Raw genomic sequence first — 56246 nt, forward strand, 5'->3', positions numbered from 1 at the left:
TCTGGCGCCGGAAATGTCGCAAGACTCGCGGGCCTCATCGCCGGCAAGCCGGGAGCATACGAGAATGCAGACCGTTTCCTGACAAATTGACAAGGTTATTTTTGAGCCGGAACACTAGAATAGCCCCCGTCTTTTACAGAACCTGAGCCCATTTATGCCGGATCCGGTTGACCCTTCAAAGGTGTCGGAACTTCCCCTGGACACGCTGGTGGCCTGTCACGAGTGCGACCTGCTGATGCGCAAGCCCCAGCTCGGCCTTGGCGAAAAAGCCCAGTGCCCACGCTGCGGCTACGAGCTCTACGCCCATCGGCACAATGTCGTCGAACGTAGCCTGGCCCTGGTACTCGCCGCACTGCTGTTGTACATCCCGGCGAACTTTTTACCCATCATGCAGCTCAATCTTCTGGGCCGGACCTCCGACGATACGGTCTGGAGCGGCGTACTGGGCCTTTACCATACCGGCATGTCCGGCATCGCCGTGGTGGTGTTCCTGTGCAGCATGGGTATCCCTTTGCTCAAGCTGCTCTGCCAGTTGGCCGTGCTGTTGAGCATTCGCTGGGATATCGGGCGCAGCTATGGCTTGTTGCTGTACCGCATTTACCACCACCTGCGCGATTGGGGCATGCTTGAGGTCTATCTCATGGGCGTGCTGGTGGCGATTGTCAAACTCGCCGACCTGGCGGAGCTGAGCCTCGGATTGGGCCTGGCCTGCTTTGTCGGTTTGCTGTTGGTCCAAGTAATGCTGGAGGTGGTCATGTCGCCCCACCAGATCTGGCAGGCGTTATCGGGAGAGGACGAACATGCGGGCGATTGATGCAGGCATCCTGATCTGTACGGAATGCCACGAGTTGAACCGCCAGGAAGAGGACAGCGACGAGCAGGTCTGTACCCGCTGCGGTGCGGCTGTGCACCCACGGCGCCCCAACAGCCTGATGCGTACCTGGGCCTTGTTGCTGACCTCGGCGATTCTCTATATCCCGGCCAATATGTTGCCGATCATGACCGTCAGTTCCCTGGGCAAGGGCGATCCCAGTACCATCATGTCCGGTGTCATCACCCTGGTGCAGCACGGTATGTTTCCCATTGCCGCCGTGGTTTTTGTCGCCAGTATTCTGGTACCGACGTTCAAACTGGTGGGCATCGCCCTGCTCTTGTTCTCGGTGCAGCGCCACCAGCCGCTGTCGGCCCGGCAGCGGATCATCATGTACCGCTTTATCGAGTTCATTGGCCGCTGGTCAATGTTGGATATCTTTGTGATCGCCATTCTGGTGGCGGTCGTGAACTTTGGAAGAATTGCCAGCGTCGAAGCCAATCTCGGCGCGATAGCCTTTGCCAGTGTGGTGATCTTGACGATGCTTGCCGCAGTAACCTTCGATCCCCGACTCATCTGGGACAACACGGAGTCGGACGACGACCATGAGTGATTTGCCAAAAGCCAAAACCCGTCCGGCCTCGAACTGGTCGGCCGTCTGGGTCCTGCCGCTGATTGCCCTGATCATCGGCGGCTGGCTCGGCTGGCGTGCCTATAACCAGACCGGCATTGAAATCCAGGTGCGCTTCGAAAGCGGCGAGGGCATCCAGGCCAACAAGACCGAGATCGTCTACAAGGGCATGCCCATCGGCAAGGTCAAGGGCCTGAGCCTGGATGTCGAAGGCTCCACCAAGGGGGTCGTCGCCACCATCGAGATGAACAAGGATGTCGAGTCGTCCCTGCGCACCAATACCCGCTTCTGGCTGGTCAAGCCGAGCGTGACCCTGGCGGGGATCACCGGCCTGGATACCCTGGTGTCCGGCAACTACATCGCGGTCAGCCCCGGGGATGGCGAACCGGAGCGCAAGTTCAAGGCGTTGAACCAGGAACCGCCGCTGTCGGACCTCAAGCCGGGCCTGCATATCACCATCAGGGCCGACCGCCTGGGCTCCCTGAACCGTGGCAGCCCGGTGTTCTACAAGCAGATCCAGGTCGGCCAGATCAAGAGTTATGCACTCTCGGCGGACCAGAACATGGTCGAGCTCAAGGTCTTTATCGAGCCGACCTACGCCAACCTGGTGCGTAAACACACGCGTTTCTGGAACGCCAGCGGCATCAGCATCGACGCCAATTTGTCCGGGGTGAAGGTGCGCAGCGAGTCCCTGGCGAGCATCGTCGCCGGTGGTATCGCCTTCGCCACGCCGGAGAATCGCAAGGACAGCCCGCCCACCGACCCGAGCCTGCCGTTCCGCCTTTATGAGGATTTCGACGCCGCCCAGGCCGGGATCCGCGTCAAGGTGAAACTCAGCGACTTCGAGGGGTTGCAGGCCGGGCGTACGCCGGTGATGTACAAAGGTATCCAGGTCGGCAGCCTGAAAACCCTGAAGATCGACCCCGACCTGACCAGCGCCAACGCCGAGTTGACCCTCGATCCGCTGGCCGAGGATTACCTGGTGGACGGTACCCAGTTCTGGGTGGTCAAGCCGTCGATTTCCCTGGCCGGTATCACCGGGATCGAGGCCCTGGTCAAAGGCAACTACATCGCCATTCGCCCCGGCGACAAAGGCGGTCACCCGCAGCGTGAGTTCGAGGCCCGGGCCAAGGCGCCGCCACTGGATCTGCGCTCCCCGGGGCTGCACATGGTGCTCTTTACCGACAACCTGGGTTCCCTGGATGTCGGCAGCCCGGTGCTCTACCGCCAGGTGAAAGTCGGTTCGGTACAGAGCTACCAGTTCTCCCGCACGCGCAAGCAAGTGATTATCGGCGTCCATATCGAGAAGGAATATGAAAACCTGGTCAACGCTTCGAGCCGTTTCTGGAACGCCAGTGGCATCACCCTCAGCGGTGGCCTGACCGGTGGCATCCAGGTGAAGAGTGAGTCCCTGCAAAGCCTGATGGCCGGTGGTATCGCCTTCGAGACCCCACTGGACAAAGCCCCGTTGCAAAAACGCATTCCGCGTTTCCGCCTGTTCCCCAACCATGACGAGGCGCAGCAGCAAGGCACCCTGATCACCATTCGGGTCGATCGCGCCGACGGCCTGCGCAGTGGCACGCCGATCCGCTTCAAAGGCCTGGATGTGGGCAAGATCGAAAGTGTCGACCTGAGCGATGACCTGCAATCGGTGTTGCTGTCGGCGCGGATTACCGAAGTGCCGGAGCGTATCGCCCGGGTTGGCAGCCAGTTCTGGGTGGTGAAACCGGAGTTGGGCCTGATCAAGACCGCCAACCTGGAAACCCTGGTTACCGGGCAGTACCTCGAAGTGCAGCCGGCAACGAAGAAACTCGGGGTGCAGAAGGATTTTGTCGCGCTCAAGGAACCGCCGGATGCGGCGGTGCCGCAAGCCGGGTTGAGCCTGACCCTGAGCGCCGCGCGACGTGGTTCGCTGAAGGAAGGCGTGCCGGTGACCTACCGCGAGGTGACGGTGGGCAAGGTGACCGGGTATGAGCTGGGAGCGACCGCCGACCGGGTGTTGATCCATATCCTGATCGAGCCCCGTTATGCTTCGCTGGTGCACACCGGCAGCCGGTTCTGGAACACCAGCGGGTTTGGTGTCGACTTCGGCTTGTTCAAAGGCGCGACGGTGCGTACCGAATCGCTGGAGACGCTGATCCAGGGCGGGATCGCCTTTGCCACGCCGGATGGCGAGCGCATGGGCGCGGCGGCGCGGCCGTTGCAGACCTTCCCGCTGTTCGACAAGTTCGAGGATGAATGGCTGACCTGGGCACCGAAGATCAGCCTCGGTAAATAGCATCGCCTTTGTAGGGCTTGCTGGCGATGACGGCTGGTCAGGCGATGCAAGGCTCACTGGCCTCATCGCCAGCAAGCTGGCTCCTACAGGGGGCGACAGTATTTCTCCCGCCAAAATGAAAAGGCCGCGATCAATGATCGCGGCCTTTTGCTTTACAGCCTCTGGAGTCAGACCTCGTCCAGCTCCGGTTCCGCCGCTTCGCTCGGCACCGTTGCCCGGACCTCATCGTGCCGGCGGATGTACTTCCAGTCCGCTTCGTCGATATAGATCCCGTTCGGTCCGCTGCCGCCTTCAAGGTCGATGGCTACGTGGGCCGACACCTGCGGCTTCACGCTCGCCAGGATCGGCACGAAGCCCAGTTGCAGGCTGGTCTCCAGCAACGCCGCCTGGTTGCGTTCGTCGATGTCCGCGGCCTCGTCGAGGTAGTACGGCAGACGCACGCGCCCGGCCTGGTCGCGGTCCATCAGGTGCAGCAACAGGTACATGTTGGTCAGCGCCTTGATGGTCATGGTCGTCCCGTTGGACGCCGCGCCGTCGATATCGGTGTGGATCACCGGCTGGCCGTTGACCTTGGTGATCTCGAACGCCAGCTCGAACAGGTCCTTCAAGCCCAGCTGGTTGTGGTTTGCCGCCACCAGCCGCGCCAGGTATTCCTTGGCCTCTTCGTTCTTGTTGTCCTGATCGGCACTCTGGCTCAGGTCGAACACCGACAGGGTTTCGCCTTCCTCGTACTGGCCGGCACTGTGGATGATCTGGTCGATATGCTTGAGCGCGTCCTTGTTCGGCGCCAGCACGATACGGAAGCTCTGCAGGTTGGAGACCTGGCGCTTGTTGATCTCGCGGTTGAACAGCGCCAGCTGGTGTTCCAGGCTGTCGTAGTCGCTGCGGATATTACGCAGGGTCCGGGCGATATCGGTCACCGCCGCACGGCGGGCCTTGCCCAGGGTCAGGGCTTCGTCGGTGCGGTGGTCATAGGCGTTGATCAGCAGTTGCAGGCGACGCTCGATGTCGTCCTCGCTGTCGAACTTGGCCACGCCCTTGAGGCGCACCTGGGCGTACAGCGCATCGATCTGCCCGTCGGCCCGCTGCAAGCCCTGCCAGCTGTCCTGGTAGTCGTTGAGCAGCGGCAGCAGGTTGTCCATGGAGTCGTCGATCGGATCCATGAACGGCGTGCCGAACGGCAGGTCGGCCGGCAGCAGCTGGCGACGGCGCAGGGCGTCGTCGAGGGTGCGCTGCTTGGCTTCCATATCGCCGATCTGCCGGCCCACCAATTGCAGCTTGGCCGACAGTTGCTGGACGCGTTCGGTGAAGGCATCGCTGGAGCGCTTCAGTTCATCCTGCGCGGCTTCCAGTTGGGCCAACTGTTCCAGCTTGTCGCCTTCCTCGGCGCTCAGGGTCTGGGCGCGACGGAAGTCTTCCAGGGCTTTCTGCGCGTCCAGCACCTGCTGGTACAGCGCTTCGGTCTGGGTCTTGCTCGCGGCCCGGTCGGCGGCGACGGCCTGCTGGGTTTTCAGTTGCTTGAGCTCTTTCTCCAGGCGCTCTTTCTGGTCACGCAATGCAGCACGATCGGCCAGAGCTTGTAGCGCCGGCGGCTCGATATGGGACAGGTCGATGGACAGGCCCGGCACTTCGAAACGCTCGCCCTTGAAGCCGTCGAGGATCAGTTCCATGGACTTGACCCACTCGCCTTCCTCGTCCAGGGCAATGCCGTGCTCGCCCAGGGGCAGGCTGAACAGGGCGCTATTGAACAGGCGCATCAGGCGCTCGACATCCTGTTGCGAGAACTCTTCGCGCAGCCGTGCATAGCTGTTGTTGTCGGCGTGATCGAGTTGCTGTTTCACCGACTTCAGGCGTTTTTCCAGGTCGCGCAGACGTTCTTCCAGGTCCTCGGCGCTGAACTGCCGGGACTGGGCCAGGGCGCCGGCCAGTTCGTCGTGGGCATCCTTGGCCGCCAGCAGTTGCTGCTCCAGCACCTTCACATCGTTGACCAGGGCGAAGCGATTCTTGAGTACCGACAGCTCGCCGAGCCAGCGTTGCAGGTCGCTGATTTCCCGCTCCAGGCGCATCAGCTCCTGGGTGCTGCTGCGCTGGTCGTTCTGCAAGGCGTCCTGTTCATTACGGTAATGCTCGGACTGGATGACCAGCTCTTCCTTGCGCGCACCGGCATAGTCCGACCAGGTACCGAGCAACGAGTCCAGCAGCGGTGAAATACGGTGCAGTTTGCCGCGCAGCACATCGCGCTGGCGTACCCCCGCGGCCAGCGCCTCGACCAGGGGGCCGGCGGCCACCATGGCGTTGTAGTCCTGCTCCATGCGCCGCACATCGCGGAAGGCTTCCTCGCAGGCGGCGATATAGTCGACGCTGCCGGAACGCAGGCTGTGCTCGAAGGCATCGAGGAACAGCTGCTTGAGCTTGGCGGCGGTGATCTCGCGCATATGCAGCAGGTTGATGAACAAGGCGCGGAAGGTCTTCAGGCTCTGTTCGCTGGTGGAGCGCAGCGGGATCAGCGTCAGGTCCAGCGGAATCGAAGTATGACCGCCGACCAGCAGCCGACGCAGTTCATCGGGCTTGAGCTCGTAGGCTTTCAGGCCGTTGCGCTCAAGGTTGTTGAACAGTTCCTTCTGGCGCAGGCAGGTGTCGTCCTTCTGGTAATGCGCCAGGTCCAGGCGTCCGGCATAGGCGAAGAACTGGTGGCCGAAACCGCCGCCCGGGCCGCGTCCGACCACACCGATCACGTGGGGACCGTGGGGCAGGGCGACTTCGACGAGGATGTAGCTGGTGTCGCTGGCGAAGTAGAAGCGCCGCGACTGTTCCAGGCTGTACTTGCCGAAGCTCATGTCCGACATGCGCGCCAGGATCGGGAACTGCAAGGCGTTGATCGAGGCCGATTTACCCAGGTTGTTCGCGCCGTACACCGACAGCGGATGTTCCAGGGGAAACAGGCCGAGGCTGTAGCCGGCGGTGTTCAGCAGGGCGAAGCGGCGAATACCGTAGCGTTCCTGGCTCATGCGTCCATCTCCTGTTGCTCGGCGGCAATGGCCCGGGCCAGCGCGTCTTCTTCACTTTCTTCGGTGGGCTCGACGAATTCGCTGAGGTCCAGCGGGTCATCGGTTTCCAGCAATTTTTCGTCGCTGTCGTCATCCACCAGCACCGGCGTCGGCAACGGCAGCACGCTGTGCAGGCTGGCGGCCATGTCGCGGTCCTGCTGGACCGACAGGCAGACGTCGAGGAAGCGGTGCATCGGTGGCAGGAAGCGGAACAGGCCGGGTTCTTCGAGGGCGAAGCCGAGCTGGGTCATGCGGCGCATGATCTTCTCTTCCAGCTCTTCCTGGGTGGTGACTTCGGCCTGGACGAACAGGTCGCGGTATTTCTCCAGCAGCGACGGCAGTTCGTCACGACCGAGGCTGCCGCCATCGAGCACGGCCACCGGGTCGCGGCCCTGGTCGGCGAGGTGTTCCACCAGGATGAAGGTGAACAGCGCCAGGCGCTGGGCGGTCTTGTTCACCTGGGCGGCGGCATTGTCCGGGACGAAGTAGTAGAAACCGCGGGTGTCGCAGACCAGCTCGAAGCCCAGGGCCTTGAACAGGGTGCGGTACTGGTCCTGGCAGTTGGACAGTTGGGCGTACAGCTCCGGGTCGCGGCGGCTGATGTGGTAACCCTTGAACAGCTCGCGAAAGATCGGCGCCAGCTGGGACAGTTCGGAAAGATCAAGATGCATGGGCTGTGCTCGCGGAATTTTCGCCGGCTTCTTCGACACGCGAGAGCAGGGCGAAGGAGCGCAGGCTGACCTGGTGCTCCTGGGTGTGGTAGTCGCGGCGTTCGAGGCGCTCGCGCTGGAAACGTTTTTCCCGCGACAGGCGCGAGAACCAGTAGAGCAATTCGTCGGTGGCGCCGTCCGGCTCCTGCTCCAGCAGCCAGCTCATCAGGTCCGGCATCGGCAGGGCGTCGCTGCAGCGTTCGAGCATTTCCTTGACCGTGCGCGGCGCCCGTGGCGACTCGCCGCCCTTGGACGACTTGTGCGCCTTGGGGAAACGCGACGGCTTGGCTTCGAAGCGGGCCAGGGCGTAGACATAGGCCTCGACCTGGCCGGAGCTGCCGAGAAAGGTGCTTTGCGGGCGGGTGAACATCGGCATCGCCGCTTGCGGCACGGCGTCCAGCCCTTTGCGGCGGATCACCGACAGGGCCAGGGCCGCGCCACGGGTCACGGCGTTGTGCCGGCGGGCTTCTTCACGCAGCGGCAGCAGCAGTTCGCGGGCATGGCGCAGGGTCAACTGGGCGCTGGTCTGCATTTCCAGGATCCGCGCATGGGTGCGCAGCAGCATGTCGTCGTCCACCAGGTGGCCAAGACGTTGCTGTTCGCTGAGCATGCGCAACAGCACGTTCTCGACCTTGCGCACGCCCTGTTCGAAGGCGCCGTCGGCGTTCACCAGCTGGATCATCGGCTCGACGTATTCGTCCCAGGTCGCCAGGACCTCGGCGTAACGCTGGCGCAGCGGGATCTGCCGGTCGCTGGTCTTGGCCCGTTCGGCAACGGCCACCAGGGCCTGTTCGTCGTTGGCGAGCTTTTTCAGTACATCGCGCACACGCATGTCGAGCAGGCGCAGCTGGCGGGCCAGGTCGTTGCCGTCGCGGATATCGAAGGCATCCTGGATGTAACCGGCCAGGCGCTCGAGGTGGCGCAGGTAGGCTTCGATCTCCAGGCACAGGCCCAGGCGGTGTTCGCGGCGCAGGTAGGCGAGGAAGTCGTGGATCTGGGCATTGAGCTCGAAACGGTTCGGGCTTTTCGCCACGGGCACCAGGATATCGAGGCGAATCCACACGTCCAGCAGGCTGGTGATGTCCTGGGGCGTGCTGTCCAGCTGCTGGGCAGCCAGTTGCTGGCGCAGTTCACCGAGGCTCAGGGTGCCTTGGTCGAAGTGTTCGCACAGAGGCTCCAGAAGGGCCCAGTGCTCGGCGAGGGCGCGCAAGACGCGCTTGGGTTCGATCATGGGAGAGGCCGGCTGGTTGGCAAATTAAAAGGAGCGATTGTACTGCATCAAGCACCTGATTGACCCGCAGGTGATCGGAGGCTTGGCGTTCTTGCGATCAACTGCGGGCGATCTTCGCCGAAGGGCGGTAGAATCCCTGCTTCAACTTATCCACAGATGGCCGACCTTTGCTTATCGAGTCCCGCCGCCGCGCTTATCTGACCGCCATGCAGGTGGTCCACTGGTTGCCCCGCACCGAACTGCCGTTCGCCGCGCCGTCGCGGCCGGAGTTGTTTGTCGAGCCGGAGCCGTTGGTCGAGGTCCAGGCTCCCGTGCCTGAGGCGAGCAAGGCCGCTGAACCGGTGGCCAGGTCCGTCGAGCGGCCGAAGATCGAAGTGCCACGGCCCTCGCCGATCCAGCGCGCCGAAAGCAAGCCGGCGGTCGCTGTTGAAGAGGCGCCGGCCCCGGTCAAGGCGGTTCAGGTCCCGCCGCCGCGTTTCGCCCTGCAATTGTTGCGCGCCGGGCGTTGCCTGGTGCTGGTGGAGTTACCCACAGGCGAGGCGTTCCAGAGTCGCGACCCGGCCTACCTGTTGCTCAAGGACATGCTGCGCGCCGCCGGGCTGCCGGACAGCCCGCAGATTGTCGGCGAGCCGGTGCGCTGGCCGCTGCTGGTGCGCGGGAACCTCGACCAGGGCCCGGATGCGGCGCGGGACTTTGTCCAGGGCTTTGTCCAGGCCCGTCGGGAAGAGGGCGAGTGCGCCTGCCTGTGGCTGATCGGCCTGCCGGCGGTGCGTTTTGCCGGTGAAGCCAATGCCCAATCGTATAACCGTGAACTGCAGGTCGAAGGCCTGGGATCGGCCTGGGCGTTGCCCGGTCTGGAATTATTGATGGATGAGCCACAGCGCAAGGCTGATGTCTGGCAAGCCATGCGCCGGCTGATGGCGCGATGGAAAAGTAACGATGAGTGATGCGGTAAGTTTTCGCCCGATGACTGAGGCGGACCTGGATGCGGTCCTGAAGATCGAATACGCGGCGTTCAGCCATCCCTGGACCCGCGGGATTTTCCTCGATGGCCTGGGCAAGTACCAGATCTGGTTGATGTTCGAAGGCAGCCAGCAGGTCGGGCATGGCGTGGTGCAGATCATTCTCGATGAGGCGCACCTGCTCAATATCACGGTCAAGCCGGAGAGCCAGGGCCGTGGCCTGGGTTTGCGCCTGCTCGAACACCTGATGTCGCGGGCCCATGCGGCCGAGGCCCGGGAATGTTTCCTTGAAGTGCGCGACAGCAATCGGGCGGCCTTCCGCCTGTATGAGCGTTATGGTTTCAATGAGGTCGGACGCCGTCGCGATTACTACCCTGCGGTGGGTGGACGCGAAGACGCGGTGGTGATGGCGTGTACGTTGGTTGACTGAAGATTTTCCACGTGACCCCGAGCCGGGGTCGGGTGTCATAACTTCGGACTATCTTGAGGCGGCAGAGCATGAACGAACTACAGGATCTGATTGATAACAACGAGCGCTGGGCTGCTGCGATCAAGGAAGAAGACCCGGAGTTTTTCGCCAAGCTCGCGCGCCAGCAGACCCCGGAATTCCTCTGGATCGGCTGCTCCGATGCGCGGGTTCCGGCCAACGAGATCGTCGGCATGCTGCCGGGCGACCTGTTCGTGCACCGTAACGTGGCCAACGTGGTACTGCACACCGACCTCAATTGCCTGTCGGTGATCCAGTACGCGGTGGATGTGCTCAAGGTCAAGCATATCCTGGTTACCGGCCACTACGGTTGCGGCGGTGTGCGGGCTTCGATGCAGGATCGCCAGTTGGGCCTGATCGATGGCTGGCTGCGGTCGATTCGCGACCTGTACTACGAGAACCGCGAAGTGCTGGCGCAGTTGCCGACCGAGGAAGAGCGGGTCGACCGCTTGTGCGAGTTGAACGTGATCCAGCAGGTGGCCAACGTCGGGCATACCACCATTGTGCAGAATGCCTGGCACCGTGGGCAGAGCCTGTCGATCCATGGCTGCATCTACGGGATCAAAGATGGGCGCTGGAAGAGTCTGAACGCCACCATCAGCGGCATCGAGCAGTTGCCGCCGCAGTACCGGTTACGGCCGGTGGATGCGCTCTGAAGTCCTGCTGATACCGCGAGCTTTGTAGGCGGAGGTTCTTAAGGCTTGCGTCGTTTGAGCTGACGTCTTCGCGGGCAAGCCCTGCTCCTACAGTCCTCTGTCGGTCACCGATTTTGTGTACGACACAAACCTGTAGGAGCAGGGCTTGCCCGCGAATAGGCCCTTGAACCTTACGCGGTCAGATAACCGGCATCGCCGTCACTGGTGCCGGCGCCGGTTTCTTCAGCTCGTTGAGCTGTGTCTTGATCGCCGTGGTCGAGCATTGCTTCTCGGCATCGGCTGGCGACAGCTTGCGTATCGACTCATAGAACAGCACGCAGGTTTTCTGGGTGTTGGTCACCTGCCAGTTGTCGGTACAGCTTTTCAGCTGCGCCGCCGGATCGCTGCCCGGTTTCTGGCCCATGCCGGCCTGCCAGCAGGCGGCACTCAAGTCCTGCCCCATGACCTTCAAGCCCGCCGCATCGGCCTTCGCCTGATCGCCGCCATAGCTGGCCGGGTCCGCTGCGTACCAGATATAGCTCGGGTGATTGGAGCCCAGCACCGGTACTATCGTCCCCGCTGCCGGGCGGATGAGACCCAGCTGTAGCACACCGACGTCCGCGCCATATTGCTGCTTGATCCAGTTGCGCACCGGTGCACCGAAGGCCACCATCGGCAACGCCGTGCCCTTGGACGTGACACTGACTTCCTTGACCATGGTGGTCTGGTAGTCGGTGAAGTAGCTGTAGACGGTTTCCAGGGTACTGCCGGCGTTGGACGGCGCGGCAATCGGGGCGATGTCGATGATGGTCTGGTAACCCGGTGTCTGCTCTTTGGGAATACCGTTGTCGGTCAGGAGCTCGGCCCAGCGGTCGGTGGTGGCCGACTCCAGGTAGTCCTGGGCCTGGGTCAACGAGTAATCCGGCGGGAAGTGCAGCAGTTCGACACTCTTGCGGTTGTCCAGGGCCAGGCCCAGCGGCAGGAACAGGTACCAGTTGTAGGCCCATTTATTGTCGGCATTCAGTTTCGAGGCGCCTTTGTAGGCCAGTTCGCCGGCATTGAGCAGTTGCGCCAGCGGTTTGTCATAACCGTTCGGCACGCCGCTGAAGTGGGCATAGAGTTGGCCGGCTTCGGCTTTCACCGTCACCTTGGCGTTGGTGTAGCCGTCGCGCTGCACGCTCTGGTTCAGGTAGTGCTCGGCGGTCTGTTCCAGGGTCCAGTTGCGAAAGCAGATGACACTGCAGTTGTTGGGATAGGCGAAAAGCTGGGTGACGCGTTCCCGGCTACCCAGTTTCATTTCGACATCGGCGTGGGCAAGGGTGCTCAGGGTGAGTGCGGCTAAGGTACTCGTCAATACAGCGAGTTTTGACATGCTCAGATCCTTTTCAGCGTTGACCATTGGGTGAGGTGACTGCTCATACTGCTGCAGGTGGTATTTTCCCGTTATGGGGAAACTGTGATTTTTCTTGTACTTGATATCCCTGACCAAGCGTAGGCGTTCCCCCGGACTTCATCGCCTGCTGTCCGCGGTCAGTGGATAGCCAGGGACCACCAGCAAACATGTGATCGTGATGCACAACATCAGCAGGAAGAATCCCAGTTGCAGGGGGCTCCAGTGGGTGAAGTGCAGGATGGCCTGCCAGGGGTGTCGCCAGATCGATTCGGGGCGCTCGCCGCCCTGGCGCTTGCTGTCGAAGAGGCCGATTGCGCCGATGCCGATGAATGTCGCCATGCCCAGTCCGCCGGACCAGGCCAGAAACAGCAGCGCGATTACTGCTTGCGGCACGCCGTGACGAATGACCAGCCAATATCGGTTCGGGTTGATGCGTTTGGGCAGCAGGTATTCGCTCAGCCATAAATCGATCGTCAGCAGTTGCCTGGAGATGGCCTGCCAGACATTCATTGCATAGGTGCCGACAATCACCGGGACCAGACCCGTCAGCAGCGAAACAAGCAAATTGGTCCCTAGCTCGCCTTTGGCTTGCCAGGTTTGCCATGCGGGAATCGCCGACAGTATCAGCGCCAACGAGCAGCCGGCCCATAGCCACCGCCAACTGGAGGTGGGGACGGCGCGGGGTAGGAACTTGCGCCAGAAAAAAACGTCGGGATTGGGCAGGCGCTCGATAAGTTCCGGGTACCTGTGGGTGAGTTGGTCTGCAAGGTCCTGGCAGGCCTGCCAATGGCTATGGGTAAAGCCCTTGAATTCCAGGCCCAGTTGCCAGAGAGACAGGGGCGTCAGCAGCACAAAGGCTGCTTTTTGCACCGGCTCCCCCTCGAAATGGTTCAAGGCTCTGGTTTGTAGTTCCCCATAGAAGGCTTCGCGCTTGCAGCGTCTGTTCAGCGATTGCCAGATCCACAGCGGTTCAGGGGTTACGCCTGCCTGATCGTCCCAGCCGAACGCCTGGCAGACCCGGTCGAATAACGGCACGCTCCATTGGGTATCGTTCAACAACTGCAGCACGATCCGTTGCCATTCCTGGTTTCGGTCGAAAATCTTCATCCAGGGCTGTTGCGAGTAATGTTTCAATTGCTGGAGGAATGGCCGTTCCTGTCCGGCCTCCAGCAGGTCCTGCAGTGCCTGCCGATATTCCTGCAGCAATCCACTGGACAAGGCTTCAGCTTGCCAGGGTGTCATGCGCACGGTTTGCCAGGGCGTCAACCATTCCAACTGCTGAACGGCCCAAGCGGCAATTGAACGACGCAGCCCCGGTTGTTCGAAGCACAGGTTCAACAGCGCCTGTTGAAACGCGTCGGCGCATTGCTGTTGTCGTGCCTGCTGCCAACGCTCCGGCAAGTTCTGTTCGGTGAGGTCGGCCAGGAGGGACGGGATCGGATCATCGCGGACTGGCGCAGCGGGGCGCGTGTTCAGCGGTTGAATATCCGCGGGCCAGGACCATTCATACGTTTGGGCGTGTTCCATCGCGTCGGCTGTCAGGACGGCCATGGGCAGGGGAGGCGCTTCTTCTGGCGAGTCATCGTCCCGCCAGCGAGCAATCTCGAGCGCATGCTCATAGGCTTCGCGCAGGCGTTGAAAACCCTCGGCGTCTTCATCCGGGCGATTGCTTTTCAGCAGTCGTGCGTAGCTGCGCTTGATGCTGCGTTCATCGGCGTCTTCCGGCAGTTGCAAGAGCGTCCAGCAATTCATGTCGCGACTCCTGTCAGTGCCAGATACCGTTGTCCAGTTTATCCAGCTGTTCGATCAGTTCCTGACGGATCTCGCGAATGCGTCGTTCGTCCTGTCCCTCGAGCACTTGCTGGAACTGCCCGGCCCATTGGCCGATACGTTCGCGCAACTCGCCCAGGCTTTCCTGGTAAAGACGTTCCAGGCGTGCGCTCAGCACCGTGTTCACCTGCTGATCGCGTGGGTGCACCTTGAGCAAGGTCAGGGCCTGCAAGCGCTGTTGGATCTCTTCCGGTGACAGCACCCCGGGGTTGTTCTCGATGATCAGCGAGTGCTGTTCGCCGGTCAGCGGAATATTGACCTGGGCTTCGAGCAGACCGTTGTTGTCGTAGGTGAAGCGCACATCCAGCGAGACCTCGCCGGCCTTGCGCTTGGGCACCGGCATTTCCAGCTGGCCGAGAAAGACGTTGTCGCGTACCAGGCGGCTTTCTCCCTGGTAGATTTTCAGCAGCACCACGGCCTGGTTGTCTTGCAGGGTATACACGGTCTTGACCCGGCTGACCGGCACGATACTGTTGCGCTCGATGATGGGCAGGTAGTGTCCGCTGTCGATCTGTTGGCCGAACTGATGGGAGGTTTCGATCCCAAGGGTGTAGGAGCAGACATCGGTCAGCACCACTTCTTCCAGTGCGGCGGAGCGCGCTTTCAGTGCGGCTTGAATGGCGGCACCGTGGGCCACGACTTCGTCCGGATTGAGGCTGATGGAGGGGAAGCGTCCGAAAAGGCCGGCGGCCAGCTTGCGCACCAGCGGCATGCGTGTGGTGCCACCCACCAGCAGGATTTCGTCCAGGTCGTTGACCCGAATCCGTGCATCGCGCAGGGCCCGTTCGATCGGGCCGCGCAGACGTTCCAGCAGCGGAGCGTAGAGTTCGGCCAATTGCTGTTGGGTAACGGTCCGACTCCACTGCCGGCCGTCGACACGCAGGCTGAACTCGGCGCTGGCATCCTGGCCCAGCGCCTTGCGCACACGTTCGGCTTCGCGCCGCAGTACCTGGCTGACGCTGGCCGGGGCCGGGAAGTCCGCGGCCCCGCGTTGACTGTCGACAAAGTATTCGAGCAATACGCTGTCGAAATCCTCACCGCCGAGGAAGTTGTCACCCGCGCTGGCGCGGACTTCCATGACACCGTCGAAGAGCTCAAGGATCGACACGTCGAACGTGCCGCCGCCGAGGTCGAAGACCAGGAACGAGGTTTCCTTGTCGCGCTGGTGCAGGCCATAGGCGAGAGCGGCGGCGGTGGGTTCGTTGATCAGTTTTTCGACTTTCAGTCCCGCCAACTCACCGGCGATCCGGGTGGCTTTGCGCTGGGCATCGCTGAAGTAGGCCGGGACGCTGATCACGGCTTCGTGCACGGTTTCACCGTAGGCACGTTCGACGTCTTCCTTGAGGCTCTTGAGCACCAGGGCGGAGAGTTCCTCCGGACGGAAAAGGCGATCGCCCAGGCGTACTTCCTGGGCGCTGCCCATATGGCGCTTGAACAGTGACGTGGTGGTCTGGGAGTGGGTGTGCAGCCGTTCTTTCGCCGCCTGGCCGACCAGTACCCGGCCTTCATCGTCCAGGCCGACCACGCTGGGGGTCAGGAACTGGCCGAGGGCATTGGGTACCAACTCGCTGGTTTCCCCACGCCAGACGGCAACGAGGCTGTTGGTGGTCCCCAGGTCAATCCCTACGATCATTACGACGAACTCCCTTTTCGCTCGGCAAAATTCTGAAACAGAATACTAGCGGGCAAGGATATTACCGGAGTACGGAGGGGGTAAAGCGGATAGTGGCTCTGGGCTATTATTTGGTCGGCGCCGATACATGAGGAATCTGCAGAAGCCGGCTTCTACGGGGGCGAGAAGAGGAGCCAGCTACTGGCTCCTCCGCGTGCCTGTCTCAGACGGTAAATCGTAGCGCGTTGGTCAGATCGCCCATCGGCTTCTGGCCGCGGGCGACCATTGCGTCATCACGCTGCTTGAGACCGTCGAGCTTCTCCAGCTGGAATACCCGGGTGATCAAGCGCAGGATCGAGGCGGTGTCATACACCGTGTGATCCACCGTGCCCTTGCGGGCGAAAGGCGAGACCACCAGGGCCGGAACCCGTGTGCCCGGCCCCCAGCGATCGCCTTGCGGTGGCGCCACGTGGTCCCACCAGCCGCCGTTTTCATCGACGGTGACGATCACCACCATGTTTTTCCATTGCGGGCTTTCTTGCAGTACTTTCAGGATACGGTCGATATGCCGGTCGCCGGACGCCACGTCGGCGTAACCGGCGTGCATGTTCAGGTTGCCCTGGGGCTTGTAGAAGGTCACCGCTGGCAACTTGCCGGCCTGGGCATCGGCGAGGAATTTGTTGCTGCTCGGATCCTCGCCCAGTCCGCCATCGCGCAGGCGCTTGGCACGCTCGCCAGGGTTTTCCGGACCCTGCTGCTTGAAGTAGTTGAACGGCTGGTGGTGGTACTGGAAATTCGGGATCTTCGGAATGCCGGCCGAGTCCTTGAACTGGTCCAGGGTGACCTGCCAGGCACCGGCGTACCAGGCCCAGTCGACGTTCTTCTTCGACAGCTTGTCGCCGATGTGTTCGTGGCCCTGGGGCACCAGAACAGTGGGCAAGCCCGGCTTGGCATAGTCCGGATGATCGGGGTCGCGGATCCAGGTCGGCCAGTAAGGCGGGGCCATGGTGTTCACCGCGTAGCCATCTGGAGTCAACGCACTGGGGCCGAACTGCGGCGCGCCGGTCATGGCGCTGGCCGGGGATTTCTCCAGGGGTTTGAGGCGCGTGCCGAGCGGGTCGTCGCTCTGCAGCGTGGCGATCTGCGGCTTGGCCACCGAGTTGGCGGCGTCCGGGTAGAAGGGCACGGTCGCGCTGATCAGGTATTGGTGGTTGAGGAACGAACCACCGAAGGCACCCTGGAAGAAGTTGTCGCAGAGCACGAATTCCTTCGCCACGTCCCACAGGCGCAACGAGTAACGGTTCTGGGCGTAGTGACCCATGGTCAGGCCGCCGGAGTCGGCCCAGGCGACGAACTGGTCGTTCTTGCCGCCGTTGATCTGCATCTGGTTCTGGTAGAACACGTGCCACAGGTCGCGGGTGACCAGGCTCAGGGGCAGGTCCTCGCCGTTCGGGCCCTTGAGGGCGTACGGAGCGTTGGGCAGGTTCTGCTGGAACTGGGTTTCCGCCGGATAGGTCACGCCGTCGACGCTTTGCGGGCCGATCTGCAGCACACCGCCCCAGGCCGGCGGCAGGGTCTGCAGCAGGCTGCCATCACGGTCGCGTTGCTGGTAGTCCGCCGCCGCAAGGGCTGACAAGGGTTTCTCGAGGCCGGGAAAGTCGGCGAACAGGTTATTGAAACTGCGGTTCTCGGCGTAGATCACCACCACGGTTTTCACCTGGTCGTGCAGCGCCTTGTCCAGCTCGGCCCCCGACAGCTCGCGGGTGTCCGGCTTGCCGGGTTCGCTCGGGGAACCGCAGGCGGTCAGCGTCGCGCCAACACCCAGCACCGCCACGCCACCGAGAAAGCGGCGACGACTGGTGTCGGTGGGGTTATCGTTTTCGGGCGCTTGCGACTGGTCGAGGTCTTTCTCGTCACTCATCCTGGGTTCCTGCTGGCTGGGTTTGACGTATCAAAATATTTCGCATCGAAACTTAGCAATGCAATATGACGGAACAACGACAGATCCATTCTGCCGCCGGGCAGTATGCCAATTGTCGAGGGGGATGGGGCAGGGATTGCGTGACGGAATTTTGCCGGGGGCCTTACAGGGCCCCGGACTGAATCGCCGCGACCATCGCCGCGACTTTGTTGGTGGTGCCGGTCTTGGTGATCGCGTTGGCGATATGGAAGTTCACCGTGCGCACGTTGAGCTCAAGCAACCGGGCGATTTCCGGTGCTGTCTTGCCTTCGCCCGACCACTTCAATACCTCGACTTCCCGAGGAGACAGCAGATACGTGGGCGTGCTGGACAGGTCGCGGATGGCTGCTGAATGCAGGACATTACACAGCCACAGAATATGCCCGGCTTTTTGGTAGAACTCGCGGCGATCGATTTCGCCCTTGGGGCGGGCGACGCACAGAATGCTCTGGTGGCCCTGAACATGCTGTACCGTCTGTGACCAGCCATGACGCATGCCAAACGATTGCTTTTGGGTCCAGAACGCTGGGGCTTTGGCAAAAATTTCCGGCGACCAGAGCACAGGCATATGGGAATGCCGGGCACGGGTCAGCGCCGGGTCGATCTCGTAGAGGTTGTGGTCCTGATAGTACTGGTTCCACTCCTCGGGATAGTTGTTCTTTATCCAGGGGGAGGCACCGGGGTTCAGTCTGATATAGCGGTAATAGGGATAGCCTAGTTGCCTGACCAGACCGGGCAAGAGTTCGAACAATTCCTGCTCGTCTTGCGCCGAACCCAGAAGCCGCAATTGCTCTTCTTTCCATTGGTCCATGATTCATCCACCTTGAAGCACGACGGGTGGGGCGGGGCACGCTCGGAAAAAAAACGTGATGGTACGATCGTGCCGGTTTGTCCGGACAGCGTAATACATGACGCGGATCACTGACTCACGGAATTTGTGTTCTTGCGTACTTATTCAGCATCAATTCAGCATTGTTGCGATTAGCGTCGTCGTTTTTGAAATTGTCACTTACTTGTTACTTTACTTGGGGGCGGCGAGCCACAAGAGCGCGGATAACAGCGCTCTTGCAGCGGTTTGAAGTTTGTAGCAATCGCTATGGCATGACGGGGGCGTTGTAGGCCAGGGTGGTCCCCAGCGCCCACAGCAGGAACAGCACCAACGGTGCGTGCACCAGCAGTTGTACGAAGGAGAAGCCGATCAGGTCCCGTGCCTTCAATCCCAGTACGCCCAGCAGCGGCAGCATGTAGAAAGGGTTGATCAGGTTCGGCAGCGCCTCGGCCGCGTTGTAGATCTGGACTGCCCAGCCCAGGTGGTATTTCAGGTCATTGGCCACCTGCATCACATAGGGCGCCTCGATGATCCATTTGCCGCCACCGGAGGGAATGAAGAAGCCGAGCACCGCCGAGTACACCCCCATCAGCAACGCGTAGGTATCGTGCGAAGCGATCTGGGTAAAGAAGGTCGAGATGTGGTGGGCCAGGGTCAGCGCGTCGCCGCCCTTGACCGTGGTCATCAGCGCCGCGATGGAACCGTACAGCGGGAACTGGATCAGCACGCCGGTAGTGGTCGGCACGGCACGGGCCACGGCGTCGAGAAAACTGCGCGGGCGCCAATGCAGCAGCGCACCGGCCATCAGGAACAGGAAGTTGTAGGTGTTCAGCCCGGAAATGGCGCTGATCGCCGGTTTGGTCGAGAACTCATGGAACAGCCAGCCGGCGGCCAGCAAGGCTAGCAGAATGATCAGCAGCGGGCTGTATTCCAGCCATTCGCCGGGGCGCGAGCGCTGGCTCAGCGGTGGCAGGTTGAAGCTCGGATCGACGCCGCAGGCCTTGGCGTCCCGGGCCGAGTCGGGGCCCGGTGCGGTGGCGTAGGCGATCACCAGCGAGACCACGATCAGCGCCAGCAAGAGCACGCCGGACTGCCAGAGAAAGATGGTCTGGGTGAACGGAATCATCCCGGTGATCGACAGGATCGACGGTGGCAGGCTGGCCGGGTTGGCCTGCAACTGGGCGGCGGACGACGACAGCCCCAGGGCCCAGACGGCGCCCAGGCCCAGGTAGGCGGCGGCACCGGCGGCGCGGTAGTCCATGCGCAGATCGGTGCGGCGCGCGAGGGCGCGGACCAGCAAGCCGCCGAAGACCAGGGACAGCCCCCAGTTCAGCAGCGAGGCGACCATGGAAATCAGGGCGACCCAGGCCACCGCCGAACGGCCGTTCTTCGGGATCCGGGCCAGGCGGTCGATCAGCTTCACCGCCGGTGGCGAACTGGCGACCACATAACCGCCGATCACCACGAAGGCCATCTGCATGGTGAAGGGGATCAGGCTCCAGAAGCCGTCGCCGAAGGCCATCGCGGCTTCGCTCGGCTTCGCGCCGATGGCCAGGGTGGCCAGGGCGACGACGATCACCGCCAGTGCGGCAAACACCCAGGAGTCGGGAAACCAGCGTTCGGCCCAGTTCGAGCAGAGCAGGGCAAAGCGGGCGTAGCGGCTGGTTTCTATAGCAGCGGCCATGGAGAGGTCCTCTTGTTCTTGGTCTTATTAGGGAGCTACAGGCGAAGCTCCGGGAGCGCAATCTGTAAGCAGGTGCCCACGATAAATCAATCCGGGAAGATTTTCTGACTCTCTTTGGTAGCAGAGTGATATTGCCCCCTGACGGGTATCCGCGATGTCGTCCCAATGCCCTTGGCAAACTCAGGTATCCTCCGATTTTTGCAGCGGCCGGCAAACCGGCCGATGCGGTACCTGAATACGTTGCCAGGATGTTTTCATGACTGCCGATCACATTCCGCACGCCCGTCGTTTTGCCCGGTCCGATTACAAGACCCTGGGCCTGGCGGCGTTGGGCGGTGCGCTGGAAATCTACGATTTCATTATTTTCATGTTCTTCGCGCTGACCCTCAGCGAGTTGTTCTTCCCTCCGCAAATGCCCGAATGGTTGCGCTTGCTGCAAAGCTTCGGAATTTTCGTCACCGGCTATCTGGCGCGACCGCTAGGCGGCATCCTGATGGCGCACTTCGCCGACCGCCTGGGGCGCAAGCGGGTCTTCAGCCTGAGCATCCTGATGATGGCCCTGCCGTGCCTGCTGATCGGGATCATGCCGACCTATGCCCAGATCGGTTACTGGGCGCCGCTGCTGCTGTTATTGCTGCGGGTGTTGCAAGGCGCCGCGGTGGGCGGCGAGGTGCCGAGTGCCTGGGTCTTTGTTGCCGAGCACGCGCCAGCCGGGCACCGCGGTTATGCCCTGGGGGTTTTGCAGGCCGGGTTGACCTTCGGTTATCTGCTGGGCGCCTTGACCGCGACCGCCCTGGCGCGGATCTACAGCCCCGGCGAAATCCTCGATTTCGCCTGGCGCTTTCCGTTCCTGCTGGGTGGGGTGTTCGGCGTGATTGGTGTCTGGCTGCGTCGCTGGCTCAGCGAAACCCCGGTGTTCATGGCCTTGCAGGCGCGTCGTGAAGAAGGCGAGGAGGTGCCGTTGCAGGCGGTCCTGCGCACTCACCGTCGGGCGATCCTGCCGGCGATGCTGCTGACCTGTGTCCTGACCTCGGCGGTGGTGGTGCTGGTGGTGGTCACGCCGACCGTGATGCAGAAGGTTTTCGGTATGAGCGCCAGCCATACATTCGCCCTCAGCAGCCTGGGGATCGTGTTCCTGAACATCGGCTGTGTCCTGGCCGGCCGGCTGGTGGACCGGATCGGTGCCTGGCGCGCGGTGCTGTTCTACAGCGCCTTGCTGCCGTTGGGCATCGCGCTGCTCTATAGCTGCCTGATCCATGGCGCTGAATGGGTTGGCCTGGCCTATGCCCTGGCGGGCCTGGCCTGTGGTGTTGTAGGGGCGGTGCCTTCAGTGATGGTGGGATTGTTCCCGGCGCGCATCCGGGTCTCCGGTATTTCCTTTACCTACAATATCGCCTACGCACTCTGGGCCAGCACCACGCCGCTGTTGCTGATCGGCCTGATGCCCTGGAGTCCTTGGGTCTGCGTCGGTTATTGCGCGGTGATGGGCGGCGTCGGTGTGCTGATCGCGTTGTACTTCGGGCCGCGTGCCTCTGCGACGGCCGAGGCTTCGAGCGTTCGCGGCTATTGAGCCGCGTCCGTCCCTGGCGGTTTTGCGCAGTCAGCGCGTCTCGGTCACCTTCTTGAGGAAGCGTGGCTGATCGGGATTGCGGCCACGCAACTCGGCCAGTCTGGCGGCCATCAGGTAAAACCCCTGGATCATGGTGAATGGCTCCAGCAACGGGTGGGCCGTCGGCACGCTGACCAGGTTGGCGCCGGGCGTTCCTCGTGGCGCCACCAGCAAGACCCGGGCGCCGCGCTGGCGCATGTCCTCGGCGAACGCCAGGGTGCCGGCCTGCTCGGGCCCGGATGGGGCGAAGAGCAGGACCGGATAACCGGCCTCGATGATTTCCATCGGTCCGTGGCGGACCTCGGCACTGGAAAAGGCTTCGGCCTGGATCCCCGAGGTTTCCTTGAGTTTCAGCGCCGCTTCCTGGGCGATGGGCAGCGCCGGGCCGCGTCCGATCACCACCATCTTGTCGACCGGGCGCAAAACCTCAAGGGCCAGCGACCAGTCCTCGTCGACCGCCCGCGCCAGGGCGGCGGGCAAGCCTTGCAGGGCGACACCAAGGCCATTGTCCTGCCCCAGCCTGGCGCTCAGCGCCGCCACGGTCTGCACCCCGGCCATCAACATGGCGACATAGCTTTTGGTTGCTGCCACGCTCTGTTCCAGCCCGGCCGGGAGCAGCACCTCGGCATCGCTGGCGGCGGCCAATGGCGACCCGGCGGTGTTGACGAACGCGGCCACGCGGGCCCCCAGTTGTTTCAGGTAGTTCACGCTGGCGATCAGGTCCGGGCTCTTGCCCGATTGCGACAGGGCGGCCACCCAGCAGTGTTTCAGGCGCAGTGGCGGCTGTTGCAGGCTCACCAGTGACAGCGGAATCGACAGCCAGGGAATCCCCACCTGGCTCATCATGGCATAGCCGAAGTAAGCGGCCGCGTGATCGGAGCTGCCACGGGCGACGCTGATGATCAGCTCCGGCGGCGCGGCGGCCAGTTGCTCGCCGAGGGCGACGATGGCGCGGTCGTCGTCGAGCATGTGTTGCACGACGGCGAGTATCGACAGGGTTTCCTGGAGCATCAGTGACATAACGTAAATACCTGGATGTCCGTCAGCCCCGTGGGCCGTCGGGTACGCAAAGAAGATCGCCGGGGATGAAGCTCAGGCCGGCGGCGTCCATGGCCATGCTCAAGGCGCCCCACAGCGGCGCGTCATGGGTAAAGTGGGCGGCGACAATCTCCGGAGGGAAGGGCACCACCTGGCCGATCAGTTGTTTCAGTGCCGGTGCCAGGGTCGAGGCCTGGTGAAACAGTCCGCCGCCGATGGCGATGCGCTCGACATCGAGGGCCACGGCGAGATTGCCGACCTGCACCGCCATGCCGGCGATACGCCGTTCCAGCACCTGGCGAACCGTCAGGTCACGGCTGGCAAACAGGTCCAGGGCGCGGTGGCCCGGCCCGAGCATTTCCGTGGCCAGGCGGGTCAGCGCGGCGCCCGAGAAAAACTCTTCCAGTGGCGCGGCACCTTGTGCGTGGGTCCGCCACAGCTCGGGGTACATCGGGTCGAGAAAGGGCTCCAGCATGTAGCCGATTTCCATGGCCGCGCCGTTCTGCCCGCGAATCAAACGGCCATTGGCGATGGCCGCCGCCGCCAGGCCGGTGCCCAGGTTGAGGTAGATGGCGTTGTCGATGCCCGCCAGCGCTCCCCAGCGGGCCTCGGCCAGCGCGCCGGCCTTGACGTCGTTGTCGAGCATCACGGCTTGGGTGTCCAGGCCTTCGCCCAGCAACGACGGCAGGTCGAGTTCTTCGAACCCCGGCGTGTTCGGTGCCATCAACAGGCTGCGACCACGCACGACCCCGGGGAACACCGCGGCCACGCTGGCCACCCGTGAGGTACCAAAGTCGCCGACACAGGCCCGTGCCGCCGCGAGGATGCGCTCGAAGGCCGGTACGCCACGGGCGCCGTCGGCATGGGTGGTCAGCCTGCGGGTGCTCAGGTGCTGGCTGACCGGGTCGTAGCAGGCGATCTGGGTCTTGGTGCCGCCGACGTCGATCGCCAGCAGCACACCTTGGGTGGACGCCGTGGCGTCCGGGTTATTCAACGGCTCGTGCATCGTGGGTATCGCTTGTCTTGTTGAAGGGCCAGAGTTGTTGCACCCGCGCCCAGAACAGGTAGGCCACGCAACCGGCCGCGACCCACACCAGCGACCACTGGATCGGGTAGGCGCCAGGCGCGTTGTGGTTGGACGCCAGGTAAATGTAGACCCAGCCGAGCAGGGCGATCACCGCCGGCACCGGGTACAGCCACATGGTGTAGGGACGGCTCAGGTGCGGCTTGGTCTTGCGCAGCACGAACAGTGAAATGATCTGCGCCACCGACTGCACCAGGATCATCACCGTGGTCAGCAACTGGATCAGGGTAGTGAGGTCGGTCAGGCGTCCGATCATGAAACCGCCGGAGGTCAGCACGCCCATGCTCAGGATGCCGTAGACCGGGAAGTCGTGCTTGGGGTGGGTGACGCTGAAGGCGTTGAAGAACACCTTGTCCTTCGCCGCTTCGAACGGCACCCGCGAACCACCGAGCAGGCCGGCGAACACCGAGGCCACGGCGGTGATCAGGATCAGCACGGTGACCACGGCCGCGGCGGTATCGCCCCAGGTTTCACTGAGCAGCACTGAGGCCACGGAGTTGTAGGCCGCCGACTTCTGGTCGAGCATGCGGTGCCAGTCCACCACCCCGAGCACGCCGACCTGCATCAACAGGTAGATCACCAGCATGCCGAGCACCGACCAGACGATCGACTTGGGGATCACCCGGCCCGGTTGTTCGACTTCCCCGGCCAGGTAGGCCGAGGTGTTGTAGCCCAGGTAGTCGTAGATGCCGATGGTCAGGCCACCGGCCATGCCGAGCCAGAAACTGCTGTCGCCGAGGTTGAAGGCGCCTTCGGGAAAGCTGAAGGCCAGTTCCGGATGGAAGTGCGAAAAGGCCGCGGCGATCAGCGCCGCGATACTCGCCAGCATGATCACCCAGAGCACGATGCTCAGGCGGGCGATGGATTCGATCTTGCGCCAGAGCAGCACGATGATCAGCCAGATCAGCACCAGGCCGATGAGGTTGCCGGTGGTCTGGCTCATGTCCGGCCAGAACCAGGTCAGGTACTGCACGAAGCCGATGATCCCGGTGGACATGATCAGCGGGATAAACAGCATTGCGGTCCACACGAACAGGAACGGCAACAGCTTGCCGGTGCGCTTGCCGAAGGCTTCGCGCAGGTAGACGTAGGTACCACCGGCGCCGGGCAGCGAAGCGCCGAGCTCGGCCCAGACCAGGCCGTCGCACAGGGCCAGCAGTGCGCCGAGAATCCAGCCCAGGTAAGCCTGTGGGCCGCCCATGATGACGATCATGGTGGGAATGGTGATGAACGGGCCGACGCCGCACATCTGGCTCATGTTGATGGCCGTGGCGGGAAACAGACCGATCTTGCGTTTGCTGCCGGACGAGCTCTGCCCGGGGGGATTGGAGATGCTCATGCTGTGACGTCCTCTTGCGCGAGTAACCGAAGGTGGCGGCAGGTAGCGAAGGTGCTGCGTGCCGGCGACGCCTTGCAGCGACTCGGTATCGTTATTGTTATGGGTTGCGGGCGCCTGGGACAGCGGCGACCTGACGAATAGAAAAGCACGTCACGACTATTAATTCAACTTGATTTAATTAATTGGCAGCGCCGATCATTCGCCGATGAAAAGTCTCCAGAACACCCGCACGGTGACCACCGGCACCAACGCTGAACACGCCCGCCTGCACAACCGCCGGGTGATCCTCGAAGCCATTCGCCTGGGCGGACGCCTGACCCGTGCCGACCTGACGCGACTGACCTCGCTGACGGCGCAGACGGTGTCGAATATCGTCGCCGAGTTGCAAGAGGAGGGGATGCTGCTGGTGCATGCGGCCGAGAAGATCGGTCGTGGCCAGCCGCCGGTGCCGTTGTCGATCAATCCGGAGGGTGGCTTTTCCCTCGGCTTTCACGTGGCGCAGCACTCGATCATCGGCGTGATGCTCGACCTGTTGGGCAACACCCGCGCCCAAGTCACCCTGACGGTGAACTACCCCAGCTTCGAAGAGGCTTTGCCGCTGATTCTCGAGACGGTAACGGCGTTTCGCGGGCAACTGCCCCACGGACGCTTCCTCGGCGTCGGCGTGGCTCTGCCGGGACCGTTCAGTGTCGAGGGCATGACCGCGGTGGGGCCGACCGCGATGTCCGGTTGGGACGAGCCTGATATTGCCCTGCGCCTGCAACAGGCCGTCGGCCTGCCGGTGCTGCTGGAAAACGATGCCACGGCGGCGACCATGGGCGAGCGCCTGCACGGCATTGCCAGCGACCTGCAGCACTTCGTCCACCTGTTTATCGGCAGCGGCCTGGGGGCTGGCTTGTACCTGGGTAACCGCTTGTATTCCGGGCACTGGCACAACGCCGGGGAAATCGGCCACATGACTGTGGTGCCCGGCGGCAAGGTCTGTCATTGCGGCAACCACGGTTGCCTGGAGCGCTACATCTCCATTGCTGCCTTGCTTGAGCACCTGGGCCAGCGTGCCGACCAGGACATCAGCACCTGGGACATGAGCGAGCCGCGCTTTGCCGCTGGTGTCCAGGCCTGGCTCGACGAGGCGGTGCCGGCCTTGCGCCAGGCGATCAATATCCTCGAGTCGCTGCTCGATCCGCAGACCATCCTGATCAGTGGTTTCTTGCCGCCCGCGATCATGAATCGGCTGGTGGAAGGGCTGGAACCGTTGAGCCGTTCCATCAGCAGTCGTCGCGACCGCGAGTACCCACGTCTGCAACTCGGCACTGCCGGGCACGACGCGGTGGCGCTGGGGGCGGCGGCCTTGATGATCCTGGCGGAAATCAGTCCGGATTATGAGGCGTTGCTCAAGCCGGAATAAGGGCGCGGCCAGGGGCAACGAACGGCCCCCGGCCACGCAGTGGGAATGTTTCAGGCCTGGCGCCAGCTCACCGCGTCGATGCCGAATTTCTCGGCCATGGGTTTGCTGGTTTTCTTCACCCGTTCGCGACCGAACTTGCCGATGCGGCCCACGCCGGCATCACAACTGGCCCAGTGCCAGGCCTCGGCATTGTCCATGTACTCCAAGCGAATCACGAAAGACTTGGGCGTGCCATTAAGGGTGTAGTCGATAACGAAAAGCTTTGCCGTGCTCATAAACCTGGGAATCCTCCTGGGGATACGTCCTTGTCGTTCTAAAGTGATCCCGGGGGGCGGAAAAAATTCAGTCGAATTGTTCGCTGGCCGCTCGCTGGAAATAACCCGGAATCCGCCTTCAGAAAAAACTGCCCTAGCCGATGCCAATGACTGATTACCCGCGCTTTCATTTGCCCATCGGTGCCACCCATGTTTAACAAAGGCTTGAAGCAGGAGCTCTCGGCTCTTCGTGAAGAACTCTCCAGCGTCCAGCAAGTCAAGGATAGCCTGGAGCAGGAAATGCTCGTGCTGACCCTGGACCCCGACGGTCGCATCGAATCGGCCAACCAGAATTTCATCCAGGAAATGCTCTACCCGAGCACGTCGCTGGTGGGGCGCAGCCTGGATGAGTTCGTGCCGGACTATCTCAAGCATTCTGACTTTCAGCAGCGTTTCAAGAATGCCTTGACCCGGGGCGAGCATTTCAGCGGTGCGGTGCGCTTGCTGCGCGGTAATGGCCAGGAAGCCTGGCTGCGTTCGATCCTGCAGCCGATTCGTGATTCCCTGGGACGTATCCGCAGTTTTTCGATTTACTCCAACGATCTGACCCGCACCATCGAATCGTCACGCGAGCACGAAAACCTGATCGGTGCGCTGTTGCGTTCCACCGCGGTGATCGAGTTCAACCTGGCCGGTGAAGTGCTCACCGCCAACGACCGCTTCCTCAATGCCATGGGTTACAGCCTGCCGCAGATCCAGGGCAAGCATCACCGTGTCTTCTGTGAGCCGGCTGAATCCAGCAGCGCCGAATACCAGGCGTTCTGGAAGCGCCTGAATGCCGGTGAGTTCGTCGCCGGTCGCTTCAAGCGGGTCGACAGCCATGGTCGCGAGGTCTGGCTGGAGGCGTCCTATAACCCGGTCCTCGATGCCAACGAAAAGCTCTACAAAGTGGTCAAGTTCGCCACCGTGATCACCGCCCAGGTGAACCAGGAGAAGGCGGTGGCCGAGGCGGCGAACATTGCCTACAGCACTTCGTTGCAGACCGACAGCACCGCCCAGCGCGGAACCACCGTGGTGACCCAGGCGGTGGAGGTGATGCGTGATCTGGCCGCGCACATGCAAACCGCCAGCGACGGCATCGAAGCCTTGAATGCGCAGTCCCAGGTGATCGGCACCATCGTCAAGACCATCAGCGGCATTGCCGAGCAGACCAACCTGCTGGCGCTCAACGCGGCCATCGAGGCGGCGCGCGCGGGTGAGCAGGGTCGTGGGTTTGCGGTGGTGGCCGACGAAGTGCGGCAGTTGGCCTCGCGTACCAGCCAGGCTACGGACGAGATCGTCGGTGTGGTCCGGCAGAACCAGGACATGGCGCGGGACGCGGTGTCGCTGATGAACAGCGGCAAGACCCAGGCCGAGGAAGGTCTTGCGCTGGCGGCAGAGGCGGGCACGGTGATCGTCGAGATCCAGGACGGCGCGCAGAAGGTGGTCAATGCGGTCGGGCAGTTCGCCAACCAGTTGTCTAGTTGAGCGCCACTACCATATCCACCTCGACCGAGGCGTTTTTCGGCAGTTGGTACACCCCGACCGAGGTACGTGTATGCACTCCGGCCTCGCCGAATACCGAATACAGTACCTCGGACGCCCCGTCGGCGACTTCACTTTGTTGAGTGAAGTCCGCCGCGCTCTGCACGTACACATTGATGCGCAGGACTTTCCTGATCCGTCCGAGGTCGCCGTCGAGCAGCTGGCGCAAAATCGCCAGGGCCCGCATGGTGCTGATCTGCGCCCCGTGCCGCGCCCGCTCCAGTGTGGTTTCGGCGCCCACTCGGCCCGTCACCATCACGGTATTATCGACGCGCGGAATCTGCCCGCTGACATAGACTTCAAGATCGTTCCGCACCGCCGGTACGTAGTTGCCGCCGATCTTCATTTCACCCTCGAAGCTGTAGCCGAGTTCCCGGGCGATGGCATCAAATGAGGCGTTTCTGGTGTCTGACATGGTCCAGCTCCTGATAAGTGATGTTCAGTGCATATGGGCTAAGCGCGATTCTGCCTACGCAAGGCTTTGCTATGGCGTGCGTGCAGCGTTGGGGAAAATAGCGAAAAGTGTAATGTCGTCGGTTACACTTCGATAATGTCAAAAAAACATCATGCCGTTTTGACCTTCGCCCGAATCTACAACAGCGTGTTGACCCGATTGCTGGTGTTGGCGCTGTGCATTGTCGTGTCTGGCGCTATCGTGCGCTATTACGTATTGACCCACTTCCTGCGCGAGGACCTGAGCGCCGTCGTGGAAGGCCAGCAACTGGCGTTGGCGACTTATGTCGCGCACGATGTCGACATTAAGATTGTTCGGCGCAGGCTCTTGATCGAGCGCCTTGCGGCCAGCATGCCCCTCGACTTGTTGGCGCAGCCTGAACAACTGCGCGGCTGGCTGAAGGACCGATCTCCCTACCAGGCCCTGATCTCGACCGATCTCTTTATCGTCGACGCCCGTGGCAAGCGGGTGGCGGGCGACCCCAATCAAGAAGCTTCGCCCGATAGCGATTATGCGGATCGTGATTATGTTCAGGCCGGGTTGGCCGGTAAGCCCTTTATCGGCCGGCCGATCGAGGGCCGGTCGAAGGCGGAACCGATGCTGCCGATCTCCGCGCCGATCATGAATGCAGAGGGCGAGGTACGGGGCGTCATCGTTGGCATGATGTCGCTCGCCGCCCCCGGGTTTCTTGATTCCTTGCTGCAGAGCCGCGGGGGAACGACAACGGGCGAGTTCCAGCTGGTTTTTCCGGAAAGTCGCCTGCAGATCGAATCTTCCACGCAGGGGATCGGTTTCAAGCCGGTATCGCGGCCGGGCCTCGATGCCCTGATGGACCAGGCCATGGCGGGTTTTCGCGGTACCGGGATCACGCTCAACGCCGAGGGCAAGGAAGAGCTCCGCGCCATGGTCTCCGTACCCAGCACGGGTTGGTTCATTGTGGCCAGCCTGCCTGGCCACGAGGCCTTTTCAACCGTTGAGCGAACCCAGCGTTTCCTGATCAGGGGGGCCATCGCCTCGATTTTTCTGTTCGGCATTATCTGTTCCATCGTGCTGTATTTTTTCTTTCGTCCATTGTTCCATGCCGCTGCCCAGGCGGACTGCATGACCCGAGACGAACTGCCCCATGCGCCCCTGCCGGTGGTGCGTAACGATGAAGTCGGTCACTTGATCTCGGCGTTCAATCGCCTGTTGCTCAAGCTCAACGAGAAGCAGGCGGAGCTCGAGAAGATCGCCCATCACGACACCCTGACAGGCTTGCCCAACCGCCATCACCTCTCTGGCCGCTTGCGTCAGGTGTTGGCGCAGGCCCAGCGCAAAGGCACGCAGGTCGGCTTGTTGTTCATGGACCTCGATGGCTTCAAACGAATCAATGACACCCTCGGGCACGAGGCCGGTGACGAGGTCTTGCGTCAGGTGGCGAAGCGCTTTGGCGCGGTGGTGCGGCTGAGCGATACCCTGGCGCGCATCGGCGGTGATGAGTTCGTGATCCTGTTGAGCGATCTCGGGACCGATGCCGAAGACACCGTGAGTACCGTGGCCACCAAATGCATCGCGGCACTGAGTACGCCCTTTCTGATTGCCGGCACGGTTTGCCAGGTGGGGGTCTCGATCGGTATCGCCCTGGGCAACGGCGAGAGTTCCGCCGATGCGTTGCTGCTGGCTGCTGATCGGGTCATGTACCAGGCCAAGAAAACCGGGCGCGGTCGTTATATGACACAGAAGCTCTGAGGGCGCCGTCGCTTCAGTCGCAAGCGTAGCGAGCGCAACAAAGGTAAACTCCGTGCTTTGCCAAAGGAGCTCCCATGAGTCACTACCAGCCCGGCATCCTTGCCAAGCCTGTGCCCTTGCAGGCACGCCACCTGTTTTTCGCCCTTGAATCCGCCGAAGCATTGCCGGCCGCACTCGACAATCTCACCCGGCTGGTGGACGTAAAGCATACCGTGGTCGGTTTTGGCGAGTCGTTGGTGCAGGCGCTGGGTGGCCATGTCCAAGGGGTGCGGGCCTTTCCCGTTATCACCGGCGTAGGGGTGGATAATCCGTCGACCCAGCATGCCCTGTGGTGCTGGTTACAGGGTGAAGATCGTGGCGATTTGCTGCTGCGCAGTCGTGCGCTGGAGCAGGCGCTGGCGCCGGCCCTGAAGTTGGTGCAGATGACCGAGGCCTTCCGCCACAAGAGCGGCCACGACCTGACCGGTTATGAAGACGGCACCGAGAACCCGGTGGACGAGGCCGCGGTGGCGGCGGGGATCGCCGCGGACGGTGGCAGCTTTGCCGCGATCCAGCAGTGGCAGCATGACCTGGATGGTTTCGCCGCGCTGCCCGCCCATGAGCAGGACAACATCATGGGGCGGCGCAAGAGCGACAATGAAGAGCTGGACGACGCACCGGAGTCCGCCCACGTCAAACGTACCGCCCAGGAGAGCTTTGCCCCGGAGGCCTTCGTGGTGCGCCGCTCAATGCCCTGGTCGAACGAGCAGGGTGCGGGCCTGATGTTCCTGGCGTTCGGCCATTCCTTAGAGGCGTTCGAGGCGCAACTGCGGCGCATGAGCGGCCTGGACGATGGCATCGTCGACGGCTTGTATCGCTTCAGCCGGCCGATTACCGGCGGCTATTACTGGTGCCCGCCGTTGCGCGAAGGGCGCCTGGACCTGAGTGTGCTGAACGCCGCTTGAGCCGCTGCCGTGCCTGACCCACGCCCGATGCCAGCCATCGGGCGTTTTCCCCCGTATTTCTGGAAACCGGTTGTCCTATCCGGCCTCCGCCATGGCTTGAAATTGATCTAAGCGGGCTGTCGGTCGGCACTAGACTTTAAAGTGCAGTCGTTGCGAGAAGTGAAGTTAACCCCCGCTCATCCGCGCCGCTTGCTCGCCATCCAGAGACCCGCACCCGACTGTCGAACGAAATCGGGCGACAGCCCCGCATGAAGGATGAGACTCGGGCTCCATCGGAGCCAGGGAGTGTTCATCATGATCTCCATTCGTGTTCTTTTAGGCTGTGCCTTGTCCGGGCTTGTGCTGTTGGGCGTGTCCTCGACCGCTTGGGCGGTGGGTGGCAGTGAACCGATCAACCAGGACGCGGTACAGCTATCGCCGCAGACTCAGAACGGCGTGTCTTACCTGGTGGGCGGGGTCGGCGAGGATGAGACCCAGGCATTGCTGCATACCCGTGGTTACAACCTGCATATTGTTTCGACCGTCGGACCCAAGGGCGAGTACCTGCCCGATGTGGACATTACGATCCAAAAGGCTGGCGGAGAGTCGGTGTTGTCGCTGACTCAGGTCGGACCGATGGTCTACGTCAAGTTGCCCGAGGGCAAATATGAGGTTGTCAGCCGCCGTAATGGTCACGAGGACCGGCAGAGCGTTGTTCTCAATGGTATGGCTGGCCAGACGGTGAATGTGCATTGGCGAAACGAATGATGCGAGTTCTGTAGGCGCCGGCTTGTTGGCGATTGCGGTGCAAGATGCAACGCGGTTGTCACTGGCAATTACGATGCAATACGTACCGCCGCAATCGCCAGCAAGCCGGCTCCTACAGTGCTGTAGTGTTCAAAAAAAAGCGTAAATCAGGGGATGCCAAAGCAGCGCCTTGGGAATAGTCTGCGCACAAAGGGAATCTCCCTGAAACACAGATTTGGACACGAGGTCGGAAGATGGGCAAGTTGCGAGTCGGGATTATTTTCGGTGGGTTGGGGGCGGAGCATGAGGTGTCGCTGCAATCGGCGCGCAATGTGGTCGATGCACTGGACCGCGAGCGTTTCGAACCGATCCTGATCGGCATCGACAAGCAGGGCCACTGGCATCTCAACGACAGCTCCAACTACCTGATCAACGCCGAAAACCCGGCGCTTATCGCCTTGAACCAATCCAATCGCGAACTGGCCGTGGTACCCGGCAAGTCCAGCCAGCAGTTGGTGGACACCAGCAGCCAGGCGCTGCTGGAGCAGGTCGATGTGATCTTCCCCATCGTCCACGGCACCCTCGGCGAAGATGGTTGCCTGCAAGGCTTGCTGCGCATGACCGACCTGCCCTTTGTCGGCTCCGATGTACTCGGTTCGGCGGTGTGCATGGACAAGGACGTGAGCAAGCGCCTGTTGCGCGATGCCGGGCTGGCGGTGACCCCCTTTATCAGCGTGAACCGGGCCACCGCCTCCCGGCTCGGCTTCGAGGCCGCACAGGCGAAGCTGGGCCTGCCACTGTTTATCAAACCGGCGAACCAGGGCTCGTCGGTGGGCGTGAGCAAGGTGGAGACCGCCGAGGAGTATCAGGCCGCCTTGGCCCTGGCGCTGAGCTTTGACGAAAAGGTCTTGATCGAATCGGCGGTCAGCGGGCGGGAGATCGAATGCGCGATCCTCGGCAACGACCAACCGATTGCCAGCGGTTGCGGCGAGATCGTCGTGCGCAGCGGCTTCTACTCCTACGACAGTAAATACATTGATGAGCAGGCCGCCGAAGTGGTGGTGCCGGCGGCGATCAGCGAAGAGGACAGCGAGCGCATTCGCGCACAGGCCATCGAGGCGTTCCAGGTGCTGGGCTGCGCCGGGTTGGCGCGGGTCGATGTGTTTCTTACCACTGGCGGCGAAGTGCTGATCAACGAGGTCAACTCGTTGCCCGGTTTTACCCGCATCAGCATGTACCCCAAGCTCTGGCAGGCGGCGGGCATGAGCTATAGCGAGCTGGTGAGCCGCCTGATCGAACTGGCGCTGGAGCGGCATGCGGCGCGCAGGAGTCTGAAGAACAGCCGTTAAAGGCCCGTGGAAGAGCCCAGGTTTCAGGCTCCGGATCTGGACGGGTCGAGATGGTCCAGGTCCGGCCGATGCCAGGGGTCAATGTGCGTCATCAGGTTCAGTACCCGATGGCGCAGCATGACATTTTCACGCGCGGCCACGGCAATCGCATGCCCTTCTTCAACGGAAATAGAAGCCTCGACTTCGATATGTGCATCGACCGCGAGCATGTCGCCCATCTTGCGTGTGCGTACATCGTGCACGCCCTTGATGCCGGGGGTTTCCAGCAGCGTGGTGCGGATGGACGCCACCTCTTCTTCATCGGCGGCGCTGTCCATCAGGTCGTTCAAGGCGTTCCAGCCGAACGACCAGCCCATCCTGGCGATCATGCCGCCGACCACCAGTGCGGCAATCGGATCAAGAATCGGGTAGCCCGCCAGGTTGCCGACAATCCCGACACCGACCACCAGCGACGAGGCCGCATCCGAGCGTGCATGCCAGGCATTGGCAATCAACAGGCTCGACTTCACCTTCTTCGCCACGGCGAGCATGTAGCGAAACAGCAGCTCCTTGGTCACCAGCGCGGCGCCCGCCACCCATAGCGCGGTGATGTGTACTTTCTGGATGGATTCCGGGGTTTGCAGCTTGAGCACGGCCGAACCGATCATGCCGATGCCCACGGCCAGCAGCAGCAGGCCGAGGATCATCGAGGCGGCGGTTTCAAAGCGCAGGTGCCCATAGGGATGGCCTTCGTCGGCGTCCTGCTTGCTTTTATGGCCGGCGAACAACACCACAAAGTCGGCAATCAAATCCGACAGGGAATGAATACCGTCGGCGATCAGGCCTTGGGATTTCGACAGGATACCGACGATGATCTGAATGCAGGACAACGCCAGGTTGACCCCGACACTGACCCAGGTACAACGGGACGCCGCTGCCGCACGTTCGGCAGGACTGTAGCGTTCGTCCTCGTGTTCGTCGGAGAACTGTTCATCGTTCATTAGAAACTTCTTCCCTTATTTGCAAATGACTCTCAGCCCGCGGCGCACCAGGCTAGTCGACTAACCAGGTGTGGGTTCTGAGGTCATTGGCAATCATTGGCGTTCGCCTTGAAACAGACGAGTTCAAGGGATAAAGCATACTCAAAAGTTGAAGGGGATACACAGGCTATTTAAATAATCAGGGCGATTGAAAATTTGTTTCGTCTGCATATTGCTTATGTTCTTAAATGCGAATCTTAATGTTTAATCGTGTCGTGTTCGAAGGCACTTGTATTGACGCCAATAGTGGCGGGATATTGATTGCTGGCGAGTAGAAAATAGCAGGGGAAGCGTGGCTTCCCCTGGCGATGTATGGAATCAGTTGGTGGCGACCCGATCGGTTTCACCGGTGGTCACCAAGGCTTTGAGCGAGGCATCGAATTGCTTCAGGGCATTGACCTGCAAATCGCGTTGCTGGTTGATTTGCGCGGCAATCTCCGGCGCGGCCTTGCCATGGACCCAGACCGAAGGCAGTTCCTTGCCACCGAAGCCTTCGGCCTTGCCGATGTACTGCAGGTTCGAGTCGTAGAACGTGGCGACGAAACGCGCTTCGAACTGGCTGTTGCGCTTGGTCACCAGACGGCTGTAGGTGTCGAGCATCACCACCACGTCAGGACGGGCCTTTACCAGCGCGTCGAGGTTGTCGTAGACGGTCACCGAGCTGAACTGTTTCTGCAGCGAGCCCATGAGCCAGTCGATGGCCAGCTTCGGATCTGAGCTGTTGACGAAGGCGTCGCTGATGCGTGGGTCCAGTGCCGCATTCTTCGCACCGCTCAGCGCAACGCTATGGTAGCGCTCAAGGTACTGGAGGGTGCTGACGGTGTTTTCACTGTAAAGCACCCCCACCGATTGGGCGTGCTTGAGGCTGGCGGCACTGTCGGCCACCGGCAGGAAATGGCAGGATTGATCGTCCGCCGCGTAGGCTGGGACGGTAGCGACGAAGCCGCCGGTCAATACGGCGACAAGAGCCAGCAAGGTAGAAATTCTCATCGCGCGTTTTCCTTCTGAAGTCGGTTCGGCATGACGCTATCCTCCTCCTTTGACAGAAAAACTGAACTTGCATTCCTTGATGGTTACTATCAACTGAACGAATGATAGGCGGCCTTGCCTTGTAGTGTAGCCGTCAATGGGGCGTCGTATTGAGCGCGCCACCCCAATATTTAAAATGTCATCTCATTCCGTTGGCGCGTACTGCATCTCGCCGTTGCCGAACGACCAGTCCTCGCGTTTTACATCGATCAGGTTGATCCACACGTCCTCTTTACGCAGCCCGGTCCGGGTATGAATCCCCTCGGCGATCGCCCTGTAGAACGCCTTCTTGACCGCAACCGTTCGTCCGGCATTCCAGGTCACCTGGATAAACACGATGTTCGGTGTATAGGTAATACCGAGGTAGCCGTCAGCGGGATAGACCAACTCATCCTTGGCATGGCGGTTGATAACTTGAAATTTGTCGTGCTCAGGCACATTGGCGGTATGGACCATGGCCAGGTAAACCACATCGCTGATGGTGGCAATGGTTTCAGGCGCGGTGTCGGCGGCCACATCGATTCTGACTAAAGGCATGGGTTAATCCTTTTGAGTAGGTTGGCGGTACGGCCAAGCGTTCAACGGCACGTGTCACGAAGCTAGGCCGGAGCGGTGGATTCATCAAGCACTTCGTCCGTCGGTCTGCCCGGCAAAAGCCTGTTTTGTTGTACGATGACTGACGATATCGTCGGCAGCTAAAACCGCCCCCGTGCCCATAACAACAAGGAAATACCCCATGACAAGAATCAAGCTGCTTATTGGTTTCCTGTGCCTCTTCAGTGGCTACGTAGCCGCAGCCCCTTCGACGGGAGAGAAGGAGGTTGCCGCCGCAGTGGATCACCTGACCCAGGCCATGTTGACCAGGGATATCCCTGAGTTGAAAGCCCTGACCTCCGAGAACCTGACCTACGGGCATTCCAGCGGGAAGGTGCAGGGCAAGAAGGACTTTATCGGCGATATCGAAACAGGGAAAAGCGCGTTCAAGACGCTGGAGATGCAGAACCAGACCATCACCCTGTCAGGTGACGTGGCGTTCGTCCGCCATCACTTTTCGGGACAGGCGATCAAGGGCAGCGAGTTGATTCCCACTGAGATCGAGAACTTCCAAGTCTGGCAGAAGCAGCATGGCAAATGGTTGCTGGTTGGCCGGCAGGCTTTTCATCTCTAATGCCCGGAGTCTACAAGTTCACCCTTGAATGAGCACTGATCGCCGCCAATCGGGCTTCAATTGCTGCAGCCTCTTCCCGCAAGGCTTCCTCAAACAGGCTGACCAGCCTGGAAGCCGGGCGGTGCAAAGGTTTGATCAGGCTGACGGTAAAGGGGATCGAAACGGTGAAGGGGCGGATCTCCAGGCCTTGCCCGACGAAGTCCAGGGCTGTCAGCGGGTTGACGATGGCCAGGCCGACACGCTCGCGAACCATAGCGCAGACCGAAGCGGCACTGTGGGTCTCCAGCACCCTGTGTCGCTCGACCTGGGCTTGTCGGAAAATTTCGTCTATCTGTTGCCGGTAGCTATCGAGGCTGGACAAGCTGATAAAGGGTTTCAAGGCAAAGTCTTCAGGTGCCAGAACCGATTTTTCCAAAAGCGGATGGCCAGTCGGTAAGACGCAGACTTCATCCACCGTCATCAAGGGGGACAGCTCTGTCCCCGGCGGCGCATTCGCCACTTCGGTCAGCCCCAGGTCGTAGCGCTGCGCCGACAGCCACTCCTCCAGCAACGGTGATTCCTGCTGCGTGATGCTCATGCTCGCTTTGGGGAACTGCGTAACGAAACGCTGGCACGCCTTGGGCAGCAAGGATTGCGAGAACACCGGCAGGCAGGCAATCGATAGCTGGCCCTGCTCGAACTCGCGCAATGACGCCGCTGTATTGAGAATCCGCCCCAAACCGAAGTAGGCCCGTTGCACCTCCTCGAACAGCGAGAGGGCCTGTGCCGTCGGTCGCAGGCGGCCGCGCACGCGATCAAACAGTTTGAGTTGAGTCAGTTGCTCAAAACGCGCCAGTTCGCGACTGACCGTCGGTTGGGAGGTATGCAACATGGCCGCGGCCTCCGTCACGCTGCCGCTGGTCATCACGGCCCTGAACACTTCTATATGGCGCAACGTGGCTGACATGGATCTGCTCACCGATTTCGAAAGCCATATCATAAATGAATGATCTTTCTGAATATTGATATTTTATGATTGAGTCTTGTTTCGTCATCATGCCGCCGACTGCGCGATAGCCCCTTGCTGCGCGCGCATTGCTTGCCTGAGACCTGCTGATATGAAAACCCTCGCTGACAACTTGCTGTTGCAACTGGCCGAGCAACATGGCACTCCTTTGTGGGTGTATGACGGTCGCTTGATTCAAGAGCGCATCCGGCAGCTTTGCGCATTTGACACAGTGCGTTTTGCCCAGAAAGCCTGTTCCAACCTCCATATTTTGCGTTTGATGCGCGAGGCCGGGGCGAGGGTGGATGCGGTTTCTCTCGGCGAGATCGAGCGGGCGTTGCAGGCCGGATTCAGTACCGATTCTGTGGCGGGAGCGGCAGGTATCGTGTTTACGGCCGATGTGTTTGATCGGGCCACTTTGCAGCGAGTAGTGGAGACGCAGGTCGAGGTCAATATCGGCTCCATTGACATGCTGCATCAACTGGGGCCGCTTTCCTCCGGCCACCGCGTATGGCTGCGGATCAACCCGGGCTTCGGTCACGGGCACAGCCGCAAGACCAATACCGGCGGCGAAAACAGTAAACATGGGATCTGGCACACCCGGTTGGACGAAGCCCTGAGGCTGGTTCGGGACTACGGCCTGCATCTGGTGGGCCTACATATGCACATCGGCTCCGGGGTGGATTACCAGCATCTGCAGCAAGTGTGCAGCACCATGGCGGAATTGGTCGTGGGCCTGGATCAGGATATCGAGGCCATTTCAGCCGGTGGCGGATTGTCAGTGCCCTACCGAGCGGGCGAACAGCCTGTGGATGTCGATCATTACTTTGCCCAATGGGACCACGCCCGCAAGCAGATTGAACGCCATCTGGGCCACCCGGTTCGCCTGGAAATCGAGCCGGGGCGCTTCCTGGTGGCAGAGGCCGGTGTGCTGGTATCGGAAGTGCGTGCCACCAAGCCAATGGGCGGTAACCATTTCACCCTGGTCGATGCCGGCTTCAATGACCTGATGCGCCCCTCGCTGTACGGCAGTTATCACGAGATATCGTTGCTGACCCGGCGCGATCAGCCATTGCCTATGCGGGCGACGGTTGTGGCCGGACCTCTTTGCGAGTCCGGCGACGTCTTCACCCAGTCTGAAGGTGGGATCGTCGAGTCTCGCCTGTTGCCCAGTGCCGAGGTCGGCGATTATCTGGTTTTCCATACCGCTGGCGCTTACGGCGCCTCCATGTCTTCCAACTACAACAGCCGTACCCAGGCGGCGGAGGTGTTGGTGACGGGTAGCGAGCATCGTCTGATCAGGAAGCGCCAGACGCTGAGTGCGCTGTTGCTGCTTGAAGAAGACGACTGACAAGGCGGAGAGCGGGAGTTGGCCCCACTCGCCCGCCGACACTGCGGGTGAGTGGGATTGCCGACCTGGGGAGGTGCTCGCCTGGCCCGCCACTAGGCGTCCGACGAAGCGAACACACGCAGTCGATGACCGTCCGGATCAAGGGCGACAAAGGTATAGCCGAAATCCATCTCTACCGGTGTCTGGAGAATGCTCAGCCCCTTGGCGAGCCACGCTTGATAGGTTGACTCAACCAGCGATTTTTCCGCGACGGAGAACGCCACTTCTCCTGCAACCCCGATGTCGGCGACCCGTGGTTCCACCGTGTGCTTCGACCAAAGACCCAACATGACCCCGGAGCCCAAGGCGAACATCGCAAACGTGGCCGAAGCCTCTATCGCCGCGCTACCGAACAAATCGGCGTAGAAGCGGGCGCTGGCTTCCGGGCTGTCGACATACAAGATGAAAAAATTGGGCTTGATCATTGAAGGGCTCCTGGCCTGGGATGGAAGTGGTGCTATCAGCACAGTGCTGGCTGGCGCTTTCTATCCTACGCAGGCCCCAACCCATTTTTGTCAGCAGTCATCGCCTATTGGGGCCTGATTCCTTCCTGTAGACGCCAAGCCTTCAGCAGTGCCTGGCGTCGGCGCGGATATCGCTCCTGGGCCACCTTGAATTCGGTTATCCGGTCACTGCGGAAATGCCGAAAGCCCTCACGCAGTTCGCACCAGGCCACCAGTACGCGGGCTTCATCAAAATAACCCAGAGCAAACGGCCAGATGATTCGGCAGGACTGTTCGCCTTTCAAGTCCTGGTAGACGATGTCCACTTTCAGTTCTGCCCTGATCGCCTGGCGAATCAGCGGCTGCACAATGTCTACCGGCAACGGCGAGGTGCTGGGCCCGATGAGTAGCGCAGAGGCGTCCAGTTCGTCCCTCAGGCCTGATGGAAGGACCGCCGAAATTTTATCCAGGGCATTACGTGCTGCCCGGCCCAAGCGTTCATCTGCACGCTCGACTACCCAGCGCGAACCCAGGACGAGGGCCTCTATCTCCTCCTCTGAAAACATCAGTGGCGGAAGTAGAAAGCCGGGGTGCAGCACAAACCCCAGTCCGGCTACCCCCTCGATGTTTGCGCCTTGTTCCTTCAAGGTCCCGATGTCCCTGTAGAGGCTGCGCAAGGTGATGCCAAGCTCCTGGGCCAGCACTGCACCGGCCACCGGAAAGCGGTGGCACCGTAAAATCTGGATCAAGGCCAGGAGACGTTGGGAGCGAGACATTGAGGTGAGTTCAAAAAAGGTGATGCTTGAGAGAATTTCATATCAGAGAAGGCACTACAACCACCCTAGGTGGTGACCCATGCGCAGCTCGAACTCAAGGCCCAGTCCGGCGGCGCGTTCGCCCGGGCCTGACCGTCGAACGAGGCGATTCGTCTGGCAAGCCGGTCGACGAAACCATCCAGCTCGACATCCGGTAACGCACGATTGAGCCAGCCATAGCGTTCCGCCGTCAGCGCATCGAAGTCGTCGCCGCCGAGTATGGTTTTATATACATATAAACGTGTCAAAAGTTGAGAGGGGGAGGGCGGAAGCCATTCATTTGCGGGCTTATTTTCGTATTCATGAAACTGCCCAAAGCAGGTGTTTAATTCGGTTTCGATGTTAAGTGACGAACGGGGTACAAACTTTACCTAGTCTTTACTTTGGCGCGTTGCGAATTCATCAAAAAGAACTGTCTGAAAGGTATGCCCGGGGATATTATTAAATCCGGTTCGGTGCAAATGCAGAGGACTTATCATGATTAGTCGACTCTCAAAAATGAAAGTAGCTGTCTTGCTTGTTGGCGTACTCGCCATTGCAGGGCAGGCTGATGCCCGGGGTGGGTACGGTTACGGCCACTATGGCTACGGCCACGGTTACGGCTGGGGTTGGGGCGGTCCGGCCCTGTTGGGTGCGGTGGTCGGCGGGCTCGTAGTGGGCTCGGTTGTCGCCAACTCCCAACCGGTTTACGTTCAACAGCCGGTTTACGTCCAGCCGCAGCCGGTGTATATCCAGCAACCGCCGCCGGTCTACTACCAGGCACCGCCTCCGGGCTACTACTACGCGCCACAACCGGTTCCGGCGCCGCGTTAAGTGCTCGCTGGTCACCGTGATGTTCTGAGTGATGCAGGTCCCACCTGAAAACGGGACCTGTTTGTTTGCGCGGCCAAAAGGCAGGACCCGGCTGACACTCTTGCGCCGTCGAGGCGTGGTCAAAATGGCGGGTGCGAGGGTGCAGGCATACTGCTATCGCCGTGCTGCATTTAATATGTCGCGCTGTTTTTTATATCATGTATCGTTTTATATACACAAAAAATAGCCGGAAGTTGGTGTTGGATCGGTGAGTTCAATCCATTTATGAGGGGGGTCTGCATTTTTGGAACTGCCGGGCGGCGGGGGAAAGTTTAAGGTAACAAAACGGATACAGAATTTACCAAGTATTTACTTTGGCGCGTGACGTATTCCCCAGGAAAAACGGTCTGATCAGTATTCCCGGAGCGTTTATTAAAATAGCCGGTTTGATGCAGAAAAGAGGATTTATCATGATGACTCCGCTCTCAAGAGCAAAAATAGCCGTCGTGCTCCTGGGCGTGCTCGCCGTCGCGGGGCAGGCTGAGGCCCGTGGTGGGTATGGTTTGGGGGCGGCCTTACTGGGTGGTGTGGTCGGCGCCGCGGTAGTGGGGACGGTCGTCGCCAACTCCCAGCCACCGGTTTACGTTCAACAGCCGGTCTACGTCCAGCCGCAGCCGGTGTACGTCCAGCAGCCGCAGCCGGTTTACTACCAGGCACCGCCACCCCCTCCGCCGCCGGGCTACTACTACCAGCCACAACCGGTTCCGATGCAACAATAGGGGCTCGTGGCTCATGGCCACTGGCGTGATGACTCGGATTGCGCTGTATAACGACAAACCCCGCCGAAGCGGGGTTTGTTGTTTTGACGGGCTTGAGCAGCGCTTAGGCGGTGACGCTGATGGTCTCGCCGATGCTCTGCCCGCTGCCGCTTACAGACGGTTTGGCCGAAGCGGTTGTGCTTTCGCTGTCGCTGCTGGTGCTGCTTTGTGCGGCGTGGCGGTGATGGTGCTTATGGGTTGCCGCGGTGCTGCTGGCGGTGGTGCTGGTGGTCGCGGATTGCGTAGCGGCCTGGTTCGCAGCGGTTGTCGCGGCCTGGGTGGTGGCGGTGGTGGGGGTTGAAATCGAAGCTGAGATTGCACCGATAGACATCGTGACCTCCGGAATACTGGGAAAGCCTGCGTGAGTCGGAACGAGAGGCGCAGGTAGTCATTTGTAGTCTCTGAATTATTTGACCATTCAGAGGGGCCGGCTGCGGGAAAGTCCCGAAGCTGATCAGAGGTTAACACCACTACTTTGTCGGCTTTATCAGCGTAATGTCGGGTCTGTGTGGGGGTTTTTGTACACTGTTTAACTTGCTTTTGATCCTGCGTGCAGGTGCAAGCGAACATGAGTGAGTAGGCGGCCCGACATCGTGTGTCAGTGAGCGTTCAAGTTTCCTGAACGAGAAGTATGGCCCTTGTTATAACGGTCGTTATTTTCACGTAAGCCCTCCCTCCATGTGGCAATGACGATCTGTACCAGCCCCAGTTGGATAAACTGCTGTAGGGTCGATCCCGCCGAAGGTTCGGCTATCTGCGAAAACGTTCTTCAGGGAGCACTGGCGTCATTGGCGCTCACCTTCAACCACAGGCTCAGCTCCGTCTTGAGGAGCTCGCCGTAGTTGTTCCTGAGCAGTACGTTGCGCAGATCTATCGGGTAGATGGGCGCGTCGCCATAGATGATTGTCTTGATTCCCTTGCCGTCGTAGCCTTGGCGGCGGGCCTGTTCGACCATGTCTGTGAACATGGCGGGAGCCACGAACAACGTGATATTGCCGAACCTGCTCGCCAGTTCGAACAGCTCGTCGGCCTTGAAGTCGCGAGACTCCGGGACGACATGGCGAGCGCCCCGACGCACATGGATCAGGCTGTAGAGTCCGGCGCAGTGAGACATTGTCGCGGCATACACCATGGCGTCGATCGGATCGACATCGGGCGTACAGTCTTGCGACATGGCCGTCATGTCACCGTGGCTCAGCATCACCCCCTGGGAGTGATCAGTGGGGCTGCAGGTGTAGAATAACCAGGCCACGTCATTGGCCTGACGCGGACAAGGCGTGTCCGGTGGCGAAGTGATTGATGTGAGTGCTCCCATGTCCTCTCGATCCAGCTCTCGACACTCCTGGGGCAGGGCTCCGGGCGCGAACACCTGGCCGCCATCGGTGAAAATCAGCCGAGACTGCGAGTTGCGCACGATCCAGCCGACTTCGACTGGGTGCAGCTTGCAGTTGATCGGCACCGCCACGGCACCGGCCCACCAGATGGCGTAGAGCAGTTCGAGGTATTCGCAACAGTTCTTCATGGACAGCGCGACACGGTCGCCGGGGGCAATGCCGTGCTCGTCGATCAGATACGCAGCTCGGTGCCGGACCAGAGCGACAAAGTCGCCATAGTTGGCGACTTGCTGCCGGCCCTCGAACAAGGCCGGATGCTTCGGGTAGCGAAGGCCGGCTTGGTCCAGCCAGTTGGCGATATTCATGCTCAGCACCTGTATGTCTGAAGGACCGAGGCAAAGTTGGCGACCGCTATCGCGAGCACTTTGGGATGACTGTCCAGGCTGAGGTAGCCGTATCGGGTGTAATCGATCACCTCCCTTGCGCGGGTGGCAATCTCGATGCGTAGGTTCTCGAAAACTCTGCAAGACACGCCCATCAGGCTTTTTTCATAAGCGCCGTCGAAATGTGGAGGGCTTATTTCAGCCATTCTCGACGCATTTCGTGCTTTCAGTTGTGAGGCTTTATTATCCTGGCGGTTGTCGAATTCAGCTGTTTTGTTCACGGCGAGCTCATCCATTGAGTGGGCGTTTTCAAAAGAACGGTGGTTGAAAGCGACGCTAGCGGGCTCATAACTTGATTTGTTTAAAGTATTTGAGTGCTTATAGATAGTGATAAATTCGCCATTATTTATTGGCTTGTTGGTGTTTTGTTAGAGAGTGGTCAATATCCATGACGTGATATTTTTTACCGTTTTTACCGAAAAACTAAGATCCAGACCGTTGTTTTTTTCACCGTACAACTAATCAGATGGTCATCTGTATGGTGGTTTTTTTTGAAATCTGTACCAAATTCTTTATTCGGTTCCTTCAATCTACACAGATAGGACGGTTGCCTCGCTAGACAGGCGCTTCGTGAACAGATAAACACAGTAACGCTTCACCACGCCGAACACCGCCACGATCCGTGTCAGCGCGGTGTCGGTGCTGGTTTTCTGTGCGGGGAATTCGATAATTTAAATAATCAGGAAACAGGCGGCCAACTCATTTAAATAGATAAATCAATTAGACAAATAGGCCGCTAGCGCATGCTTTGCGCGATCTGCCTTGGGCTTAGCCACGCCATATCCTTGCGGCGACGTTGGGCGCTGGCAAGGAATACGTTTTTCAGGGACAAGGTCAAAGCCCCAGAGCATTACGGGCGCCCGGGGCTTTTTGTGGGGCTAATAGCAAGGGCTTTTGGATGGCAAAAAGGAGAGGGCATTTAGCCTGGTGCCCCCATCACACTGCTCTGTCAGCCCGGCACGGCTATTTCTTCAATCACAGAGTCTACCTGCCGCTGTGCCAGCTCGATCAGATGCACGATACCCATCGCCACCTTGCGGTTGGCACCTGTGAGGTTGTCGGCATTTTCATAGGCGGTGGCGGCAGCGGAGTCGAGGATCGAGCTGGCGTTGACCAGAGCGTCTTCGCGGCTTTGGGAGGTGGCTGGGCATTTGTGCGGTGCTATCGAGCTGCGAGGCCTTGGTACGTGGCCTTCTGGCTGTATGTAGTGAGCCAGGGCGCGGTCGACAGCTTGTGGGTCGATGGTTTCCATGCCGAGTGAGGCGGGTGGATTGGGCGTTACCTTGAACATGATTGTGCATCCCCAATGTTGAATGGAGCTGCCGGCTATCGCTGCTAAACGAAGGAGGGTGGCAGCTGTACGCAGGTTAGCAGACCGGAACATTGGAGAAACCCGGCGCACCCGAAGGTGCCCTGCGCACAGCCACCATAAAACGGAGGCAAAAAAATTGCGCCCGACTTGGGTGGCGCTGTGCGCCCAATGTTAAAGATTCCAGGCTGCTAAACCCGGCCACTGATTTGGCAGTGACGACTCAAGGCTAGCCAGCGAAATCGGCAGGCGCAACAGGTCGGAAGTTTCTAGGAAATTTCAGACGATGAAAAGAGATGTGTCTTGCTGGTCGAGGAAAAGCGCCGGGGGATAGAGTAAGAGCGCTTGGTTGGATGAGGGCTATCCGTCCAGTCATTGCGGTGAAGTGGTCAAAAATAAGGCGATTTACTGAGGAGTGAAGGTTGGAAGACAACGACTCTATACCAAAGGAATGGCGGATCACGTTGAACCAATTCATAAGCTTTCTGGTAAAGGTTGGCCGCTCAAGCTCTTGTCCGGTATGCCCCCACGATGGAGAGTGGAATTTCTATATCGACAGGTCCCTGGGAATGGGCGTTGAGTCCTGCATGATGATCACCAGGATGGATGGGGTGTCACCAGAGGATTTGTTTTCTGAGCGAGTGGCGCATCCAACATTCTCGATGGAGTGCCCAAGCTGCGGCTACATGGCTTACACCAGCGTTAAAAAAGTTGTGGAAGGCTTGTCTGCCATGGAGAAAGAAAATGGGTGATGTCGTTTCTGGTCGCTGGGATGACAAGAAAGAGGGTTCGAGCAATACTGGTGGTGAGGAACCGCCTGGAGATCACCCCATGGAAGCGCGCGTAGCCGCACTGGAGAAAGCAATCCCTGAGATCAGGGAACGGCTTGCTCGCGTCGAGACAAAACTCGACAACGTTGAGAAAAACATGGCAACCAAGTCGGATGTGGAGGCTTTGCGCGGCTCAATCTCTACTGACGTTCAAAAAGTCGTCGGTGACTCGACTTGGCGCTTCGTACAAATCTCAGCTGTTCTCGCGGGGCTTGCCTTCACAGCAGCAAAATTCATTCACCCATAAATCCTGAACCTTGCCAAGCCAGGCCCCGTTCCGGGCCTTTCGTTTTTGCCTTCCTTGCTCATCACTTTTCTCCAGGCATAAAAACGGCCTACCTTTCGGTAAGTCGTTTTTAGTACTTGGTTATCACTGAAATAGCCCGCGACGTCTGTTTCACGCACTATCCCCCTCCCCATACTGCTGCTTCTGGAGCCCACCAAGGAAGCCAATATGGAACAGTATCGAATGCGGTCGCTCATGATCGTACTTGTACATCTCGCGGCATTCGTCCTCGTCAGCCTGGGCTTGCTGAGCCTGACGATGATGATGGCCTTGACTGGACGCTTATTCTTCTAGCTCAACCAGTTGAAATGTCTGCGCTCAAAGTACTGATCAGCGCTTGCGCCTGGGCGTCGCGTTGCGCGGTGTAGAGCACGATTTCACGAGAGGGCAGGGGCGGCAGGTCGATCCGCTGTGCCACGTCGACGCAGCCGTTGGGAGCCATGCGCCCGACCATCGCGCCTATTCCGATGCCGGCGGCGACGGCTGCGCCGATGGCCAGAATCCCGCTGCCGACAAAGACCTCTTCCCAAGGGCGATTCTGTGTTTGTAGCACCGCCATCACCATGCTCCGCATGCCACAGGGCGCCGGTTGTATCGCCAGGGGTAAAGGTGCTCCGGGCGGCAGTTCGAAGTCGCGTGCAGCCATCCAGCTAAATCGTGCCGCGCCAATCACCTCGCCGTCCTGGCGTCGGTTGTCGTGCCTCAGGATCAAGGCCACATCCAGCTTGCCCTGCTCGTAGTTCTCCAGCATGTCCCGGGAAGTGCCCAGGCTGAAGGCGACGATAACCTCCGGGTCGGTGTTCGCCATACGTCGCAGCCACAGGGTGAGATCGGCCCCGACAATGTGATGGCTGACGCCGACCCGCAGGGTGCGTTTCTGCTTGCCGAAGCAGTTCAGCGCTTGCTGGTAGTTATCCAGCAAATGCCGTGCGCTGGCCAAGAAAGTCTGCCCATGGGCAGATAGCGTTACCCGCCGCGGCGTGCGTTCCAGCAGCTTGCGCCCCAGGGTTTCTTCCAGCCGCTTTATCTTCAGGCTGATCGCTGCCTGGGTGCCGCCTATAACATCAGCGGCGCGGGTGAAGCTCTTGAGCTCCGCGACCAGGACAAACGCCTGGATAGCGTCGATGTCGGGCATTTTCATGGTTGAACTGGAGGTCCTGTCTCGAAGGTAATGAAGTTACCATGGCCAGTGACACCTGTACCGAAGCCGGCTTTCGCTACCGTATGATTTACCTCGACTCGGCACTTATCCAGTCAGTCTTGGGCGGCAAATCCCTGCCATTTATCCCGGGTGGGCTTTCCTGGGACGCACGGCTTTTTCAGGCCGCCGAGACCTGCCTTTTTGAGATCGGGAGCGGCTTGCCCGGCCTGGCACTTTTCTCCAGGCATAAAAAAACGGCCTACCTTTCGGTAAGCCGTTTTTAGTACTTGGTGGCTACACAGGGACTTGAACCCCGGACCCCAGCATTATGAATGCTATGCTCTAACCAACTGAGCTATGTAGCCAAGTGGCGCGCATTATTCGCCGGTAACGCTATTGTGTCAAGCAAATATCTGAAAGTTTTCTCTGCGCTATCAACCGGTTAAGGCCCGACGGTGAAAACCGCGGGCCAACGCCGTCTCAACTCAGGCGGAAACGCCCGGTATTGTCGCTCAGAGCCTTGCTGCCTTCGCTCAGGCTGTCCGCCGCGCGGTTAACGGCGCGAGCCCCTTCCAGCAGCCGTACGGCGGCCTGGTCGATTTGCTGGATATTGCCGCTGACCTCATCCGCCGTGCTCGCCTGCTCGTCCACTGCCGTGGCGATCTGCGCCAGGGTGTCGGTGACGGTCTGCACCGCGCCGGCGATTTCCACCAGGCGCTGACCCAGTCCGGTCACCGATTGGGCGTCGGTCTCGGCCTGGATACAGGCCGCTTCCATCAAGGTCACCGCCTGGCTGACCGTGGAGCGCAGGCTGTCGACGGTGCTGGCGATCTGCGCGGTGGACGATTGCGTGCGCTGGGACAGGCTGCGCACCTCATCCGCCACCACCGCAAAGCCCCGCCCTTGCTCGCCGGCCCGCGCCGCTTCGATGGCGGCGTTCAGGGCCAGCAGGTTGGTCTGTTCGGCCACCCCACGAATGGTGTCGACCACCAGCTGGATCTGCTGGCCCTGCTCGCTGACCCGGCCCAATGCGGCTGCCGTTTCGTTGAGGCGTTGATTCAACTGCTGGATGCTGGCGGTGGTGCGCTGGCTGTCGCGACTGCTTTCCGAGGCAATGCGCTGGGTGTTCTGGGCACTGCCGGAAGCCTGTTCGCAACTCTGCGCCACGCCCTGGGAGGTGGCCGCCAGTTGGGTGGCCGCCGCGGCGATCTGGCTGATCTGCGCCTGTTGCGTCTCGACCTCGCTGAGGGCACCGCTGGAGTGGGTGTTGAGGGTGCGCACGGCCGCGCTCAGCTGCAGGGTTTCATGGTCGACCCCCTGCAGGCTGGTACGCAGTTGCACCACGGCGACGTTCAACGCGGTGCTGATGGCCGCGAGTTCGTCACGCCCCTCCACCGGCACTTGCAAGCAGAGGTTGCCGTCGCGCAGGGATTCGGCCAGCAAGGTGATACCGCTGGCACTACGGCGGATCGAGGCTTGCAGGCAGACGAACAAGTACAGTGCCGCCAGCAGCAGGCAACCGAAGATCGCCGCCAACAGGCTGAACTGGCGGATGGCCGCGCCGTGGTAATAGTCCAGGCGACTGTCGAGGGAGGTGAGGCTGTCCTGGCGCAAGCTGGCGAGCTCACCCAGCATTTTGTCCAGGGCCTGTTCGAAGCCATCGGGCTTGAGGGTGATGCTGCCGCCGAACATGCCGTCGTCGAGCACCTTGAGGCCCTCGTCCAGGTGCGTCAGGCTGGCATGGTAACGCTCGGCCCAGCTTTTCAGCTCCGCCGGCAGACGGCTTTCCAGCAGGTTGCCGGTCTTGGTCAACTGGTCCCGGGCATCGCCGATACGACTACGCAGGTCCTTCAATTGCAGGCGGCTTTGCAGGCTGAACTGGCCCGAGACCACGGAGGCCTGGCCGACACTGGCCAGCCGGCCGACCCGTTCGATCAGGTCCGGCGCATGCTGGGTGGCGATTTGCGTGAGCAGGTAGGTTTCCATCCAGGGGGCGAGGATCAGGCGACTGTCCATGGCGATTTGTTCGCGCAACGCTTGCAATGCACTCAAGGCGCTGGTGAAACGATCGTAGCCGTCCGGCCACCAGCCGACCTTGCTCAGGCTGGCGGAGTCGAGGCCGCTCAGGGCGGCTTGGAGGATCTGGTAGCGCTTCAGGGTGTCGGCATCGGCACCTTCGTTTTGCAGGGTCTTGCCCAGTGCCTCGACGGCCTGGTCGATCTCCGGTTGGGCCTTGTCCAGTGTTGCCATGGCCGCCAGGGTGGCGGGTGTCGGCTGCCGATTGGTTTCCGTGGCGCGCCAACGGGCGGCACGATCACGCTGGGCCTCCAGCAGGTTGTCCAGTGAATCGAGGGAGAGCAGTTGATGGACGCCGGCGCGCTCTTCAGTGATCAGTGCCAGCTTGCTGCGATAATCCTGGCCGATCAGGTACAGGCTGCCCATCAGTGGGACGATGAACAACAGGAACAGTACCTGAAACTTGCGGGCGAACCCGAAGTGGCCCAGCAGTCGAATCCCCGGTGATAAAAAAGCGTGCATGGTCGACTACTCCTCAGGGCACCGCGCACGATTTTGGTGCGATCGTAACGGGTGCCGTCATTAGATACTTCGGAAGTCCGGCTGTGAGGCGGTGTAGGTTAGCCGTTGTAGCGAAACTTCCCATTCTCGGCTCCCTTTGTAAGGGGGCGTGCTGTAAGCACTCAGAGCACGCAAGATTCAGACCAATGGCGTTACGCTATCAGCCATTTCATCGGGAAAAAACCGATTGTTAGCTCTGCAAGTATCTGGCGTGAGTGCACCGAAAAATGGCACATTGCTGCACCTGCAACTGTGCATCCATCCGTGTTACGGAATCACTTCATGGCCCTTTCTGAAACGTCCAGCGCTTCGATCTCGACGGCGACAGCGCCGCAAACCAGCCCGTTGGTGATGCGCGTGATCGGTGCCGTGGCACTGGCGCACCTGATCAACGATCTGATCCAGTCGGTCTTGCCGTCGATCTATCCAATGCTCAAGGCCAACTATGGCCTGACCTTTACCCAGGTCGGGCTGATTACCCTGACCTTCCAGGTGACGGCTTCCTTGTTGCAGCCCTGGGTCGGCTTTTATACCGACCGTCATCCCAAGCCCTTGCTGTTGCCGATGGGGATGATCAGCACGCTGATCGGGATTCTGATGCTGTCCCAGGTCGGCAGTTTCCCGTTGATCCTGCTGGCGTCGGCCTTGATCGGTGTTGGCTCCTCGACCTTCCACCCGGAAGCTTCGCGGGTCGCCCGCCTGGCCTCGGGTGGGCGTTATGGGCTGGCGCAGTCGAGTTTCCAGGTCGGCGGTAATGCCGGTTCCGCCTTTGGCCCGTTGCTGGCGGCGGCGATCATCATTCCGTTCGGCCAGGGCCATATCGCCTGGTTCGGCCTGTTCGCGCTGTTTGCCCTGGGCGTGCTCTACGGGATCAGTCGCTGGTACCGCGCGCACCTGAATCTTTTCAAGCTCAAGCAGGGCCAGAAGGCCACTCACGGGTTGTCGAAGCATCGGGTGATCGGGGCGCTGGTGGTGCTCGGCTTGCTGGTGTTCTCCAAGTATTTCTACATGGCCAGCTTCACCAGCTACTTCACCTTTTACCTGATTGAGAAATTCCAGCTGTCAGTGGCCAGCTCGCAACTGCACCTGTTCCTGTTTCTCGGCGCGGTGGCGGCGGGGACCTTTGCCGGCGGGCCGATTGGCGACAAGATCGGGCGCAAGGCGGTGATCTGGTTCTCGATCCTGGGCGTGGCGCCGTTCACCTTGATGCTGCCCTATGTGGACCTGTTCTGGACCACGGTGCTGAGTGTGGTTATCGGCTTTATCCTGGCGTCGGCCTTCTCGGCCATTGTGGTGTTCGCCCAGGAACTGGTGCCGGGCAATGTCGGGATGATCGCCGGGGTGTTCTTCGGTTTGATGTTCGGCTTTGGCGGGATCGGCGCGGCGTTGCTGGGGCATCTGGCGGATATTCACGGCATCGAGTACGTGTACACGATGTGCTCGTTCCTGCCATTGTTCGGGGTGTTGGCGGTGTTGTTGCCGAAGACCAGAAAAGTTTGAGCCTGAAGGGCCGGATCGCTCGAAAAGGGGCGGCCGGTCTTGGTCAAACGGTAGGTCTTCGCTAACGATTGGTACAATATTTTATATTTTTGTATACGAAAAATCGGCGGATATTGTATCTGGTCATCTGATCCAGGTTGGGTGGCAAATCGCTATTTGCCCGTGTAGTCTGGCCATTCGCACCCCACTTGCGCGGATGGTGATTGTCGTAATGAAAATAAAAAACAAGCTTGTCCTTGCCTTTGTATTGGTCGCCTTTATCCCGGTGAGCCTTGTGGCAGTGATATCGGTGCTGAATATACGGGCTCAGGCCGTCGATCAGTTTATCGACGGCAGCACCCGTGAAATACGCCAGATCGACGGCAATATCCGGCAGTTTTTCGATGGATCTCAGCAGAACGTCGATCAAATGGCGGTTGATCCTGTATACACATCGGTCGACAGCCTGAAACACTATGAAACCGCGGATGCCGCCAGCCATCCTCTGCCAGCGGCCGCTCGCCAGGTGATCGATGCGTTCGCCCGTTATGGCGCGACCCACCCGGCCGCCGCCATCCTGTCCATCGGCCTGGAAGATGGCAGCTACGCCAAATGGCCGGACGACCCGCAGCTATCGAACTACGACCCGCGTTCGCGCCCCTGGTACAAGGCCGCCATGGCCAGCCCCGGCAAAACGGTGCGAACCCCCGCTTACTACTATGACAAGGACGCGGTGGCGCTGGTCGGCACTGCCCGGGCAATGCTCGATGACGCCGGCAAGGCCAAGGGTGTGTTTGTCGTCAGCGTTTCGCTGAAAAACCTCACCGAGCTGGTCAAAAGCATCAAGCTCGGCGAAAGCGGCTACGTGATGCTGATCGAAGACGGCACCGTGCTGGTCGACCCCCGTGACGCCGCGCACAGCTTCAAGCAGCTCAAGGATCTGGGCGAGCCCTACGCCAAACTGGCCGCCACCGCGCAAGGTTCCACCGAGGTGGAAATCAATGGGGTCAGGTACATGGCCAATGTCTGGACATCCCCCGGCCTGGGTTGGCGTTATGTCGGTTTGATCGAGTACAACGAAGTCATGGGCGCGGCTACGCGCATGACCTATGTGACGGCGGTGATTGTGGTCGTGCTGGTGTTGCTCTTTGCGCTGCTCGCCGCGGCGTTCGCCAGGGTCATCGTCAAGCCGATCGGCCAGGTCAGCACGGGGTTGCAGTCGATTGCCGAGGGCGAGGGCGATCTGCGCCGTGATCTCGAGGTGCAGGGCAAGGACGAAACCGCGGAGCTGGCCGGCTGGTTCAACAAGTTTCTCGCCGCGATACGTCAGTTGATCCAGCGTATCGGCGCCGCTTCGACCAATTTGCAGGACGCCTCGCGGGTCAACAGCGAAGTGGCCGACAACATGAACCAGGCGGCCGGTCGCCAGCGTGAAGCGGTGGAGTTGGTGTCCACGGCTTTCAACGAAATGGTCGCCACCGCCAACGAAGTGGCCCGTTCATGCAGCACGGCCGCCGACTCCGCCGAGAGCGGACACCAGCGTGTGGCCGAGGGCAAACAGCAGATCGAATTGACCACCCAGAACGTCGGCCGCCTGGGCCGGCGCTTGACCGAGTCTTCCCAGGCCATGGTTGAGCTGGAGGAGGGCAGCCGCAATATCAACCAGATTCTCGGCACCATTCGCGCCATCGCCGAGCAGACCAATCTGTTGGCGCTGAACGCGGCGATCGAGGCGGCCAGGGCAGGTGACCAGGGGCGGGGTTTTGCCGTGGTCGCGGATGAGGTCAGGGCCCTGGCCAAGCGCACGTCCGACTCCACCGGGGAAATCGACCAGTTGCTCGGTACGCTCGGCAGCAAGACCCAAGAAGTGTCGCAGAAGATGGAAAGCTGCCTGGACCTGTCGCGCGCCAGTGTGTCCTCGATCGAGAGTGCCCGTGACAGCTTTGAAGGCATCCAGCAGTCGGTGAATGAAATCCGCGATCAGAACCTGCAGATATCGGCAGCGGCGGAAGAGCAGCACAGCGTGGCCGAGGAGATCAATCGGCATATCCAGCAGATCTACGACGAGGCGCGATTGGTCGAAAGCCTGGCCAGTTCCGCACAGGAAGACTCGGGCCGGCTTTCGCACCTCTCGAATGAATTGAACGGCTTGGTGGGGCGCTTCAAATCATAGAGGCAATGTGCCATTTTTGGGCTGGCCGATCCCCGGGCGATTCACTACACTTCAGGCTCTACTTAGCTGTCGGCTATCAGGTAGTCAACCTACATAGGGACCGGGAATCATAACCGGAACCTGAGGTGACAGGTTTGATGTCAGGGACTTCCCCGGAAAACCAGCACAAGAGTTATGCGCGTCCCGAGTTCTGGCAGCTTTCCATGCGTTGCTGCCAGCTGGCTGGTGCCGTGGACGTCGCTTTTCTCTTCATTTTTCTCATGCTGGGTTCACCCATCCTGGCCTGGGTCAACGTGATCAGCGTGGCCATGTATGTCTACGCCTATCGCGCGTTCAGCCAGCGGCGCAATCGGCTGGCGATCCTGCTGATCCGCGCTGAAGTGCTGGTGCACGCAGGGTTGGGAACGGTACTGATTGGCTGGGAAAGCGGCTTCCATTATTTCCTGCTGATGTTCATTCCGCCCCTGTTCGTGACCATGCGTGCCCGTAGCGCCTGGATCCTCGCGGCTTGCCTGTGGGCCTATTATGTGGGGCTGGATGTGCTCATGTGGTACATCCAGCCCCTGCAACCCATTTCCTCCAATGCCCTATTGGGTGTGCACATTTTCAACCTGACCGTGGTGTTCTGCATGTTCAGCTATCTGGCGCTGTTCTATGTGGTCACGGTGACCCGTGCCCACAGGAGCCTGGCGCGGATGGCAACGACAGATTCCTTGACCGGCCTGTTCAACCGCCGGCACATGATTGCGCTGACCGAGAAGGAACTGGCGCGGCACCATCGATGCCCCAGCAACCTGACCTTGATGTTGATGGATATCGACCACTTCAAGCACGTCAATGATCAGTACGGCCACGATATCGGCGACCGGGTGCTTGATGCGGTGAGCCTGGTACTCAAGCACTCAATGCGCGAACAGGATTTTATCGGGCGCTGGGGTGGCGAAGAGTTTCTGGCGGTATTGCCGGAAACCGATCTTGATCAGGCGGCTGTAAGCGCGGAGCGCATACGCAAGGCGATCCAGGCGTTGGTGATTGACAGTGACGGTCATAAAGTCAGCGTGACCCTGTCCATCGGCATTACCCAATATCGGGCCCAGGAGGCGCTGAGCAATGCTATTGCGCGGGCCGATCGCGCGCTCTACGAGGGCAAGTCAGCTGGGCGCAACAGGGTGGAAGTGGCGCTGGCTTGATTGCGCTGTAGGTGCACTCGGCAACTGGTCGATCTCACTTGCACGCATGCTTAACCCTGCAAAGGGCGACCGGCACTGATCCAGTTCTCGGTCTGCTTCATCGTCAGCCGGTAGCGCCACTCTTGAACAGCTCCTCGGTGGCGAGCAAGGAGTAACGGTTGCCCTCCAGGCGCGAGTTATAGCTCGTTACGGCTCAATAAAGCTCAATAAAGCTCATTACAGCTCAGTCAGTCCTGGGATTCTCAATACTTTCCTTGCTTCGGTCAGCACGTCGCAATACTCGAACATGCCTCATCCGTCGTGCTGTACAAAGCACTTCCCGAAGGTTTCTTGCTATCCTGACCATCCTCTTTCATGGACGAATACCGAGAGAAGCCATGGCTAACTCCACCCCGTCACGCCTCGGGAAGATACTGCAGGGACTGCTTTTTGCCCTGATCGGTATCGGCTTGTTGGGCATTGCCGTCAATCTCACCCTTGATCGGCGCGAGTTCCTCGCCCACGCACAAACCGCCGATGGCATCGTCAGCCACTTGAATGCCGGTGGTTCACATCCTGAAATTGCCTTCACCGCCAGCGGTGGTGAAAAGATCTCCTACCCCCAGGGCGGGTTTATTTTCGGCTATCAGAAGGATCAGCCAGTACGGGTGTATTACCTGCCCGAGCAACCGGTCAGCAGCGCTATCGTCGATGATCCGGCCGCACTGTGGGGCACTCCCGGGGTACTGGCTGGTATCGGTCTGGTGTTCATCATTGCCGGCCTGACAAGGGGGATCCGTCAGCGCGGTCGTGGTGCGGTTCATTCACTTAAAGGACTTTGAACGTATGAGCTACAACATCCCGATCCCGGTCAATGAAAGTCGCTGGCAGTATCAGACCGCCAGTGGCGGCGGTCTGAGCGTGGCCCTGTTGGCCGGCAGTGGCGGTTCGATCATCCTGCGTTCGCCCCAGGGCAAGGACGTCAGCTACCGCTACGGTGGCGTCGGGGTGGGTGTCGGATTTGGCGCGCGCCTGCCGCGTATCGGCAAGATCAATATCCAGCTCAAGGGCAAGAGCGTGGGGGCAGCCGGTGCGGCGGAGGCTTTTCCCAGTACCGGCAAGGTGTTTGTCAGCGACACTTTGCTCAGTCGTGACCTGACCGATGACGATATCACCGGGCCTTGCCTGTATACCGAGGTGGCGGCGGGTCTGGTGGTCGGCGGTTCGGCCACGGCCCTGTTGTTCGGGCTTGATCCCAAGCTGCTGGCGTTGGCGGCGGCGGTGAGTTCCAACCCGGCGACCTCGCTCATTGCCTCTGCCACGGTCAACCGGCAGTTGCTGCAGTCGGCCAAGGGCGCGGTAGTCATGGCCGGCATGAACGCTGGCGTGCAGGCCGGTGGTAGCGCCGCGATCTACATGGGCTATCTGT

The 56246-nt window shown here is 60.7% G+C and carries 51 protein-coding genes, 1 tRNA gene and 2 pseudogenes (1 of these 54 running past the window's edge); 25 read left to right on the top strand and 29 right to left on the bottom strand.

Annotated features, from left to right (window positions below; genetic code table 11):
• Positions 1-154: 154 nt before the first annotated feature.
• From M5B42_RS19010 to M5B42_RS19020, 3 genes are read left to right on the top strand one after another with little or no spacing between them, the layout of a single operon-like run.
• Positions 155-814, top strand: coding sequence for a paraquat-inducible protein A (locus tag M5B42_RS19010; RefSeq protein ID WP_152740119.1), 660 nt, complete (start codon positions 155-157; stop codon positions 812-814).
• Positions 801-1424 carry a paraquat-inducible protein A gene (locus M5B42_RS19015; RefSeq protein WP_152740118.1) on the top strand — a complete coding sequence of 208 codons (624 nt, stop codon included), beginning with the start codon at positions 801-803 and terminating at the stop codon, positions 1422-1424. The genes M5B42_RS19010 and M5B42_RS19015 overlap by 14 nt, the downstream gene beginning before the upstream one ends.
• Positions 1417-3720, top strand: a complete 2304-nt coding sequence (locus M5B42_RS19020; protein ID WP_248746721.1) for an MlaD family protein — start codon at positions 1417-1419, stop codon at positions 3718-3720. Before M5B42_RS19015 ends, M5B42_RS19020 begins: the two co-directional genes overlap by 8 nt.
• 167 nt (positions 3721-3887) lie before the next feature.
• Here M5B42_RS19020 and mksF read toward each other — a convergent pair whose 3' ends face one another.
• The 3 genes from mksF to mksB are packed head-to-tail and all read right to left on the bottom strand — an operon-like array spanning position 3888 to position 8708.
• Positions 3888-6728, bottom strand: coding sequence for an Mks condensin complex protein MksF (mksF, locus tag M5B42_RS19025; protein WP_248746722.1), 2841 nt, complete (start codon positions 6726-6728; stop codon positions 3888-3890).
• Positions 6725-7438, bottom strand: a complete 714-nt coding sequence (mksE, locus tag M5B42_RS19030; protein WP_177101220.1) for an Mks condensin complex protein MksE — start codon at positions 7436-7438, stop codon at positions 6725-6727. Before mksE ends, mksF begins: the two co-directional genes overlap by 4 nt.
• A complete protein-coding gene (mksB, locus tag M5B42_RS19035; RefSeq protein ID WP_248746723.1) occupies positions 7428-8708 on the bottom strand; it encodes an Mks condensin complex protein MksB in 1281 nt (426 codons plus the stop codon). Before mksB ends, mksE begins: the two co-directional genes overlap by 11 nt.
• 167 nt (positions 8709-8875) lie before the next feature.
• Here mksB and M5B42_RS19040 point away from each other — a divergent pair, with 167 nt between their 5' ends.
• The 3 genes from M5B42_RS19040 (at position 8876) to can (ending at position 10813) form a co-directional block, all read left to right on the top strand.
• Positions 8876-9655: an energy transducer TonB gene (locus M5B42_RS19040; protein WP_248746724.1), complete on the top strand. Its 780-nt coding sequence runs from the start codon at positions 8876-8878 to the stop codon at positions 9653-9655.
• Positions 9648-10100 carry a ribosomal protein S18-alanine N-acetyltransferase gene (rimI, locus tag M5B42_RS19045; protein ID WP_100942348.1) on the top strand — a complete coding sequence of 151 codons (453 nt, stop codon included), beginning with the start codon at positions 9648-9650 and terminating at the stop codon, positions 10098-10100. Before M5B42_RS19040 ends, rimI begins: the two co-directional genes overlap by 8 nt.
• A gap of 68 nt (positions 10101-10168) precedes the next feature.
• The gene (gene can / locus M5B42_RS19050; RefSeq protein WP_103497556.1) at positions 10169-10813 is read left to right on the top strand and encodes a carbonate dehydratase; all 645 of its coding nucleotides are present in this window, start codon (positions 10169-10171) and stop codon (positions 10811-10813) included.
• 178 nt (positions 10814-10991) lie between these two features.
• On the opposite strand, the gene M5B42_RS19055 is transcribed toward can, so the two are convergent.
• From M5B42_RS19055 to M5B42_RS19080, 6 genes are all read right to left on the bottom strand, one after another.
• Positions 10992-12164, bottom strand: coding sequence for a hypothetical protein (locus M5B42_RS19055; RefSeq protein WP_248746725.1), 1173 nt, complete (start codon positions 12162-12164; stop codon positions 10992-10994).
• 138 nt (positions 12165-12302) lie between these two features.
• Positions 12303-13937, bottom strand: coding sequence for a J domain-containing protein (locus M5B42_RS19060; RefSeq protein ID WP_248746726.1), 1635 nt, complete (start codon positions 13935-13937; stop codon positions 12303-12305).
• Between the two features lie 13 nt (positions 13938-13950).
• Positions 13951-15648, bottom strand: a complete 1698-nt coding sequence (locus M5B42_RS19065) for a molecular chaperone HscC (RefSeq protein WP_152740112.1) — start codon at positions 15646-15648, stop codon at positions 13951-13953.
• Positions 15649-15850: 202 nt separating this feature from the next.
• Entirely contained in the window at positions 15851-17548 is a 1698-nt protein-coding gene (locus M5B42_RS19070) for an acid phosphatase (RefSeq protein ID WP_103497553.1), read from the bottom strand.
• 163 nt (positions 17549-17711) lie between these two features.
• Positions 17712-18398, bottom strand: a complete 687-nt coding sequence (locus tag M5B42_RS19075) for an autoinducer binding domain-containing protein (protein ID WP_248746727.1) — start codon at positions 18396-18398, stop codon at positions 17712-17714.
• Positions 18399-18681: 283 nt separating this feature from the next.
• A complete protein-coding gene (locus M5B42_RS19080; RefSeq protein WP_152740110.1) occupies positions 18682-20100 on the bottom strand; it encodes a TIGR00366 family protein in 1419 nt (472 codons plus the stop codon).
• A gap of 256 nt (positions 20101-20356) precedes the next feature.
• Between M5B42_RS19080 and M5B42_RS19085 the strand changes: the two genes are divergently transcribed.
• Positions 20357-21670 carry an MFS transporter gene (locus tag M5B42_RS19085; RefSeq protein WP_248746728.1) on the top strand — a complete coding sequence of 438 codons (1314 nt, stop codon included), beginning with the start codon at positions 20357-20359 and terminating at the stop codon, positions 21668-21670.
• Between the two features lie 30 nt (positions 21671-21700).
• Here M5B42_RS19085 and M5B42_RS19090 read toward each other — a convergent pair whose 3' ends face one another.
• The 3 genes from M5B42_RS19090 to M5B42_RS19100 are packed head-to-tail and all read right to left on the bottom strand — an operon-like array spanning position 21701 to position 25170.
• Positions 21701-22729: an SIS domain-containing protein gene (locus M5B42_RS19090; RefSeq protein WP_248746729.1), complete on the bottom strand. Its 1029-nt coding sequence runs from the start codon at positions 22727-22729 to the stop codon at positions 21701-21703.
• Between the two features lie 22 nt (positions 22730-22751).
• Positions 22752-23753, bottom strand: a complete 1002-nt coding sequence (locus M5B42_RS19095) for an ROK family protein (protein ID WP_248746730.1) — start codon at positions 23751-23753, stop codon at positions 22752-22754.
• Positions 23734-25170: an APC family permease gene (locus tag M5B42_RS19100; RefSeq protein ID WP_152740106.1), complete on the bottom strand. Its 1437-nt coding sequence runs from the start codon at positions 25168-25170 to the stop codon at positions 23734-23736. Before M5B42_RS19100 ends, M5B42_RS19095 begins: the two co-directional genes overlap by 20 nt.
• A gap of 205 nt (positions 25171-25375) precedes the next feature.
• Between M5B42_RS19100 and M5B42_RS19105 the strand changes: the two genes are divergently transcribed.
• Positions 25376-26578: an ROK family transcriptional regulator gene (locus M5B42_RS19105; RefSeq protein WP_103497547.1), complete on the top strand. Its 1203-nt coding sequence runs from the start codon at positions 25376-25378 to the stop codon at positions 26576-26578.
• A gap of 50 nt (positions 26579-26628) precedes the next feature.
• Here the strand turns inward: M5B42_RS19105 and M5B42_RS19110 are convergent, their stop codons facing one another.
• A complete protein-coding gene (locus tag M5B42_RS19110; protein ID WP_248746731.1) occupies positions 26629-26853 on the bottom strand; it encodes a DUF6555 family protein in 225 nt (74 codons plus the stop codon).
• A 189-nt stretch (positions 26854-27042) separates the two neighbouring features.
• Here M5B42_RS19110 and M5B42_RS32125 point away from each other — a divergent pair, with 189 nt between their 5' ends.
• Complete coding sequence (locus M5B42_RS32125) at positions 27043-28359, top strand: PAS domain-containing methyl-accepting chemotaxis protein (RefSeq protein ID WP_177101201.1); 1317 nt, start codon at positions 27043-27045, stop codon at positions 28357-28359.
• Here M5B42_RS32125 and M5B42_RS19125 read toward each other — a convergent pair.
• A complete protein-coding gene (locus tag M5B42_RS19125) occupies positions 28352-28831 on the bottom strand; it encodes a RidA family protein (RefSeq protein ID WP_103497544.1) in 480 nt (159 codons plus the stop codon). The genes M5B42_RS32125 and M5B42_RS19125 overlap by 8 nt on opposite strands.
• 159 nt (positions 28832-28990) lie before the next feature.
• Here M5B42_RS19125 and M5B42_RS19130 point away from each other — a divergent pair, with 159 nt between their 5' ends.
• The 4 genes from M5B42_RS19130 (at position 28991) to ddlA (ending at position 33617) form a co-directional block, all read left to right on the top strand.
• Positions 28991-30598 carry a sensor domain-containing diguanylate cyclase gene (locus tag M5B42_RS19130; protein ID WP_248746732.1) on the top strand — a complete coding sequence of 536 codons (1608 nt, stop codon included), beginning with the start codon at positions 28991-28993 and terminating at the stop codon, positions 30596-30598.
• Positions 30599-30672: 74 nt separating this feature from the next.
• Complete coding sequence (locus M5B42_RS19135) at positions 30673-31542, top strand: Dyp-type peroxidase (protein ID WP_248746733.1); 870 nt, start codon at positions 30673-30675, stop codon at positions 31540-31542.
• A gap of 294 nt (positions 31543-31836) precedes the next feature.
• On the top strand, positions 31837-32289 hold the full coding sequence (locus M5B42_RS19140; protein WP_152740103.1) for a carboxypeptidase regulatory-like domain-containing protein: 453 nt from the start codon (positions 31837-31839) through the stop codon (positions 32287-32289).
• 233 nt (positions 32290-32522) lie between these two features.
• Complete coding sequence (gene ddlA / locus M5B42_RS19145) at positions 32523-33617, top strand: D-alanine--D-alanine ligase (RefSeq protein WP_248746734.1); 1095 nt, start codon at positions 32523-32525, stop codon at positions 33615-33617.
• 23 nt (positions 33618-33640) lie between these two features.
• Here ddlA and M5B42_RS19150 read toward each other — a convergent pair whose 3' ends face one another.
• The 3 genes from M5B42_RS19150 to M5B42_RS19160 form a co-directional block, all read right to left on the bottom strand.
• Positions 33641-34597 carry a cation diffusion facilitator family transporter gene (locus M5B42_RS19150; protein ID WP_103497539.1) on the bottom strand — a complete coding sequence of 319 codons (957 nt, stop codon included), beginning with the start codon at positions 34595-34597 and terminating at the stop codon, positions 33641-33643.
• Positions 34598-34954: 357 nt separating this feature from the next.
• Positions 34955-35626 carry an ATPase gene (locus M5B42_RS19155; protein WP_103497538.1) on the bottom strand — a complete coding sequence of 224 codons (672 nt, stop codon included), beginning with the start codon at positions 35624-35626 and terminating at the stop codon, positions 34955-34957.
• Between the two features lie 183 nt (positions 35627-35809).
• Positions 35810-36202, bottom strand: coding sequence for a tautomerase family protein (locus M5B42_RS19160; RefSeq protein WP_248746735.1), 393 nt, complete (start codon positions 36200-36202; stop codon positions 35810-35812).
• A gap of 199 nt (positions 36203-36401) precedes the next feature.
• Between M5B42_RS19160 and M5B42_RS19165 the strand changes: the two genes are divergently transcribed.
• Complete coding sequence (locus tag M5B42_RS19165; protein WP_103497536.1) at positions 36402-36833, top strand: nuclear transport factor 2 family protein; 432 nt, start codon at positions 36402-36404, stop codon at positions 36831-36833.
• Between the two features lie 10 nt (positions 36834-36843).
• Here the strand turns inward: M5B42_RS19165 and M5B42_RS19170 are convergent, their stop codons facing one another.
• Positions 36844-37737, bottom strand: coding sequence for a LysR family transcriptional regulator (locus M5B42_RS19170; protein ID WP_248746813.1), 894 nt, complete (start codon positions 37735-37737; stop codon positions 36844-36846).
• Between the two features lie 193 nt (positions 37738-37930).
• Between M5B42_RS19170 and lysA the strand changes: the two genes are divergently transcribed.
• A complete protein-coding gene (gene lysA / locus M5B42_RS19175; protein ID WP_103497533.1) occupies positions 37931-39169 on the top strand; it encodes a diaminopimelate decarboxylase in 1239 nt (412 codons plus the stop codon).
• A gap of 92 nt (positions 39170-39261) precedes the next feature.
• Here the strand turns inward: lysA and M5B42_RS19180 are convergent, their stop codons facing one another.
• From M5B42_RS19180 to M5B42_RS19190, 3 genes are all read right to left on the bottom strand, one after another.
• The gene (locus M5B42_RS19180; RefSeq protein ID WP_103497532.1) at positions 39262-39633 is read right to left on the bottom strand and encodes a VOC family protein; all 372 of its coding nucleotides are present in this window, start codon (positions 39631-39633) and stop codon (positions 39262-39264) included.
• 104 nt (positions 39634-39737) lie between these two features.
• The gene (locus tag M5B42_RS19185; protein ID WP_306110044.1) at positions 39738-40400 is read right to left on the bottom strand and encodes a YafY family protein; all 663 of its coding nucleotides are present in this window, start codon (positions 40398-40400) and stop codon (positions 39738-39740) included.
• A 92-nt stretch (positions 40401-40492) separates the two neighbouring features.
• Positions 40493-40714: a hypothetical protein gene (locus tag M5B42_RS19190; RefSeq protein WP_247263302.1), complete on the bottom strand. Its 222-nt coding sequence runs from the start codon at positions 40712-40714 to the stop codon at positions 40493-40495.
• Positions 40715-40943: 229 nt separating this feature from the next.
• On the opposite strand from M5B42_RS19190, the gene M5B42_RS19195 reads away from it, so the two are divergent.
• On the top strand, positions 40944-41279 hold the full coding sequence (locus M5B42_RS19195; RefSeq protein ID WP_103497530.1) for a hypothetical protein: 336 nt from the start codon (positions 40944-40946) through the stop codon (positions 41277-41279).
• Between the two features lie 452 nt (positions 41280-41731).
• The gene (locus M5B42_RS19200; RefSeq protein WP_247263316.1) at positions 41732-42037 is read left to right on the top strand and encodes a hypothetical protein; all 306 of its coding nucleotides are present in this window, start codon (positions 41732-41734) and stop codon (positions 42035-42037) included.
• A 103-nt stretch (positions 42038-42140) separates the two neighbouring features.
• Here M5B42_RS19200 and M5B42_RS19205 read toward each other — a convergent pair whose 3' ends face one another.
• The 4 genes and pseudogenes from M5B42_RS19205 to M5B42_RS19220 form a co-directional block, all read right to left on the bottom strand.
• Complete coding sequence (locus tag M5B42_RS19205; RefSeq protein WP_103497528.1) at positions 42141-42407, bottom strand: hypothetical protein; 267 nt, start codon at positions 42405-42407, stop codon at positions 42141-42143.
• A 531-nt stretch (positions 42408-42938) separates the two neighbouring features.
• A pseudogene (locus M5B42_RS19210) lies at positions 42939-43775 on the bottom strand (AMP-binding protein); the annotation flags it as partial.
• 2 nt (positions 43776-43777) lie between these two features.
• Positions 43778-44089 (bottom strand): hypothetical protein, encoded by a 312-nt coding sequence (locus M5B42_RS19215; protein WP_248746736.1) that lies wholly within the window; start codon positions 44087-44089, stop codon positions 43778-43780.
• 713 nt (positions 44090-44802) lie between these two features.
• Positions 44803-45144, bottom strand: a complete 342-nt coding sequence (locus M5B42_RS19220) for a hypothetical protein (RefSeq protein WP_248746737.1) — start codon at positions 45142-45144, stop codon at positions 44803-44805.
• A gap of 440 nt (positions 45145-45584) precedes the next feature.
• Here M5B42_RS19220 and M5B42_RS19225 point away from each other — a divergent pair, with 440 nt between their 5' ends.
• Together M5B42_RS19225 and M5B42_RS19230 are read left to right on the top strand one after the other, a co-directional pair.
• On the top strand, positions 45585-45914 hold the full coding sequence (locus M5B42_RS19225) for a hypothetical protein (protein ID WP_248746738.1): 330 nt from the start codon (positions 45585-45587) through the stop codon (positions 45912-45914).
• The gene (locus tag M5B42_RS19230; RefSeq protein WP_248746739.1) at positions 45907-46239 is read left to right on the top strand and encodes a hypothetical protein; all 333 of its coding nucleotides are present in this window, start codon (positions 45907-45909) and stop codon (positions 46237-46239) included. The genes M5B42_RS19225 and M5B42_RS19230 overlap by 8 nt, the downstream gene beginning before the upstream one ends.
• 334 nt (positions 46240-46573) lie before the next feature.
• Here M5B42_RS19230 and M5B42_RS19235 read toward each other — a convergent pair whose 3' ends face one another.
• Positions 46574-47419, bottom strand: a complete 846-nt coding sequence (locus M5B42_RS19235; protein WP_248746740.1) for a LysR family transcriptional regulator — start codon at positions 47417-47419, stop codon at positions 46574-46576.
• 59 nt (positions 47420-47478) lie between these two features.
• Between M5B42_RS19235 and M5B42_RS19240 the strand changes: the two are divergent.
• A pseudogene (locus tag M5B42_RS19240) lies at positions 47479-47610 on the top strand (AraC family transcriptional regulator); the annotation flags it as partial.
• Between the two features lie 97 nt (positions 47611-47707).
• On the opposite strand, the gene M5B42_RS19245 reads toward M5B42_RS19240, so the two are convergent.
• A tRNA-Met gene (locus M5B42_RS19245) sits at positions 47708-47784 on the bottom strand.
• Positions 47785-47899: 115 nt separating this feature from the next.
• Complete coding sequence (locus M5B42_RS19250) at positions 47900-49957, bottom strand: methyl-accepting chemotaxis protein (protein WP_248746741.1); 2058 nt, start codon at positions 49955-49957, stop codon at positions 47900-47902.
• A gap of 321 nt (positions 49958-50278) precedes the next feature.
• Between M5B42_RS19250 and M5B42_RS19255 the strand changes: the two genes are divergently transcribed.
• Positions 50279-51496 carry an MFS transporter gene (locus tag M5B42_RS19255; protein WP_103496906.1) on the top strand — a complete coding sequence of 406 codons (1218 nt, stop codon included), beginning with the start codon at positions 50279-50281 and terminating at the stop codon, positions 51494-51496.
• Between the two features lie 61 nt (positions 51497-51557).
• On the opposite strand, the gene M5B42_RS19260 is transcribed toward M5B42_RS19255, so the two are convergent.
• Complete coding sequence (locus M5B42_RS19260; RefSeq protein ID WP_247263320.1) at positions 51558-51905, bottom strand: hypothetical protein; 348 nt, start codon at positions 51903-51905, stop codon at positions 51558-51560.
• Here M5B42_RS19260 and M5B42_RS19265 point away from each other — a divergent pair.
• The 4 genes from M5B42_RS19265 to M5B42_RS19280 all read left to right on the top strand — a co-directional run.
• A complete protein-coding gene (locus M5B42_RS19265) occupies positions 51789-53648 on the top strand; it encodes a methyl-accepting chemotaxis protein (protein WP_247263317.1) in 1860 nt (619 codons plus the stop codon). The genes M5B42_RS19260 and M5B42_RS19265 overlap by 117 nt on opposite strands.
• 137 nt (positions 53649-53785) lie before the next feature.
• Entirely contained in the window at positions 53786-54838 is a 1053-nt protein-coding gene (locus M5B42_RS19270; protein WP_248746742.1) for a GGDEF domain-containing protein, read from the top strand.
• A 377-nt stretch (positions 54839-55215) separates the two neighbouring features.
• Entirely contained in the window at positions 55216-55659 is a 444-nt protein-coding gene (locus M5B42_RS19275; protein ID WP_248746743.1) for a DUF3592 domain-containing protein, read from the top strand.
• Between the two features lie 4 nt (positions 55660-55663).
• Positions 55664-56246 carry the 5' portion of a hypothetical protein gene (locus M5B42_RS19280; protein ID WP_248746744.1) on the top strand. The gene runs 5 nt beyond the window's last position, so 583 of the gene's 588 nt are visible here — the first part of the coding sequence; it begins with the start codon at positions 55664-55666; its stop codon lies beyond the right edge, outside the window.

The sequence above is a fragment of the Pseudomonas sp. MWU12-2037 genome (assembly GCF_023242345.1).
Classification (GTDB): Bacteria; Pseudomonadota; Gammaproteobacteria; order Pseudomonadales; family Pseudomonadaceae; genus Aquipseudomonas; species Aquipseudomonas gingeri_D.

Coding starts and splice junctions, on each gene's coding strand:
- M5B42_RS19010 (WP_152740119.1), top strand. CDS start 155: ATGCCGGATCCGGTTGACCCTTCAAAGGTGTCGGAACTTCCCCTGGAC.
- M5B42_RS19015 (WP_152740118.1), top strand. CDS start 801: ATGCGGGCGATTGATGCAGGCATCCTGATCTGTACGGAATGCCACGAG.
- M5B42_RS19020 (WP_248746721.1), top strand. CDS start 1,417: ATGAGTGATTTGCCAAAAGCCAAAACCCGTCCGGCCTCGAACTGGTCG.
- mksF (WP_248746722.1), bottom strand. CDS start 6,728: ATGAGCCAGGAACGCTACGGTATTCGCCGCTTCGCCCTGCTGAACACC.
- mksE (WP_177101220.1), bottom strand. CDS start 7,438: ATGCATCTTGATCTTTCCGAACTGTCCCAGCTGGCGCCGATCTTTCGC.
- mksB (WP_248746723.1), bottom strand. CDS start 8,708: ATGATCGAACCCAAGCGCGTCTTGCGCGCCCTCGCCGAGCACTGGGCC.
- rimI (WP_100942348.1), top strand. CDS start 9,648: ATGAGTGATGCGGTAAGTTTTCGCCCGATGACTGAGGCGGACCTGGAT.
- can (WP_103497556.1), top strand. CDS start 10,169: ATGAACGAACTACAGGATCTGATTGATAACAACGAGCGCTGGGCTGCT.
- M5B42_RS19055 (WP_248746725.1), bottom strand. CDS start 12,164: ATGTCAAAACTCGCTGTATTGACGAGTACCTTAGCCGCACTCACCCTG.
- M5B42_RS19060 (WP_248746726.1), bottom strand. CDS start 13,937: ATGAATTGCTGGACGCTCTTGCAACTGCCGGAAGACGCCGATGAACGC.
- M5B42_RS19065 (WP_152740112.1), bottom strand. CDS start 15,648: ATGATCGTAGGGATTGACCTGGGGACCACCAACAGCCTCGTTGCCGTC.
- M5B42_RS19070 (WP_103497553.1), bottom strand. CDS start 17,548: ATGAGTGACGAGAAAGACCTCGACCAGTCGCAAGCGCCCGAAAACGAT.
- M5B42_RS19075 (WP_248746727.1), bottom strand. CDS start 18,398: ATGGACCAATGGAAAGAAGAGCAATTGCGGCTTCTGGGTTCGGCGCAA.
- M5B42_RS19080 (WP_152740110.1), bottom strand. CDS start 20,100: ATGGCCGCTGCTATAGAAACCAGCCGCTACGCCCGCTTTGCCCTGCTC.
- M5B42_RS19085 (WP_248746728.1), top strand. CDS start 20,357: ATGACTGCCGATCACATTCCGCACGCCCGTCGTTTTGCCCGGTCCGAT.
- M5B42_RS19090 (WP_248746729.1), bottom strand. CDS start 22,729: ATGTCACTGATGCTCCAGGAAACCCTGTCGATACTCGCCGTCGTGCAA.
- M5B42_RS19095 (WP_248746730.1), bottom strand. CDS start 23,753: ATGCACGAGCCGTTGAATAACCCGGACGCCACGGCGTCCACCCAAGGT.
- M5B42_RS19100 (WP_152740106.1), bottom strand. CDS start 25,170: ATGAGCATCTCCAATCCCCCCGGGCAGAGCTCGTCCGGCAGCAAACGC.
- M5B42_RS19105 (WP_103497547.1), top strand. CDS start 25,376: ATGAAAAGTCTCCAGAACACCCGCACGGTGACCACCGGCACCAACGCT.
- M5B42_RS19110 (WP_248746731.1), bottom strand. CDS start 26,853: ATGAGCACGGCAAAGCTTTTCGTTATCGACTACACCCTTAATGGCACG.
- M5B42_RS32125 (WP_177101201.1), top strand. CDS start 27,043: ATGTTTAACAAAGGCTTGAAGCAGGAGCTCTCGGCTCTTCGTGAAGAA.
- M5B42_RS19125 (WP_103497544.1), bottom strand. CDS start 28,831: ATGTCAGACACCAGAAACGCCTCATTTGATGCCATCGCCCGGGAACTC.
- M5B42_RS19135 (WP_248746733.1), top strand. CDS start 30,673: ATGAGTCACTACCAGCCCGGCATCCTTGCCAAGCCTGTGCCCTTGCAG.
- M5B42_RS19140 (WP_152740103.1), top strand. CDS start 31,837: ATGATCTCCATTCGTGTTCTTTTAGGCTGTGCCTTGTCCGGGCTTGTG.
- ddlA (WP_248746734.1), top strand. CDS start 32,523: ATGGGCAAGTTGCGAGTCGGGATTATTTTCGGTGGGTTGGGGGCGGAG.
- M5B42_RS19150 (WP_103497539.1), bottom strand. CDS start 34,597: ATGAACGATGAACAGTTCTCCGACGAACACGAGGACGAACGCTACAGT.
- M5B42_RS19155 (WP_103497538.1), bottom strand. CDS start 35,626: ATGAGAATTTCTACCTTGCTGGCTCTTGTCGCCGTATTGACCGGCGGC.
- M5B42_RS19160 (WP_248746735.1), bottom strand. CDS start 36,202: ATGCCTTTAGTCAGAATCGATGTGGCCGCCGACACCGCGCCTGAAACC.
- M5B42_RS19165 (WP_103497536.1), top strand. CDS start 36,402: ATGACAAGAATCAAGCTGCTTATTGGTTTCCTGTGCCTCTTCAGTGGC.
- M5B42_RS19170 (WP_248746813.1), bottom strand. CDS start 37,737: ATGACCAGCGGCAGCGTGACGGAGGCCGCGGCCATGTTGCATACCTCC.
- lysA (WP_103497533.1), top strand. CDS start 37,931: ATGAAAACCCTCGCTGACAACTTGCTGTTGCAACTGGCCGAGCAACAT.
- M5B42_RS19180 (WP_103497532.1), bottom strand. CDS start 39,633: ATGATCAAGCCCAATTTTTTCATCTTGTATGTCGACAGCCCGGAAGCC.
- M5B42_RS19195 (WP_103497530.1), top strand. CDS start 40,944: ATGATTAGTCGACTCTCAAAAATGAAAGTAGCTGTCTTGCTTGTTGGC.
- M5B42_RS19200 (WP_247263316.1), top strand. CDS start 41,732: ATGACTCCGCTCTCAAGAGCAAAAATAGCCGTCGTGCTCCTGGGCGTG.
- M5B42_RS19205 (WP_103497528.1), bottom strand. CDS start 42,407: ATGTCTATCGGTGCAATCTCAGCTTCGATTTCAACCCCCACCACCGCC.
- M5B42_RS19215 (WP_248746736.1), bottom strand. CDS start 44,089: ATGGATGAGCTCGCCGTGAACAAAACAGCTGAATTCGACAACCGCCAG.
- M5B42_RS19220 (WP_248746737.1), bottom strand. CDS start 45,144: ATGTTCAAGGTAACGCCCAATCCACCCGCCTCACTCGGCATGGAAACC.
- M5B42_RS19230 (WP_248746739.1), top strand. CDS start 45,907: ATGGGTGATGTCGTTTCTGGTCGCTGGGATGACAAGAAAGAGGGTTCG.
- M5B42_RS19235 (WP_248746740.1), bottom strand. CDS start 47,419: ATGAAAATGCCCGACATCGACGCTATCCAGGCGTTTGTCCTGGTCGCG.
- M5B42_RS19250 (WP_248746741.1), bottom strand. CDS start 49,957: ATGCACGCTTTTTTATCACCGGGGATTCGACTGCTGGGCCACTTCGGG.
- M5B42_RS19255 (WP_103496906.1), top strand. CDS start 50,279: ATGGCCCTTTCTGAAACGTCCAGCGCTTCGATCTCGACGGCGACAGCG.
- M5B42_RS19270 (WP_248746742.1), top strand. CDS start 53,786: ATGTCAGGGACTTCCCCGGAAAACCAGCACAAGAGTTATGCGCGTCCC.
- M5B42_RS19275 (WP_248746743.1), top strand. CDS start 55,216: ATGGCTAACTCCACCCCGTCACGCCTCGGGAAGATACTGCAGGGACTG.